Below are 56,181 nucleotides of genomic sequence, written 5' to 3'. Positions count from 1 at the left end.
ATGCCATGGGGGTCTTGGTGAAACAGGATTTCCGCCTGTGGATAGGCCTCCTCGAGCTGCACCTCGATCCGGTCGGTCACTGCGTGTGCAGCGGCCAACGACATGTCTCCGTCCAGTTCAACGTGGCATTGAACGAAAATCTGGCGGCCAGAAGAACGGGTGCGGAGATCGTGCAGACCACAAACCTCTTCGTTGGCGAGAATGATCCGACTGATCTTCGTTCGTTCATCGTCGGCCAGTTCCCGGTCCATCAGCATGTCGAGCGACGAACGCATCAGCTTCCAGGCGTTCCAAAGGATGTACACGCCGATCCCCAGCCCGAACAATGGATCGGCCAGCAGCCAGCCGAATTGCGCGACCAGAAGCAGCGCCACGATAACGCTGGCGTTGACCAGCACGTCGACTGAAAAATGAAGGGCGTCGGCCTCGATAACCAGTGAGCCGGTCTCGCGAATCACATATTTTTGAAACTGCAGCAGCGCAAGTGTCGCGGCGATGGAAAAGACCATGACGGCGATGCCGACGGTGGTTGCCTCTATGGGGCGCGGGTCCAGAAAACGCTGACTCACTTCAAGCAGCAGAAATACCGCCGAACCGCCAATGAAAGCGGACTGACCCAACGCGGCAAGGGGTTCGGCTTTACCGTGACCGAAGCGATGATCGTGGTCCGCCGGTGTCAGTGCGGCCCTGATCGCCAGAAGGTTGATCACCGAGGCGGCAACATCAAGCAGCGAATCCACCAAAGTAGACAGCAGACTAACTGAATGCGTGAGCCACCAGGCCCCCAGTTTTAGCACCACCAGACCGGCAGCGGTCACGACAGAAGCATAGGTCGCCGCCCGCAGCAGCCGCGCCGTCCGCTCGCTCGCGGTCACGGTATCAGGGTCGTCCGACGCCGGTCCTTCACGCTGCGGCTCTGCCATTCAGTTTGAACCCAATTCAAATGCGGCGGTTACGGATAGAGACGTTCCGTTGTCCAGCCTTCTCCGCTTCGCGAGTAAACCAGCCGGTCGTGAAGACGGAAAGCGCCATCCTGCCAGAACTCGATCCGGCGGGGCATGACCCTGAAGCCAGACCAGTAATCAGGCCGGGGAACGCTACCCACTGCATGCTTTGCGGCATAAAGTGCGACGCGCTTCTCCAGTTCGAAGCGCCCTTCAAGCGGCCGCGATTGCTGGCTCGCCCAGGCACCAATCTGGCTTTGACGCGGCCGGCTGGAAAAATAGGCGTCGGCCTCCTCTCCGGCGACGACTTCAACTTCACCTTCAATACGAACACAACGCCGTAACGATTTCCAATGAAACAACAAAGCAGCCTTGGGCTTCGTTAAAAGCTGTTCCCCTTTCCGGCTCTCGAAGTTTGTGTAGAAAACAAAACCGCGTGGATCGACGCCCTTTAGCAACACCATGCGCGAACTGGGCATGCCATCTGCCCCGACACTCGACAGGCTCATAGCACTCGGATCGTTTGGCTCGCTCGCTTCGGCCTCTTTCAGCCAGGCTTCAAACAGCTCGAATGGATCTGCGGGTGTTGTATCTCGGATCATATCTCGCTTTCTTTTCTGCCTGTAAAAGCCCTTAACCGGGTGGCCCGCGCATTCTTCGATTGAAGCAGCAGCCGAGCATTGCCATATCCGCGACGAAGCTTAAAGCGTCACACGACCGGAATACAGCATCTTAGCCGGTTCGCGTCCAATCGAGGTTTAAACGGTTCACCTAAGGGGTTTATCCGCATTAAGCCCGCAGAGGCTCTTCGCGGTCGCCGCGCTGCAAAGGGATGATTTTCCCGAAGACAGGCGGTAGACTCACACCGGCAACTGCTGTATCGCGGCATCTTAGACTGAAAGAGTAGACATATGCGTACCAGAACCACAGTTATGGCCCTGACTCTCGTGCTCTTGACCGCTGCCTGCGAGAACGGTGACGGCCCGGGAACAAAGCAAACGATTGGTGGCATTCTCGGTGGTGTCGGCGGAGCCGTTGTGGGCGCCCAGGTCGGCAGTGGCAGCGGACAGCTTGTCGCAACGGCAGCAGGCGCTTTACTCGGCGCGCTCGTCGGCAGCGAGATTGGCAAATCGTTGGACAACGCCGACAAAGAAAAGGCGGAACAGGCCTACACTCAGGCAACGACCGCGCCAATTGGACAGGAAATCACCTGGGACAACCCGGACAGTGGAAATTCCGGCACTGTCACGGCTACCCGCGAAGGCACGACGGAAAACGGTAACTATTGCCGCGAGTTTCAACAGGAAGTCACCATCGGTGGTAAGGAAGAAACCGCCTACGGTGTCGCCTGCAGGCAACCGGACGGATCCTGGCAAATCCAATCGTAACGCCCGCCGGCTACTGCAAACTGTGCAAGCACGGATTGCATAGCGGCATGGGTCATAACAGAGATTGCGCCCAGAGAATCCTGGGCTGCGAAACGGTGCACAACGGCGACAACAGGTAATGAAAGACCCATATAAAACACTGAACGTTGCGAAAACGGCCAGCGCTGAAGAGATCAAGGCTGCCTATCGCAAACTTGCCAAAAAGCTCCACCCCGACCTCAATCCCGGGAACGACGCCATCGAACAGCAGTTCAAGGAGGTGTCGCAGGCGTATGGCATTCTGGGCGATGCGGAAAAACGCGGTAAATTCGACGCGGGTCAGATCGACGGCTCAGGGCAGGAGACTCCCTGGAAAGGCGGCTACTACCGTCAACGTGCGGACGATGGGGGAAAATACAGCCGTTACGACTTCGGTGACGACATCGACGTTGGCGATATCTTTTCCGACCTCTTCGGTGGCAGGGGGCGCAAACAGGCCCACTCGGTCCGGCGCAAGGGAGAGGATGTTTCCTACGCGGTCGACGTTGATTTTCTGGAAGCAGCCGCGGGGGCAACCAAGCGCATTCGCCTGGGCGAGGGCAAGACGCTGGATATTCGTATTCCTCCAGGAACCGAAAACGGACAAAGCCTTCGCCTCAAGGGTCAGGGCATGGCGGGAATCGGCGGCGCCCCCAACGGGGACGCGATGATCGAGGTTTCGGTCCGCAGTCATCCGCATTTTTCCCGCGAAGGCGCCGACATAACTCTCGACCTTCCCGTTTCGCTGCAAGAAGCCGTTCTGGGCGCAGCCATCACGGTGCCGACGGTCGCCGGAAAGGTCACCATGAAGATCCCGCCGGGTTCCAATTCAGGCAGCACGTTGCGTTTGAAGGGCAAAGGGGTTCCGGGCCGTGGGGGTAAGGCGGCTGGTGATCAGTTCGTCAAACTGCGGGTCATGCTGCCGGACACGCCGGACGAGGAGCTGCAGCGCTTCGTCGAAACCTGGTCGAAAAACAATCAATATGATCCACGCGGAAAAGCTGACTTGGGGTAAGCCGTCTTATGCCGGCCTCTCAGGCATGGTTCGGAGCACAAGAGAGCTTGTTTCCGCAGCGGATAAAATGAAAGTACGGGGCGAAAGATGGTCAAAACGGTAGACGATCTGGTCAACGAGTTCGATGTTTCAGCATCGGAGATTACCATTTGGATCGAACAGAACTGGGTGCTTCCGAGCGAGCAGGACGGCGAGTATCATTTTGACGAAGACGATTTCGCACGTGTCCGCCTGATCGCCGAATTGCGGCGCGATATCGGGGTGAACGAGGAAGCCATGCCCGTTGTCCTCCGCCTGCTCGATCAGGTTTATGGCTTGCGCCGGGCGCTTGAGCAACTCAACAACGCGATCCAGGAACTTCCCGAAGACGCCAGGGAAATGCTTGAGGAAAGCCTACGCGGGTCGCCCGAAACTTAACGGCTCGACAACCGGGTCCATAGATAACAACTCGGCCAGAGGCTGTTCCGTCAACTTGTCTCCGCGCCGGCTCAGCGCCTCGATGATTTCACCCACGTTTTCCGGCCAACCCTCACCAGGATCCAGGGTCAGATCCAGAGAAACCATTAAATCCTTCAGCTTTGCGCAGCTTAAATCACGCGAAAGCACCCAATTCGCCCCCGAGGTACGTGAAACGAACCCGTTGCTGCGCAGCCCATGCAGGACATCGGCCAACTCGTCGAAACCTGCCGGAAAGCCGGTTACCAGGTTAAGCTCGCGCACCTTACGCCCGTCCTGTGCCGCCCTGTGTAATCTGGCCAGGATCGACAGTCCAAGGGCTAGCCGGGCGCCAGGGGCGCCGGAGATCTCTCCACGGCGCGAGTTTGCACGCCATTCCGGCAAGGAAGCCGCGATCTCAGCACCGAATAGGATCACTGCCCAGGAGAGATACATCCAGACCAGGAAAATGGGAACGGCCGCCAAAGCACCGTATAGCGCCTGGTAGGACGGGAAATGGGTGAGATACAGCGCGAAGCCCTTTTTAAGCACTTCGAACAGGAAGGCCGCGACCACGGCACCAAAGAGCGCATGGCGTACGCGCACCGGCCGGTAAGGCACGACGATATAAAGCAGGGTGAAAGCACCGGCAGAAAGGACTGCCGGCAAAAACCGTGTCACATCGAAGAACAATGAAGAGGTATAGCCGTCAATACCCGACCATTCGACCATGGCGAAACCAATGCTCGACAACGACAGAGACGCCCCGATCAGCAGCGGCCCCAGAGTCAATAAGGCCCAATAAACGAGCAGCTTGAGGAACAGTGAACGTTGGTCCGCCGCCCGCCAGATCGCATTGAAGGCGCTTGTAATAGTGGACAGGAGCAAAAGCGCCGTGGCCGCCAACGCGACGACACCGATTCCGGTGGTCTGGGTGGCATTTTCGATGAAGGACGTCAGCTGATCGCTGATCTCGATCCCGGCATCGGGCAGGAAGTTACTGAAGACCATGCTTTGCAGCTCGGTGCGGGCGGTCGAAAAAGTTGGGAATGCAGAGAGCACCGTGAGCGCGATCGTCAAAAGCGGTACCATCGCCAAAAGCGAGGAATAGCTCAGAGCTGCCGCGGAGCGCGGACAGCTGTCTTTGAGGAAGCGTCTGCCTGCATAAAGCGCCACGCTCGGTAGATCCCGAAGGGTTTTGACCGGCCGCAAGCTGGTCATGGAGTGCAAAGTCCTGAGCGGATTGAATCGCTCCGACATGGATCATCCAATTCACAATTTGTGTATGACTGTTTCACCTTAGCACGGTAAATCCTAATTTCCGTTCATTCAATTGACCTTAGCCCCCTCGAAAGCCTACAAGGACCGCAGAAAAGCGGCTGTTCGACGCCTTTGACCCGCCGGGGCATTGGTGTAGGATGCGGCCTCTCTCAAGAGTAGTGTTACAGTGAGGAAATGAATGTCTGATTCGCAACCGATCATGGCCGGCAAACGCGGGCTCGTCATGGGCGTGGCGAACGATCGATCGATCGCCTGGGGTATCGCGGCGCAGGCACATGCGCATGGTGCGGAGTTGGCCTTTACCTATCAGGGCGATGCCCTGGCCAAACGGGTCAAACCGCTCGCAGAATCGGTTGGATCCGACATCGTCCTGCAGTGCGACGTTACCGACGACGCCAGCGTCGACGCGGTCTTCACGGCGCTCGAAGAAAAATGGGGCAAAATTGACTTTGTCATCCATGCAATCGCTTACGCGGATAAGGAAGAGCTGAAGGGCCGTTACGTTGATACCAGCCGCGAAGGCTTCCTGCGCAGCCTGGATATCTCCTGCTATTCCTTTACGGCAATCGCACAGCGTGCCCTGCCTCTGATGAACGAGGGCGGTAGCCTGTTGACGCTGACCTACTACGGCGCAGAGCAAGTCATGCCGCACTACAATGTCATGGGCGTTGCCAAAGCGGCTTTGGAATCGAGCGTGCGTTACCTCGCCGCGGATCTCGGTGCCCAGGGTATCCGCGTTAATGCAATCTCCGCCGGGCCAATCAAGACCCTCGCAGCTTCGGGGATCGGCGATTTCCGCCACATTCTGAAGTGGAACGAGTACAACTCGCCGCTCCGTCAGAACGTGTCGATTGAACAGGTCGGCGGCGCGGGACTCTATCTGTTGTCGGATCTGTCCAGCGGCGTGACCGGTGAAATTCACCATGTGGATTCGGGCTATCATGTTGTCGGCATGATGGCGGTCGACGCTGCGCCACAGCTCGCGGACTTGCTGTCCAACTTCAACCCGCAATCCTGACCCACTCCCATGCCCGGTAACGCCTTCGGCGAAAGCTTCCGCTTCACCACTTGGGGTGAAAGCCACGGTCCTGCCATCGGCTGCGTGATCGACGGTGTGCCGCCGCTTGTGCCGCTTCAGGAGTCCGACCTGCAAGGTTGGCTGAACGCGCGCAAACCCGGACAGTCGCGCTTTACCACTCAACGCCAGGAAGCCGACGAGGTCAAAATTCTCTCAGGCGTCTTTGAAGGTGTGACGACGGGAACCCCGGTTTCTCTGGTCATCGAGAACACAGATCAGCGCTCAAAGGACTACAGCGAGATCAAGGACAAGTTCCGCCCGGGTCACGCCGACTACACTTACTGGACCAAGTACGGTGTGCGCGACTATCGGGGCGGAGGGCGCTCTTCGGCCCGCGAGACCGCCATGCGTGTGGCCGCGGGAGGTGTCGCCCGCAAAGTCTTGGATCATGTCCTGAAGGACGGCGTGAGCATCCGTGGAGCCCTTGTGCAGATGGGTCCGCACCTCATCGACCGGGATAAATGGGATTGGGTCGAAACCGGCAACAATCCTTTCTGGTGCCCCGATGCAGGAGCCGCCGCTGAGTGGGCCGATATCCTCGATACTGCCCGAAAGAGCGGGTCTTCTCTGGGGGCCGTGGTCGAGGTAGTGGCCAGCGGCGTTCCCGCGGGGCTGGGCGAGCCGGTCTACGACAAGCTGGACGCGGACCTGGCCAAAGCCATGATGAGCATCAATGCGGTCAAGGGTGTCGAGATCGGCGCCGGTTTCGCCAGTGCTGCGTTCTCCGGTGAGGAAAACGCCGACGAGATGCGCATGGACGGCAACAGGATCGCTTTCTCTTCGAACCAGGCCGGCGGCGTCTTAGGCGGCATCAGCAGTGGCCAGGATGTGGTCGTCCGCTTTGCGGTCAAGCCGACCAGCTCGATCCTCAGCCCCCGCAAGACGGTCGATATCTTTGGCAAGGACACCGAGATCTTCACCAAAGGCCGGCACGATCCCTGTGTGGGGATCCGTGCGGTTCCGGTCGGCGAGGCGATGATGGCCGTGGTGCTGGCCGATCACCTGCTGCGCAACCGCGCGCAGTGTGGATGATCGCCGGCAAGACCGGCCGCTCTCAAAAAATTAGTTTCGTTTGAAACAAGCCACCAACTCGACGTGACCCGACCAAGGGAACTGGTCGACAGGAGTGACTTCGGTCAGCTCATAACCACTATCAACCAAAATCCGAGCATCACGCCCAAAAGTATTGGGATTGCAGGAAACTGCAATGACTGTGGCTATGCTCGAATCCCCAAGCTCAAGCGCCTGATCCCGCGCACCGGCCCGCGGCGGATCAAAGACCACGCAATCGCCACCTTCCAATTCATCGGCACCGACCGGCTGGCGCATCAGGTCGCGCTGTTCGACAGTTATCCGGTTGGCGAGATCCGCACGCCGTGCCGCAGACCAAAGAGCTGCGACCGAGCGCTCGTCGCCTTCGACCGCATGGACCCGCGCCCGGGCAGCCAAGGGAAAGGTGAAGGTTCCCGCCCCGGAAAATAGGTCGGCAATGGTCTCCGCAGCCTTGGGCACGAAGCTCATGACGAGATCGGTTAAAGTCCGCTCGCCCTCGACACTGGGTTGCAGGAAACCGCCCGGCACCGGCTCCACAGCAATACCGCCAAAGGAGACCTGCGGACCTCGCCGCACGCTCAGCGGTTCACTCTCTTCATCCGGGTGCTGCCAGGACAGGCGCGCCAGATCTTGGGCTTCGGCGAAAGCCGCCCAGTTTTCACGCGCCTGAAGATCCAGGTTCGCCGCCGAGGAGATCAGAAGGTCGAGACCAGTCTGCGTTTCCGTGACCACGATATCTGCCTGTTCCCTCTCGGCCAGTGCCGCCGACAGGGCAGCGCGTAACGGTGCGATCAATGCCCTCAAGCCGGGTGTAACCAGGAGGCAGGTTTCGAGATCAACAATGAAACGGCTTTCCCGGCCGTTAAAGCCAAGCCGCAGTTTCTTGCCCTGCTTGAGAGCCCGCAGCGACATACGTCGCCGGCTGCCGGGCGCCGTTTGAATCAGGGGCGCAACAATGTCGGCAGAGAATCCGCGCCGCTCGAGTCCCTGAACCACGAGATCACGTTTCCATTCGCCATATGGCGCCGGATCGAGATGCTGCACTGTGCAGCCGCCGCAGGGTCCGAAATGCGGGCAGGGTGGGTCGACACGGCCTGAGCCGGTCTCCAGCAGCTCGACAACTTCGGCCTTCAGCCCGCCGCCCCGCTCGCCTTGGATCCGTGCAATCACCCGATCGCCCGGAAGGGTCATCGGAAGGAACACCGGGCGCCCATCGAGCTGTGTCACGCCATCTCCGCGTGCCCCCAATGTCTCGACGGTCAGTTCCATCTGCCGTCCACCGCCGCGCCGCGTTTTCCGCCGCATTGCCTAAACTTCCTTGTTGTATCGCGCGCACCGTCATCTCAGGCGCCTCGTCAAAGCTGGCGCAGATTAGCCATTCCCTCCGGGGACGCAAGAGACGCGAAGACACAACTTAACAGGTGCCACTCCCAAAGGCGGTTGTGATAGTTTGCTCTTTGAGAACATCCAGCTTCAGGAATCTTTCTTTGATATCGGCGAAAACAATCAGCCAGCACTCAGGCACAAGGCTTCCGGTCGGCGCGGGAACCGCGAGAGAAGGTAGCAGGACACGTGAAACCAGTTATCAGCGCCGCATTCATCTGGGCACTGCTCACAGGAACGGCAGTGGCAGAAAGTAATCGTATCGACCAGATACGCCCGGATGCTCCGGAGCTGGCGGCACATGGCCCGCACGCGATCGGCGTTCGGACCGTCGAGGTGGTCAATCCGGATCAGATCGACATTCTTTCGGTTCAGACCGGTCAGGCGCTACCCCGATACGATCGCGCCCTGACTCTGGAGGTCTGGTATCCGGCCGCGCTTGCTGAAAACGAAGACCAGGGAAGCAGTTATGAGGTTTTCCTCAGAGATGGCAAGACCCAGGTCGAACTCCAGGGCAAGGCCGTCCGTGACGCCCCTCCCCTGACCACAGGCGGATCCTGGCCGCTGGTGCTGATCTCACACGGCTATCCCGGCAACCGCTTCTTGATGAGCCATCTTGGTGAGAATCTGGCAACAAAGGGTTACGTCACGGTCTCCATCGATCACACCGACAGCACCTACCGCGACAAGGCGGCTTTCGGCAGCACTTTGGTCAACCGTCCTCGCGATGTTTCCTTTGTGCTAAGTGAAATCAGCCGCTTCGCCGTCGAAGAAGGGCATTTCCTCGCAGGTATCGTCGATACGTCGAAAACCGGCCTGATCGGTTACTCCATGGGCGGCTACGGCGCCATCATCACCGCGGGTGGCGGCGTTACCGGAAAAAGCATCGACTACGACTGGGGGGCGCCTGCCAGAACGCTGAGCGCCCATCAGGCCGGCAGCGAGAGCCACGAAGCTCAGGTGGACCCCAGGATCAAGGCGGTCGTCCCCATCGCTCCCTGGGGAATGACCAGGGGCTTCTGGGATGCACAGGGACTGGCCGGGATGCGGATACCCGCTTTCTTTATGGCGGGCAACCAGGACGAAGTTTCCGGATACGAGGACGGTGTCCGGGCAATCTTCGAGCAAAGCATCAATGCGGAACGCTATCTGCTGACCTTCGATCATGCCGGCCACAATGCAGCCGCACCGATCCCGGCGCCTGTCGAATCCTGGCAGCCGGTCGAGAATCTGGAATTCGCGCCCTTCAGGCATTACGCCGACCCGGTTTGGGACACGCTGCGCATGAACAATATCGCCCAGCATTTCGTGACCGCCTTTTTCGGCAAACACCTCAAGAGTGATGCCGGATTGGCCGACTATCTTAAACTCGTTATTGATCCGAAAGACGGCGTACACGCCCTTAACGACGACGGCACGCCCAAGCCCGAACACAGCTATTGGAAAGGCTTCGCGGAAGGCACGGCGCGCGGTCTCACGCTGCACCACAGGATACCCGGCCGAAATTAGAGTCCTGCCTTAGAGCTTCATAAAATCGATAAAGATCCTCAGGAGTTCAAGGCGTGCATTCTCTCTCGGGAAGTAGAGATAGAAGCCCGGCCGCTCGGTGACATAGGCGTCGAGCACGGATTCCAACCCTCCCGCTTCCAGCTCCTCCAGAACCTCTGCGCGGAAGTTCTGCCCGATCCCCAAACCGTCCCGGGCCGCATTCATGATCGCTTCGAAGCTGTTGACGATCAAACCGCCCGACACATCGACCGTATATTCGCCGTCGGGCCCGACGAAGCACCAGTCATAGAGTCTTTTGGAATTGATGTAGCGGTAACGGATGCAGTTGTGGTTCAGCAGATCCTGCGGCTGTTCCGGGCGGCCGTGTTTTTCGAAATAGGCGGGCGCTGAAAAATAGGCGCCCTTCAAAGGCGGCGTCAAGCGCACGGCAATCATGTCTTCGTTAATGCTGCCGCCGAGCCGGACACCGGCGTGGAACCGTTCGGCGATAATGTCGACGAAGGCCTCATTGAAGGAAAGGTCGAGTTGAATCTCAGGGTACGCCTGCTGAAAGGCCGCAAGTTTCGGCGCAATCGACAGACGGTACGCGCCGTAGGGCAGCGTGAGCCGCAAGTTGCCCTTTTTTGCTCCGCCGACGCCGCGCGCATCCTCCAACGCCTCATGAAGATGCATCATTGCGGGCGCGGCCTTTTTCAGCAGAGCCCGGCCGGCATCGGTTAACTGGACCGAGCGGGTCGTCCGCGCGTAGAGACCGACACCGATCTGCTCCTCAAAGGCCTTCAGGTGATGACTGACGACTGGTGGCCGCACGCCAATGGCCGTTGCAGCCGCCCGCAGCGAACCATGCTCCGCAACAGCTAAAAACACCTCCAGGCCAGCGATCGGTAGTTTTCTCATTATTCGTTTTTATCAAATTCTCTATACTATTTATACCATCTATATAAAACAATTGAAGTGATCTATCCATGCTTTCGTTGAGGTGGGAGTAGCAGCATGGATAGAGACGAAGGGCGACAGAAACAGGTCTTTTTGGGCATCGTCGCGATTGTGGCGACGGTCTTTCTGATGTCTTTCACCGACGCCCTGGTGAAATACGTCAGCGCCGACTTTCCCCTCTGGCAGCTCTACGTGATCCGTTCCTTCATGGCGATAACGATTCTCGCTGGTATTCAGCTGTTTGGCCGCCGCCAAAGAGGGGCCCGGCCCAAGTTCATCGCCTGGGTCACGCTGCGTTCCCTGCTGCTGGCGATGATGTATCTGGCAATCTACGCCGCAATCCCTGTGCTGGAGCTCTCCGTCATCGCCGCCGCCCTCTATACCGCTCCAATATTCATCGCCCTCCTCTCGGCCTGGTGGATTGGCGAACCTGTGGGATTGCGGCGTTGGCTGGCTGTGATTTTTGGCTTTGCCGGTGTGATCGTGATCCTGCGCCCCGGCGGCGAAGCCTTCTCGCTGCTGGCGCTGATCCCGGTCATCGCCGGCCTTTGCTATGCCCTTGCAGCCATCATCACCCGCAGCAAATGCGCCGACGAGTCTCCCATGACCCTCTCTCTGGCACTGAACTTCGCGCTGCTTGCCGTCGGTCTGATTGCAACAGCAGCACTCGCCATCTGGCAGCCGCTTGAAGCAGGCGGAAATTACCCGTTCCTTTTCGGGGCCTGGGTGGCGGTGACTCCGGAAGACTGGATCTTTCTAACCCTGCTAGCCACTCTGATCGTCGTCATTTCCATCGGCTTTGCCAAAGCCTACCAGCTCGGCCCGCCGGTGATCATCGCCACCTTCGACTACGCCTATCTTGGCTTTGCAGCGCTCTGGGGTTTCGTGCTCTTTGCAGAGATTCCCGATGGGGTTACGCTCGCCGGTATCGCCATGATCGCCACCGCGGGCCTGATTGTCGTGGCCGCGCCGAAATAAAAACCGTGCCGCCTGACAGCGCCGGGGTCAGCGTAACAACTCGTTTTCATGTAAACGGATCAATTCCCCTTAACCCACCACCGCCGCGTCGTCTTCGTCGCTGGGCGCGTCCTCGACCTTGCGGCGGAGGAAATCGATGTGCAGGCGCAGGGTGTAGGCGCTGGCGGCAAAACCGGCCGGTACCGAGACCTGTTCGACCGACTGCTCGATCTGATCAAGGCGCGCGGTGGCATCTTCGCGGGAGATCGCGTCGGCGCGCAGCTTGTCGTCCAGGGCCTGCAGGTCCTTATACCAGCGGTTCACCTTGGAGCGCATACGCCAGCTGTATGTCGGCGGCAGCACCTTGAACAGTGGATAGAGCAGCGTCAGCAGCGGCAACAGCAGGATCTTGAGACGGTCGATCAGATTGGCCGCCCAGAAAGAAAGATAACGCTGTAGGAACGGGGGGCCTTCGTCATAGAAGCGCTGGGCCGCCGGCTCCAGGGGATAGGTCACGAAATTGCCGGTGGGAAAGGCGCTCGGTTTCTCCAGGCGTCCGCCACCGCGATGCACATCACGCATGGTCAGCAGCAGCAGATCGGCCAGCGCCGGATGAAGGGCCGGCGAGGTGACGATTGTTGCGGTCGGAGCCAGCAAGACCTTGTCTTCCGCGGGCAGATTTACTGCCAGATCGACCGTTCCCTTCGGCAAGAGGACTTTTGACAGATAGTCATTGCGCCGGACGTAGGCGTCGGCACGCTCGAAACTCATCAGTGCGATACCGGGCGCAGCAAGCAGGGTCCGAATGCGTGGCGAAGTCGCCGAGGTCACGAAGACGGCTGCATCAACGGCGTCCGACAACAGCGCTTTTTCAGCCGACGCACCACCGATCGGAACCAGATCAGCGGTTTCATCTGTAATGCCGTTGTCGGCCAGCAGCGCGAGTGCAACCGCGCGGGTGCCGCTGCCGTCGGCACCGACAGCTACACGCAGGCCGGCGAGTTCGGTCAGACGCCGGGGTTGCCCTTCGGCCCGGACGAAAACCCAGAGTGGCTCGTAGTAAACGCTGCCCAGCGAGGTCAGTTCAGGATAATCCTCTGGCCTGCCGATCCCGCTTTGCATGAAAGCAACAGGCACCTCGGCCTTGTCGTCGGCAAGAAGCGCCAGGTTCTCGCTGGACCCTGCCGAGGTCTTCAAGACCAGCTCGATCCCTTCTTCGCGAAAGCGTTCCGCATAAAGCTTTCCGAAGGCATGATAGGCACCGCTTTCCGACCCGGTTGCCATAACAATCCGATCGGGCGGCGGCGGTCCGACGAACTGATAGGCTACGACGAAACCGGCGATCACCAATACCAGCGCAGGTGCAATGATGGCGATCTGTGCCCAGAGGCTTTGAAAAAGCCGGCGGCGCTTATCCCCGTTCTTATGGCTTCCCTGCTTATCGCCTTGCGTTCCCGCAGCCATTCGGCCTCACTTCCCCCAAATACCGGCGCGACCCGTTACGTTCGATGAGATCCGAACCTCCCCAGATTCGGCCTCCCTTTTTGTAAAAGGTCTCATCTCAGTTGAATCCGAGCAAGGTTTCGTTGGGAAATCAGGTTGGTTTGAGCGTCATCGCGCGTGCGGTACGAGTGAATTGTGGCTCGCTTCAGCTTCAGGTGTGGCCACTAGCCGCGCCGTCGGCAAAAAGGCGCTCGCCCTGTTCGTCAATGATCTGCTGACCCTTGCGGATGCTGTAGGTCTCAGCTTCTTCGCGCGAAGAAAACAGGTCGGCCCGAATGAAGACGCGTTCCAGATCGCCATCGTCGCCCGGCTTGATGATCACACCCGCCAAGCGCCACTGGTTATCGGCTTTCTCTGGTGCCGCACGGATTTTCAAGCCCTCATAGTCAACCGCTTCGCTGCGCTGAGGAGCAGTGTTGTCTTCGGGTGGCTTGCCGGTCAAACCGCCAAGTATGCGGGAAAGGAAAGATGCCATGGACCTAATCTATCACGTCACGGCGTCTCTGCAATCGTCTCGAATAGATCGTGGAATTCAGATCCAGCGCCGCACCCTGGCTTTGTACTGCAGGTAAGCCTCGCCGAACTTGCTCTCCAGATAGACTTCTTCCCGACCGATGACGTAAAGGCGGATCACGATCAGGCAGGGAACGAGAAGAACGAGTGCCGCAATACTCGAAGCCGCCAAGGCCAAGCCTGTATAGACAAGTGCCATGGCCAGATAGATCGGGTTGCGGCTGTATCCGTAAATCCCGTCGTCGATGATCGCCGTGGTCGGCTTCCAGGGTTCGATATTAGTCCCGGCCCGCCTGTGGCGAGGCGCACTGGCGATCATCAGCACGAGTCCGACAAGACTAAATATTCCGCCCGCCACCATCCAGGCTGTACTGGCCAGTCCGCCTGCGATCCAAGATGAATCGACCGCGAGCCCTGCCAGGAGCGGAATCAGAAAGATCAGCGGCGGTGGAAAGCGAACGCCAGCGTGATCTGTCGAACTGTTTTCCTCATCGCCGGACATGTCTATGCCCCTCCACCGTGATCGTGACGCGGCAAGCCGTCATTGATATCGGCCCAGGGTAGCCGTTCCGCGAAATGCACGTGAAAGTCCGGCTCGAAATCCCCCGGATTTTCGAGGCTGGCAGCGTAAAAGTGGATTTCATCGGGGTAACGGTCACTCTCATAGGCCATCGGCGTCCCGCAATTTGCGCAAAAAAGGCGCCGGACGCCGGGGGAGGACTCGTAGACAGCCGGCACTGCACCGGTAAAGCGCGAGGTCTTACAGGGCACGCCCATAAAGGTTGAAAAGGCGGACGAGGTATTGCGCCGACAGCTTTCGCAGTGGCAATGCCCACGCCAGTTCTCGGGGCCGTCGTACTCAAAGGAAACCTGTCCACAGAGGCAGTGGCCTCGCTTTTTCGACATCGCACTTACTCCCGGCAATTCGAATTCCGGTGGCCTTTCCGGAACTCGCGGCGTGATTGTAGACTGTAACGAACGGTGGCTTTTTGCTATCTGTGATTCCAGGATTCAGGATACCGCGAAAGGCGGCGCAATGACATCAGAGGATACGCAGTCAGTCACCCGGTCGTCATCGCTGGCGCTGGTCGAGATCACCGCCAAGACCGTTCGGAAGATTACGGCGTTGAAGGTCGCACCATCGCAACAGCGTTTCGTTGCAAACAATGCAACTTCGATCGCTGAGGCCTACTTCGAAAGGGGCGCCTGGTTCCGGGCCATCCATGCCGACGACACGCCCGTCGGATTCGTGATGCTGTTCGATCCGAGTCTTTCTGGCGCAAAGCCCCTGGAAAATGGCAAGGCGAGCGATATCTGGCTCTGGCGCTATATGATCGCCGAACCCTTCCAACGACACGGCTTCGGCCGCAGCTGCCTGGATCTGATCGTCGAACACGCCCGCAGCCGCCCAGGCATGACCGACCTGCTCGCCAGCTACGTTCCTGGCCCTGGATGCCCGCGGGATTTCTATCTGAGGTACGGCTTTACCGAGACCGGCCGAACCTGTGCGGAAGGCAGTGAGAACGAAATATCGCTGCCGCTTTAAGGCCGCTCTAATAGGGCCCTGGACCGCATCAAATTTTGTCTAACTTAGTTAGAATGGATTTGCTGGTGCGACAGATCGCCAAGAGCGATTCCGTCTACACCAGATCTACTCTAAGCGACCACGGCGACAACGCCCCAGGCGATGAAGGCATAACGGGCCGCCTTTGCGAAAACCACGATCGCAATAAAAGGCAGAAAGTTTGTTCGCAGAACGCCGGCAACCAAGGTAATCGGATCGCCGATCAATGGCATCCATGACAGCGTCAGCGACCAGATTCCCCAACGGCGGTACCAGGCCTCGGCCCGGGCAAACTCGTCCTCGTTGACCGGAAACCATTTCCGGTCCCGGTAGCGGGAAAAGAACCGCCCCAAGGCCCAGTTGACGACGGACCCCAGGCAGTTTCCCAATGTCGCAACCACTATCAGAAGAACCGGCCCTTCGCGCGCCCAGGCGCCGCCGTCTGCTGCCAACAGGCCGATCAACACGGCTTCGGAACTGCCGGGCAACAGGGTAGCCGAGGTAAAGGCGCTGACAAACAAGAGCCAGAGCGACGCCGCCATCACATTACTGCCGTCACTTAAGCACCACTCCTGTTTCGCGCCGTTTCCTATTGATCCGCCGGTTTTGTCAGGATGTGCGAAGAGCTGGGTCGGAGCAAGTCGACTGTCGAAATTAACGTTGCCGCCAGCCTTCACGCGACACTATATAGCTAGGCGAAGATAGTGACCGCCCATACCACCGCTAGCGTCAACTCCGCTGCGGGCATCAATGACAGGAACAGATCTGAAACCATGAAGGTTATTCTCTTTCTCTTGAAGTGCGTCGTGGGACTCTTCGCGACGCTGGGCTTCGCGCTGGTCCTGGTGATCGGCTTTTCCCTGTCCACGGTGCGCGATGACATCGCCCGCTTCGACTACGGGCCGGAGCCCCTGCCCGAGCGCATTGTTCTGCAGTTGGATCTAGCCAACGGCGTCAGCGAAGCCAGCCCCCAGTCGCCCTTTGGACGCGCTTCACAAGGACGCGGGATGGCTCTGCGCGATCTTGTCGATGCCCTTTCGCGTGCCAGCAGCGACCCACGTGTTGCAGGTGTGATCGCAAGGGTCGGGCGTGGTTCGCTTGGCATTTCCCAGGTTCAGGAATTGCGCGACGCGATCGCCGACTTCCGGGCGACCGGAAAATTCTCGGTTGCCTTCGCCGAATCCTTTGGCGAGGGCGGTAACGGAACCCTGCATTATTATCTCGCATCGTCTTTCGAAGAACTCTGGCTGCAGCCCTCAGGTGATGTGGACATCACCGGCATTCGAATTGAGAGTCCTTTTATCCGCGGGCTCCTTGACGAATATGGGGTAAAGCCGCGTATCGGTCAGCGCGAGGAGTATAAGGGCGCGGCTGGTTTTCTGACTGACAGGGCAATGTCCGCACCGGTCCGCCGCAATCTGCAGCAGCTTGTGGATTCCTGGCTGACGCAAATCGTGGAAGGTGTTGCTGATACACGTGGCCTGGATCAAGACGACACGCGCGCTCTGATCGATCGCGCCCCCCTGTCCGCCGCGGACGCGAAGGACGCAGGTCTCGTCAGCCAGTTGGGCTATTGGGATGCCGTCCTCGAATCGGTGTTGCCAGGAGAAGAATCAGGCTCGGTCAACATCCGCGATTACTACGCAGCCCTTGAAAGGGAGTCGTCGGAAGGCCCGATCATCGCCCTTGTCCACGGCGTCGGTGCAATCGCGCTGGCGGAAAGCGATGACGGCGCCTTCGGCAGTTCGGAGATCATGGGATCGGACACGATAGCCGACGCGCTGAGCACTGCAATCGACGACCCCAATGTAGCGGCGATTGTCTTTCGGGTCGACAGCCCCGGCGGATCCTACGTAGCCTCGGACACCATATGGCGCGAAGTCGTGCGAGCGCGCGAAGCCGGCAAGCCGGTGATCGTCAGCATGGGTGGCCTTGCAGCCTCAGGCGGTTACTTCGTATCGGCCGCCGCCGAGCGGATCGTTGCCAATCCGGCCACCATCACAGGCTCGATCGGCGTCGTATCAGGTAAGGTCGTGCTCGACGATCTCTGGAGCGGTTTCGATATTGCCTGGGACGGCGTCCAGGCCGGCCGTAACGCCGACATCTGGAACGGTAACCGGGATTTCACCAGCCAACAGTGGCAGTTGCTGCAAACTTCGCTCGACCGGGTTTACGCCGATTTCACCCAAAAGGTCGCCGAGGGGCGCGGTTTGCCTCTAAGTCAGATCATGACCTCGGCAAAAGGTCAGGTCTGGACCGGGCGTGATGCCAAAGACTTGGGCCTGGTTGACGAACTGGGTGGTTTCGCTACGGCCTTAAAGCTGGCACGCAACGCGGCCGGCTTGACTGAAGGCCAACCCCACCAGCTGAAGGTTCTGCCAGAAGGCTCTTCGTTTGAAGATCTGATCCGCGACATGCTGGCGGGCGATTTTAGCGGTCCGGGAATCAACGGGCTGGTACGCAGCCTCGCGCGTTTTGCGCAGGTCGTCGCGCCCTTTTTGGAAGCGGTAGAAAGTGTCACAGCGGATCCGCGTAGCCGCACGTTGGAAGCACCGCAACTGCGCGTCACTCAGTAGCTTGCTGGAACGGAATTGGTTGGGGCCGGTTATGCCGCAGTTCGGCGGGCCGCAATCAAAAACTCGACGTTACCCTCTGGCCCCTTGATCGGGCTTTCGGTGATTCCCGTCACCGACCAGTCCGGCAGGGATTCGACCCACGCCCGAATCTCGTCGCAGACCTGCTGATGGAGTTCGGGGTCACGAACAACGCCGCCCTTGCCGACCAGTGCCTTGCCGACCTCGAACTGCGGTTTGATCAGGGCGAGTAACCGTGCATTCGGCTTTGTAAGGGCGAGCGCCGCCGGCAACACGGTCCGCAGACCAATGAAGCTGGCATCGCAGACGACCAGATCGACCGGTTCGCTGATCTGTTCTTCCGTAAGGTGGCGGGCATTGCAGCGCTCAAGGACGACGACGCGTGGGTCCTGGCGCAGTTTCCAGGCGAGCTGGCCATGCCCGACATCCACTGCAAAGACCTTCTCGGCACCGCCGCTCAGCAGTACGTCTGTAAAGCCGCCGGTCGATGCCCCTACGTCCAAGGCGATCATCCCGTTTGGATCGATCTCGAAGGTCTCCAGACCCTTGACCAGCTTTAGGCCTCCACGGCTGACCCAGGGATGATCCTGGCCTTTGAGTTCCAAGGCAGCATCGTCGGCGAGGGTCTGGCCCGGTTTATCGATGCGGCGCGTCTCGCTGTAAACCAGCCCGGCCATGATCAGCGCCTGGGCGCGGCTGCGGCTCTCCACCAACCCGCGCTCCACCAGCAGCTGGTCTACCCGTTGCTTGCGAACTTTGCTCATGTGGTCTGCTGTAGTGCATTTTCGAACAGCACGACAACGGAAAACAACGACCGCAAGGTCTTCTCTCTTGTTTCAATCTTTTTTTGTTTGTGTAAATATGATTAATCGAAACCAGCGGGGCAGCGATGAATGAGTGAAGTGATCCGGGTCGCCTGTAAGACCTATCGCGGCGATCTTGCTGCAGTCCGCAAGAATTTTGCTCTCAGCCGGGCTGGACAGGATGTCTGTATCCGTCTCGAATGTGCCATCCCGGATACGCCTGTCCAAGACGCGATCGAGGTCTTTGTCAGCCGGCGGGACATCTATCTGATCGGCCTGAGAAACGAGCATGCCGGCATCAAGTTTGTGGACAGCAATCCGATCATCGATAACGTCGACTTCACCAGAACCCTGTCCTTCAGTCCGAACTATTCAATCCTGGGTGCCTGGAGCGAGGACTTTGCCTACCGGGGGATCTGGCCGTTCCACAATGCGATCGCCAAGCTGGCGGCCGTGACGAAGGATTCAACTTTCGGTCCGGCGGAAAGCAAGGCTCTGATCCTGGTAATCTTTATGGTCTCGGAGGCCCTGCGTTTCTGGACTCTCGACAAAGCCGTTGCGGAAGCGATCTGCGGCACCAGCCTGTTCCGTTTCGTCGACTGGAAAGACAGGGTGAATAATTGGGATAACCTGTCCAAGGGTGATCAAAGCGGTGCCCTGGACGGCGTCATCCTGCCGTCGCTGTAGATACGGTCAGGCCGTCGCCAGAGCGACTTTTTCACGGTAATCCAACGCGCTGCCCAGGCGTGCGAAACGCCACAGCAAAGCCACCGCAACAGCCGTCAGGCCCACCGCAAGACCAATCCAGATCCCGAGCCCGCCAAGCCCCTGGACGAAGCCCAGGTAATAGCTGGTTCCAAATCCAACGAACCAATAGCCGATCGCCGAAATAATCATGGGCATGGCTGTATCCTTGAGGCCGCGTAGAGATCCCGCACCGACAATCTGAAGCCCGTCGACAATCTGGAACAGCGCCGCGATGCCCAAAAAGGAGACCGCAAGTGCAATGGGTTCAGCGTTCTGCGGCAGAGCCGGGTCCAGAAACAGGCTGATCAGCGCACCCGGGAAAAACCAGAACAGCATCGCAGAGGCCATGCAGAAGACCGCAGATAGCCCAAAGGATGACCAGCCCGCCCGCCACACGGCTTCCGCATTACGGCGCCCGGCGGCAAGCCCGACCCGGATGGTCGCCGCGTGGGACACTCCTAGTGGAACCATGAAGGCGACGGCCGCACATTGCAGCGCAATGGCATGCCCGGCAGTGGCCGAGACACTGATCAAGCCCATCATGAAAGCGGCAACCGCGAACATACCGGTCTCGGACACAACGGAAACACCGATCGGCAGGCCGACCTTCAGGATCGAAACGAAAATCGTCCAGTCGGGCTTCCAGAAACGCACGATGATCGCAAAGCGCTTCATGCGCCGGTCCATCGATACAAAGGTGAGCATCACCGCAAACATGGCAAAGTTCACGATGGAAGTCGTAATCCCGGCCCCCAGCAGACCGAGCGCCGGGAAACCGAACTTGCCGAACATCAGTGCGTAGTTACCCAGTGCGTTAGCGAAAACGCCGAACAGGGTCACAAAGAGGATCGAACGCGGCCGTGACAGCGCCGAAACGAAGCAGCGCAGAACGATCAGCCAGAGCGCCGGCAGCAAGCCCCAAACGGCGGCCTGAAGATAGAGCTCTGCGAGTTCGGCATTGATCTCACTCTGACCAAAGGCATGAAAGAAGGGCCGGACATTGTAGATGACAACGCCGAAGGGAATGACCACCAGAATAGCGACCCAGAAACCCTGGCGGACCGTCCGGCGAACCGTGCGGTACTGGCGGGCCCCCAGAGCCTGAGCACAGATCGGCGCGACGGCTGTTAGAAGACCAAGGCCAAAAAAGAAAAAGGGCGTGTAAAAGGAACTCGCCAGGGTACCCGCCGCCAACTCCTGCGGTCCCAGCCAGCCCATCATCAAAACGTCGGTCGTATGGATTGCGATTACCGCCAGCTGGGTAAGTACCAACGGCAGCGCCAGGACAGAGGTCGCCCGGACCTCGTCCCACCAGGGGGCGAAGCTGCCTTTGGCCCCAACGCTCCGATCAGCGCGGCCGGATTTGTCCAAACTTGCAACCATGCGCAGCACTATGCCGGAAAGAACAAGCAGACTGAAGAGTTGAAAACGCAGAGCCGCTATGCGTGATTCCCGCCATCACCGCACACCGCACCGGCTTGATCGATCAACCGTGCAACTGCCCGAGTGTCAGAGAGTCGACTGGAGCCGTACCGACTGTGCTTCCTCTTCAAGCCCCAGGGCCTGCAGCGCGGCGGCAACGATCGCCGTTGCGTCAACGCCACCGACTTTACGCTGCACGTCGGGCTTGTCGTGATCGATAAACTGGTCGGGCAGATGGAGCGGACGGAACTTAAGTCCCTGATCGAAGAGGTTCGCCGAGATCATGCAATGCATCACCTGGGTCGCAAAACCACCGACGGCACCTTCCTCGACGGTGATCAGGACTTCATGCTCGCGGGCGAGCCTGAGCACCAGATCCTCATCGAGCGGTTTGGCGAAGCGTGCATCCGCGACCGTCGTCGAGAGCCCTCGGGCCGCTAGATCATCGGCGGCCTTCAGTGCGTCCTGCAGGCGCGTACCATAAGACAGCACTGCGACTTTAGTTCCCTCGCGCAGCACCCGGCCCTTGCCAATGGCCAGCGGGGTTCCGCGTGCAGGCATTTCCAGACCGGTCGCCTCCCCCCGTGGAAAGCGGAAGGCGGAAGGCGCGTCATCGATTTGTGCTGCAGTCGCCACCATATCCATGAGCTCGACTTCATCGGCGGCCGCCATCAGCACCACGCCGGGCAGGCAGCCTAGATAGGTGATATCGTAGCTGCCTTGATGTGTGACCCCATCGGCACCGACCATGCCCGCACGGTCGATGGCAAAGCGCACCGGCAGCTTCTGGATGGCAACATCGTGAACCACCTGGTCGTAGGCACGCTGCAGGAATGTCGAATAGATAGCGGCAAAAGGTTTGAAGCCTTCACAGGCCAGCCCGGCGCAGAAGGTCACGGCATGCTGCTCGGCAATCCCAACGTCGAAGGTGCGGTCCGGAAATTCCTGCCCGAAAAGATTAAGTCCGGTACCCGAAGGCATAGCCGCTGTTACCGCGACAATCTTGTCGTCCTGCTCCGCTTCGGCGATCAGTGCTTTGGCAAAGACGTTCTGGTAAGCCGGTGCCTTGGGCGTCGGCTTCGCCTGCTTGCCCGTCACCACGTCGAAGGTTGCCACGCCGTGATACTTATCGGCTGATTGCTCGGCAGGTTCGTAGCCTTTGCCCTTCTGGGTCACCGCGTGGATCAGAACGGGGCCGTCGTGATCGCTGTCGCGCACGTTCTTCAGGACCGGCAGAAGGTGGTCCAGATTGTGGCCATCGATCGGACCGATGTAAAAGAACCCCATTTCCTCGAACAGAGTCCCGCCGGTCAGCATACCGCGGGCATATTCCTCGGCCCGCCTGGCGGCATTTTCCAGCGGCTTGGGAAATTTTTTCGCCACTTCCTTGGCCAGACTGCGCACCGAATGGAAGGATCCGGAGGAAATCAGCTTCGAAAGGTAAGCACTCATGGCACCGACCGGCGGCGCGATGGACATATCGTTGTCGTTCAGGATCACGATCAAGCGGCTGTTCATGGCGCCGGCATTGTTCATGGCTTCGTAGGCCATACCGGCCGACATGGAGCCGTCACCGATCACCGCAATGACATCATTCGAACGCCCGGCGAGATCCCGGCCGACGGCATAACCTAAACCAGCCGAAATTGAAGTCGAGCTGTGGGCCGCACCGAAGGGGTCGAACGCACTTTCCTTGCGGCTGGTGAAACCGGAGAGGCCGCCGGGCTGCCGCAGACTGCGAATACGGTCACGCCGGCCCGTCAGGATCTTATGGGGATAGCACTGGTGCCCGACATCCCAGATGAGCTTGTCATCGGGCGTATTGAAAATGTAGTGCACGGCGACGGTCAGTTCGACAACACCAAGACCCGCGCCCAGATGACCGCCGGTCACAGAGACCGCGTTGATCATCTCCACGCGCAGCTCGTCCGCCAGCTGGCGCAGCTGATCTTCATCAATCTGCCGCAACTCGTCCGGTGTCGACACACTATCGAGCAGCGGTGTCTGTCTGTTGTGACCGATCTGGCTCACTTCTCTACCTCGTTACCCAGAAGCTTGTTATCCTCCAGGCGGTTATGCGCTTATGCTACACAACTGGAACAGAAAGGCTCCAGAAACTGTAACTTCGCAGGATTACCGGGTCCGTTCCAGCACGAATGTCGCCGTTTTACGCAGAATATCGGCACGATCTCCAAAGACATCGAGGCTGTCGCACGCCTGCGCAACGAGACCCGATGCCATTTCGCGCGCGCCCTCAATACCAAGCTGTCCGACGAAGGTCGCCTTTCCCGCGGCCATATCCTGGCCCGTGGGTTTGCCCAATGCTTCCGGCGTCGACTCGCTGTCCAGCAAATCGTCCACGATTTGAAAGGCCAAACCCAAGCTCGTGGCGTAATCCCGCAGCGCCTGACGCGCCTGCGGCTCGGCCTGTGCCAGGATTGCACCCGCCTGACAGGAGAAGACAATAAGCGCGCCGGTTTTAAGTTCCTGCAGCGTGGTAATACCCGCCAGATCAAGCTGGTCGCGGATCGGTGAAAGATCGATCATCTGACCACCGACCATACCAGCAGCACCTGACGCGGCGGCCAAACCGCCAACAAGCTCGCAGCGGACCGCAGGATCCGGGTGGCCGCCAGAGCCGGCAAGAACCGCAAAGGCTTCCGTCAGCAGACCGTCGCCTGCCAAAATCGCAGTCGCATCATCGAATTTCACATGCACGGTCGGATGACCGCGCCGCAGATCGCTGTCATCCATGGCCGGAAGATCGTCGTGGATCAAACTGTAGCAATGGATCATCTCGACCGCCGCTGCCGTATCCAGTGCCGCGGCCTCGCTCAGTCCGAACAGCTGGGCCGATTCCACGACCAGGAAAGGCCGGAGGCGCTTGCCGCCGCTCAGGGCCGAATAGCGCATGGCCTCCACCACCCGCCCGCGCGGTCCTTCGACCAGCGGCAGCAACGCATCCAAACGTCGGGTCACCGACTCTGCGCGTGCTGTAAGACGTGACATCAAAGGTGTCATAGGGCCGGACCCTGGAGGCGAAGCGGAGAGGTCTCAGCCGACATCAAACGCTTCGGTCTTAATCTCGCCACCTGGCGAGAGGCTGATCTTCTCGACCTTTTCCTGGGCGTCACGCAGTTTGCTCTCGCAATGTGCCTTAAGCTCGGCGCCCCGCTGATAGGACGCAATGGCGTCATCGAGCTTCCCGTCGCCCCGCTCCAGGGCGCCCACGATATGACGCAGTTCTTCCAGCGCCTCTTCAAAGGACATCTTCTGCACATCCGCAGGGATTGTTTGAGTAGCGTTTTCCGCCATCGTTTTGTCCTTAACCTCTCATCCTCGGGGGCCGTGGAACCGGCCCAACCTGTCTGGAACATCTTATCAGCAGATAAACGATTCTGATTGTCTATCGCTTTCACTAGTCCTAATCGCTGTCATCTCGGCGCGCAATGGCAAGCCTGAAGAACCAGCTCTAATGCCGCTTCGATCCTTTTCGTCTATGCCCTAAGCCGCCATCAGACTCCTGACGTGAGCAGCCGTCGAACTTGCCAGAGCCGCGAGATTATATCCGCCTTCAAGAGTGGAGACGATCCGTCCCGCACAGGCGTGACGCGCAACCGCGACCAATTCGTCCGTCGCCCAGACATAGTCCTCCTCCAGAAGTTCAAGATTAGCCAAGGGATCATCTCTATGAGCATCGAATCCGGCGGAAATCAGGATGAAATCTGGGTCAAAGCGTGTCAGAGCCGGTAGAACCCTCGTCCGCATTGCATTACGGAATTCTTCGGAACCCGCGCTCGGCGAAAGCACAGCATTACAAATGTTGGTCGCTACGCCACGTTCCTGCGGCGCGCCGGTCCCGGGATACAACGGAGACTGATGGGTGGAAGCGTAGAAGAGATCCGGGTCGTTCCAAAAACTTGCCTGGGTTCCATTGCCATGATGCACGTCGAAATCGATCACGGCGATCCTGTGGCAGCGGTGCACTTCGCGGGCATGGAGCGCTCCGACGGCGACGTTGTTGAACAGACAGAAACCCATGGCCTGATCCGGCTCCGCATGATGTCCAGGTGGCCGGACCGCACAAAATGCATTGTCGGCCTCCCCTGTCATCACCGCATCCACCGCGGCACAGAGCGCGCCCGCCGCCCGCAGAGCCGCTTCGCCTGAACCCGGCGAAAGGATGGTATCGCCGTCTATACCGCGCCATCCACTCTCCGGAACCGCAGCCAGGAGGCTGTCAACATAGGGTTGCGGATGAACCCGTGCAATCTGCTCGACCTCGGCACGGGGCGCGTCACGACGCTCTAGGGCTTCAAACTCGGGTGCAGCCAGAGCCTTCAGCACGGCCTCAAGCCGTCCCGGGCACTCCGGATGCATTTCGCCCGGGTCATGGCGAACGCAGGCCTCATGGCTGTACAGCAGCGTTGTCATCACAGGTCCTCCCAAAAAAACTCTGACCGGTAGCCCCTAGAGGCGCCGGTTTCTAATCATTTAGAACTCGGTCGTCCCATGCCGGATCACGTTGAGACACGAAGCAGCCTCTTCATTCTGCGCTTTGAAGGCGATTCATATAATTGACCAACTCCATCGAGAACGATCCTACTCTAGGTCATAACAATCCGGTGACCGCCTCGACAAGGCCAACCCAACGGACTGGGCGGAAAAGCCGCACTTCTTCAGGCTCTAGACACCTTTTGGCGATGAATGGGTGGGCCGAAGGCAACCGTGAATAGGCGGTATGGATTCACGATTTGTACCTGTGGTGACATTGACAGCAGGCGACAAATGGCCAAATGTCCAGGGTACACTATATAGTTTAGCCACTTGAGAAGACTCTTAGAGAACACTGTGCGGGCCCCGGTGGAAGGTTCGCGCATGCCGGGGTGGAGGATATCCTGCTTAGTCGTCGCGCATTTGGAGTTGGGTTGAAAAGCAGGACACGGCTGCTGACCGGTCTGATCATAACTGCCTGCGCACTATTTGCCCTGCTGTCCCCGGCCATAGCTCAGGATGCGCCCCTGGTGCGGGTCGATCTCGTCCGGGTGGAGCCTTTATCTCAAACCGCTGCCGTCATTGGACGCCTTGTTGCACGTCAGGCCGGAGACGTATCGGCGCGGATCAACGGCCCCGTAGAGCGTTTCGATGTGGAAATCGGCGACCGGGTCGAGGCCGGGCAGGTTCTCGCCGCGCTCAACAACAGCTATTTGGTAGCGCAGCGTGACCTTGCGAAAGGCGAACTAGCGGGTGCCCAGGCCAACCTGAAAACCAGAAAAGCCCGACTCACCCTGGCAAAACAGACTTTGGCCCGACTGGAAAGGCTTAAGAAATCGGCTGCTTTTAATCAGTCACGCTTCGAAGACGCGCGACAGGAAGTTGTCATTGCACAAGCGGAAGTCGCCCAGGCCGAAGCAGCGATCCTGAGCCGGTCCGCCGACAAGCGCGCAGCCGACATCAATCTGGGCTATGCAACTATAACCGCTCCCTACAGTGGCGTTATCACCCGCCGCATGACCGAGGCCGGCGCCTACGTTCAAACTGGTCAGGCGGTGGTGCAGATGGTCGCCGACCGGTCGCTTGAAATCGAGGCGGACGTTCCTTTCCGTTTCGTCAGCGGCCTGACACCCGGTACGAAAGTGCGGGTCGCGCTCGACGATTCGACGACACACGAAGCTTGGGTCCGCGCCATGGTGCCGAACGAGAACCCTTTGACCCGCACGCGCGCCGTACGGTTCAACGCCCGCTTCGATCATTCCGAAAGCCCTCTGGCGAACGAACAAAGCGTGACGGTCTATGTCCCGATCGGGGCGCGACGAGATGTCTTGACCGTCCACAAGGATGCGGTGATCAAGCGCCCCGAAGGTGCGATCGTCTACGTGGCCGACGGTGAAACCGCCAAGCTGCAGCCGGTTGATCTGGGCGTTGCCGTCGGCAATCGTCTGGTGGTCGAACGCGGATTGAAAGAGGGTCAAAAAGTGGTTGTGCGCGGAAATGAGCGCTTGCGGCCCGGGCAATCGATCAGGGTCGACGGAGCCAGCTGATGAACCTGATCAAGCTCTCCATCGAGCGGCCGATCGCAGTCATCTCGGCTGTGCTGATGGTTGTCATGTTCGGCTTGGTAGCTCTTCAGTCCATCCCAATCCAGCTGGCGCCCGATGTTAACCGGCCCGTCATCACCGTAAAGACTTTCTGGCCGGGCGCGGCACCAGCGGAAATCGAACGCAACATCGTCAACCGCCAGGAGGAGGTTCTCAAAGGTCTGGAAAGTGTCGAAACGATCTCGAGCAGTTCAAGTCAGGGCAGTGCTTCTGTCACTCTTGAATTCAAAATCGGCACCAATATGGACCGGGCTCTCCTGCTGGTCTCCAACCGCTTGGATCAAGTCACCGGCTACCCGGAAGAAGCCGACGAACCAAGCCTGAATACCGCCGGCAGTGAGGACTCGCCCATTGCCTGGTTTATCATTACCCGGGTCGATGGGAACGATCGGCCAATCCATGAATACGGTGACTTCCTGAACGATGTGGTTAAGGAGCGCATTGAGCGTGTGACCGGCATCAGCGAGGTAGATATCTACGGCGAGGCGTCACAAGAAATCGAAATTATCGTCGAACCGGAGCTACTGGCCCGCTATGGGATGACCGTTAGCGAAGTCGTGACGGCTCTGCGGCGCGCCAACGCCTCCGTCAGCGCAGGCAACGTCGATGAGGGCAAACGCCGTTACATCGTGCGCACCGAGGGTGAACTCGACACCGTTGCCAAGATCAACGACGTGGTGATCCGCTCGGACAGCGGTGGCGATGCGGGCCGCCTTGCGAGAGTCACGGTGGGTGATATCGCGGAAGTGCGCTTTGGCTACACCGACCCTTCGTCCAGCATCCGCATGTTGGGACAACAAGCCATCGCCTTGCCCGCCAAGCGGGAAACCGGAGCTAACGTTATCGAGACCATGCGCGGTGTACGCGAGGCGGTTGACGAGCTGAAGCGGACGGTGATCCCAGACTCCGGGCTCAAAATGAGGCAGGTTTACGACGAAACCGTCTACATCAATTCGTCAATCGAGCTGGTCCAGCAAAACATATGGGTCGGCGGTGCGCTGGCGGCGCTTATACTCCTGGTATTCCTGCGATCTCCCCGCGCCACACTAGTGATTTCCGTAGCCATACCGGTCTCGGTAATCGGATCCTTCGTCGCTATGGCGGCGCTCGGCCGTTCGATCAATGTGATTTCACTGGCTGGACTCGCCTTCGCCGTCGGTATGGTTGTTGATGCGGCCATCGTCGTCCTCGAAAACATCTATCGCATGCGCGAATCTGGCAAACCTACGGCGATTGCGGCTTATCAGGGCGCGCAGCAGGTCTGGGGTGCGATCCTGGTCTCCGCCCTAACAACGGTGATGGTCTTCATTCCGATTCTGGTTATGCAGTTGGAGGTCGGTCAGCTCTTCCGTGACATTGCGGTTGCAATCTCGGTTTCGGTCCTCTTGTCACTGGTCGTGTCGATCACGGTCCTCCCCGCGCTCGCGAACCGCCTGCTCGGCGGCGCGGGCCATGGCCGGGAACCGGATTTCAACCGAGTGCCCCTTCCCGGTATCGACCATTTCGCTTCGGCCTTCGTCGCCATGGTGTTGGGTTTTACCCGGGGTGTGGTCCGAAATCCGGCGATCGCATTCCTGGTAGTGGCCGTGGTCACAGGAAGTGCCTCCTTTGCGGCCTGGAAATTCCTTCCAGAGCTAGAATACCTACCAGAGGGCAATCGGAATTTGGTCTTCGGCCGGATGATCCCACCACCAGGTTACAACCTGGAGACCACAACCGATATTGCGGAAACTATCGAAGCGGCGACACGGCCACTCTGGGCCAGTGAAACCGGCGCAGAGTCCGAAGAGGGCCAACCGCCGAAAATGGAACGCTTCTTCTTTGTCGCCCGCCGCTCCTTCACCTTTCTCGGCGCAGTCTCGGTTGACCCGCAACGCGCCAGCGACCTAGTTCCTGTTTTGCGGGACCTCCTTCAGCAAGAACCTGGCACCTTCGGCTTTGTTAGCCAGCCCTCGCTTTTTGGGCGTGGGATCGGTGGCGGACGCAAAATCGAGCTGGATATCACGGGACCTGATCTGGAGACTATACTCGGCGTTGCACAGCGTGCGACCATCAAGATGTTGACTGTTCTACCGCTCGCAGACGGCAATCAATTCAGACCAAGGCCCGGCCTGGAATTGGGCGCGCCCGAGGTCAGAGTAATCCCGGATCGCGTGCGCTTGGCCGACAATGGTGTCACCGCGCGCGAGCTTGGCGAGGCGGTGGACACATTCAACGATGGTCTGCGTGTCGCCGAAATCACGGTCGGCAACAAACGCCTCGACATGATGCTGCAGGGGCCCGACAAGAACGTCACAGAAACCCAAGGCATCGGCAATCTGCCTGTGGTCACCTCAGACGGTCAGATCATTCCTGTCACGTCACTCGCTAACGTCATCCTGACCAGCGGCCCGACCCAAATCCGCCACCGGGAAAACTTCCGCGCCGTTACACTGGAGCTACGCCCCTCACCCAACGTTCCGTTAGAAACCGCGCTGGAAGTAATCCAGAAGGACGTGATCGACGCCGTTCTCGCGGAAGGCGTGCCACCGGGTATCCGATTGGGCATGTCGGGAACAGCCGACAAGCTGTCGCAGACCTGGGCCGCGATGATCCTGGATCTCGCCCTGGCTTTGGCAATCGTCTACCTGGTGATGGCAGTCCTTTTTGAGAGCTTTCTCTATCCCCTGATCATTCTGCTTTCGGTGCCGGTCGCCGCGGCAGGCGGTGTCGGTGGCCTGGTCATCCTCAATCTGTACGGTGGCAATCAGTCCCTCGACATGCTGACCCTGCTGGGCTTCGTCATTCTGGTCGGGATCGTGGTCAACAACGCGATCCTGCTGGTGCATCAAACCCTGTTCCACATACGCGACGAGAACTACCCGCCGCACGATGCCATCATCGAAGCGACCCGCAACCGGATCCGGCCGATCTTCATGTCGACCTTGACCAGTGTCGTCGGGATGTTGCCGTTGGTGGTATTCCCGGGCGCAGGGTCCGAGCTCTATCGCGGTCTTGGTTCCGTAGTGGTCGGTGGCCTCTCCCTCTCAGCCGTTCTGACCCTGCTTTTAATCCCGCCCATGCTGGCGATCCTGGTCGGCCCGATCGAGCGGCGCCGTCGCAGCCGGCTCCCTCAGGCGGAACTGGCAGCCGGCGAATAGCGGCCGACTTCCTTGCGCCACAGTCGGCGGCGTTCACAACAGCCGAACATTTTTGCTAAGCTGCCTGCTATCCACCACTAACGGCTGCTTCTCAGCCAGCACATCCAGGGATTCGCAACAATGTCCCAATCCGAGGCTCTAGAGGGCGCGGGCAAGTCCGCGCGCATTCTGATCCGTAACGCGACGATCCTTTCCATGGATACCGCCGTCGGCAATTTCCAGCGTGCGTCGATCCTGGTCGAGGGCGATCAAATCATGGCAGTCGGGCTCGGTACCGCGCCAGACATCGAATTCGGCAGCACCCAAGTTATCGATGCGGAAGGCATGATTGCCTTGCCGGGCTTCATCGATGCCCACCGGCATGTCTGGCAAAGCCCCCTGTCCATGGCGGCGGCGGACGCGGACCTCAACAGCTATTTTGCAGCAGTGCCCGGAAAGCTCGCGCCCGTCTATGAGGCGGACGACCTGCGGACCGCGAACCACATCGGCGCCTTGCAGGCGCTCAACGCAGGGGTAACGACGATCTTCGACTGGTGCCACGTTTTGCACAGTCCTGCACATGCCGACGCCGCAATCGAGGGGCTCCTGGACAGCGGCATCCGCGCCATCTTCGGCTATGGCTTCCCCAACACAGAGACTGCCTGGTCCATGGACAGCGAACGGCCTGTACCTAACGACATTCGCCGAGTCCGGCGTGAACGGCTGACATCGGACGACGCTCTCGTCACCATGGCCATGGCGGCACGTGGCCCGGAACAGTCGACGATCGAAGTCACAAAACACGATATGGGGGTGGCACGGGACTTGGATCTCCTGATCAGCCTGCACGCCGGCAATGGTGCCTTCGGCCTGCCCTACCGCTCCGTCGAACGCATGTACGAAGAAGAGCTGCTTGGAGCGGACGTACAGTATGTCCACTGCAATTCCCTGACTGACGAGAGCATTCAGCGGATCGCCGACAGCGGCGGGCGTATGGTGTCAACACCCGCAATCGAAATGCAGATGCAGTTCGGGTATCCGGCATCCACGCGTTTTCTCGCTGCCGGGATCCGTCCCGGCCTGGGCGCCGACGTTGTGACGTCGACCGGCTGCAGTCTTTTCCCGCAGATGGCGAGCGCCTTCCAGGCTGCACGGCTCCAGGAGTTGGAGCAGGGCACGCCCGAAATCTCGACATACGATGTTCTAAGCTTTGCAACAGTCGACGGCGCGGAATCAGTGGGCCTGGCTTCGAAGACCGGCAGCCTGACGCCCGGGAAGCAGGCGGATATCGTTCTGCTGCGCCCACCTGCCCTCACCGTCATGAACGATCCCATCGGCTTTACCGTCCTTGGCGCCTCAACTGACTGCGTGGACACGGTTGTCGTGGCGGGAGAGATTAAGAAACGCGACGGCGCGCTCTGCGGTATTGAAGCCGGCCAGCTTCAGATGACGCTCGAATCCTGCCGCGACCGATTGTTTGAGAGATCGGGATTCCAGCCACCATCGTCCAGCTTCAGATAGGGACTGCTGGCAAAGCCGCTCAGCCCCCTTTGCGAATCCGAAAGCTGTAGACCCCGTCTGCCTCCTGGGTTTCCAAGAGTGCATCGCCCGTGGTCTCGCAAAAGGCCTTGAAATCCTGAACCGAACTGGGATCAGTCGCCTCGACTTCCAGGATCTCGCCGGCTGCCATTGGTTTCATCGCCTTACGGGCTCGCAGAACCGGCAACGGGCATTTCAATCCCTTGGTGTCGAGCTGGATCGCACTCATCTTTTGACCGTCTCCTTCATCGTTTCAGACCGGTTCAGCGTATCTGGCCACGCCAGCGCAGACCGGCAATCATCAAAGCGAGCCAGGCAAGCAGGAACGCCATGCCGCCCAGTGGCACAACAGCACCGAGAAACCGCAGGCCTGTCAAGGCCATGATGTAGAGCGTCCCGGAGAAGAAAATACAGCCAAACAGAAAGCCGGACTGAATGAATGGAACATAGCGCAGGGCCGGCTGAGGTCCCGAGCCCTGTGAAGCTTCAAACAGGCTCACAGCGAGTAGAGCAACGGCATGGACCAGACCATAGCGTGACGCCGTTTCAATCCATTCCAAAGCCCCTGGAACCACCCGCCCTTCCAGGCCGTGTGCGGCAAAAGCGCCCATCCCAACCGCCAGGAACGCGTTCAATGCGGCGGCGAAGATCCAGAAACGGGTCATATCTTCTCCATGAAAATCAGATTGTTGGCCGGGAACGCGGCTTCCGGCGGCTCCAAGTCATATAGAAGATGAGTTGTCGGACAGCGACCTGCAAGCGTCGAATTCCAGCTACCCGACTTCAACAATAGCTGCTGTAATCCATATTGAAATGGCACTCGGCGCCTCCGACATAACAGCGACACAAAAATCTGGGTTCCAGTCTTCATCTATGTCCGTCCGACACCCCCTCTTCGCCTCTCCGCCTGCCGAGATCGCGCCTTATCTGGAACGACTGCGCAGTGTCGATGCACTCGGCATGCCGTTACTGACCGAGACAGGGCGTCTATCACTGTTGAAAGCTGCCGAAGCCCTCCCCTATCGGCAGGCCAAACCTTACATGGGCGCGCCGGGTAAAGAGGTTCAGCAGGATTTTGAGATCTGTATGGAGTTCGATGGCAATGACAGCTTTAGCCTGCTGGCCGACAACCTCGCGGACCAACTGCGCGCGGCTGCATCTCTGCTACCCGATCCACCGTTGACGGACGCATTGACCTTTAACGATATCGCGGTCCAGCGCTATCTCCCAGGAAGCGCCGGAATCACCCCACACCGCGATTTCCTTCAGTTCCGGCAGGTTGTGATTTTGATTATTCTGGCCGGTCAGGGCCGATTTTTTGCCTGCGACAACCGCGAAGGCCTGAATGCGGCAGAGGTTCCTGTGAAACCGGGCGACGCCTTGCTGATGCAGGCGCCTGACTTCGGTGGCCAAAACCGCCAACCTTTTCACTTCCTGCGCGATATCACGGAACGGCGGGTGATCGTCGGCCTGCGTTACGACGTGAAAAAGGCCCCGGCCCAATCGAACGCCGAAGCAAGCTGACTTCGGGGCTTACTTTTCTATTTTAGTCGCCTGTGGCCATAGCAATCATGTGCAGGCAAGTCAGCGCAACTGTGGCTGCAAGATGCGCCGTCATGTCTGCCGGATCGAGTGGCGGACAGACCGTGTTGATATCGGCGCCCACGATCTTCATGCCCGCAAGACTGCGCAGTAAGGCCAGGCCCTGATAGGCCGTCGGCCCGCCCCAGGTCGGTTCACACACCCCCGGTGCGCAGGAGGCATCGAAGAAATCCATGTCCCAGCAGAGGTAGACCGGCCGCGCGCCCAGTTCTTCCTTGATCTGGGCCATACGTGCCAGGCCATCCTGCGCAATCATCTCCATGTCGACGATCCGGTAACCGAGCTGCCCGGCAAAGTCGGCGAGACCGGTCTTGGAGACCGGACCGCGACAGCCAATGTGGAACGAGGCCCGGGTATCGATAAGGCCTTCCTGCGCGGCACAGGTAAAGGTAGTCGCAGTAGTGTGGCGTTCCGCTTCAATGGGATAGGCGTCGGTATGGGCATCAAAATGCAGCACGGCAAGATCCGGATACCGCGTCTCCATAGCCCTGAGCTGCGGTAACGTCACTGCTCCGTCACCGCCGATGGCCAGAGGCACGGCTCCCGCATCGAGAATGTGCGCCGTCGCCCGTTCCATAGCACCAAATGACGGCTCGATGCGACCCGAGGTGACCACGGCATCTCCACAGTCAACCAATCCAAGCTCCGTAAGAGGATCGCGTTCGGAATAGCCGAAGAGCCGGCGGTCAAGCGCCAGGGACTGTTGCCGGATCGCGGTTGGCCCATGCCGTGCCCCGATGCGCTGTGCATTGGTTCCGCAATCGAAGGGCAGGCCCAGCACGGCTGCTTTGGCTCCCGTCAGTTCATGTCTGTTGGGGACTCCCATAAAACCCTGCGTTGGGAGAAAAACGTCTGGAGCTTCCATCATATTACCGCACTTATAGCTTTGCCTTCGTCAAGGCATGGTAGTGCATTCACGGGCGCTTTCGAAGCAGATTGCGGAAACAGGCTCCGGCATGAGCAGTGTTCTGAGACCCGGCGTGATTAGCGGGGCAAGATTCCGGAGCAGCATCCTTTCTTTCGGCCACGCAGCAGTATGAGTTTCTTAGAAATCCTTTGTTAGTTGGGCCAAACGTCCTTTAGAGACGGCGGCTCATTCTGCGTTGAATGTTTGATTTCGACTGAGATGCACAAGCCCCTTCTGTACAGTGCCAACTTTGTTCATCTTTGGTTGATTTTCCCCGTGAACATGTTACCTCCATTTGGTGAAATTCAGCGGGTTTTCCTTCCCTCTGAAACCTTCGGAAAAAATAATCATACGCCCACGGTGCAAGGCGGCTTGCCAGAGGCTCAATGTGGGCTTAATTTGCGCGCCGCTTTCATTGGGACAGCGCTTGCAAGGGCTGCCTCCACCAGGCCCTCATCAGGATCTCAGAGCCACGCCTATGTCCAATCGTCTCACAGAGCTGCTTAGTCAGCGTCAATGGCTGCTCGCCGACGGCGCCACCGGAACCAACTTCTTTGCCGCAGGTCTTCAGACCGGTGATGCACCGGAAATGTGGAACGTCGAGCAGCCGGAGAAAGTCCGGGAACTGCAGCAGGCTTTCGTCGATGCCGGGTCGGACATCATCCTGACCAACACCTTTGGTGGTACGCGAAACAGACTGAAGCTTCACAAAGCACAGGACCGGGTTCGGGAAATCAACCTGGCGGCGGCGGAGATCAGCTGTTCGGTCGCGCGCTCTGCGGACCGCGAAGTGATCGTGGCAGGCTCCATGGGGCCGACCGGCGACCTCTTCATCCCGCTGGGCGAACTCTCGATGGAAGACGGCATCGCCGCCTTCACCGAACAGGCGGAAGCCCTGGCCGCAGGCGGTGTGGACGTCCTCTGGATCGAAACCATTTCTGCCATTGAAGAAATGCAGGCTGCCGTGACCGCTGCGGCGACCACCGGTCTTCCGATTGTCTGCACCTTCAGCTTCGACACCAACGGCCGCACCATGATGGGGGTCACACCGGGTCAGGTGGCGACACTGATGCAGGGTCTGCCGATCACACCGATCGGATATGGTGGAAACTGCGGCGTCGGTGCTGCCGAACTGGTTGCCGCGATCACCAACATGTCCGAAACCGCACAACCTGGAGATGTTTTGATCGCGAAAAGCAACTGCGGCATCCCTGAATATGTCGACGGCGCGATCCGCTACAACGGTACACCTGAACTGATGGCCGAATATGTCCGTACTGTCGCGGACGCCGGTGCAAGGATCATCGGCGGATGCTGCGGCACTTCGCCGGATCACCTGCGTTCCATGCGCAATGCCCTGGATAACCACGTGAAAGGCGACAAGCCGGATCTGGCCACCATCATCGCCCGTCTGGGCCAGATCTCGACCGGTGCCGAGGAGCAGAACCGTGTCGGTCCTTTAGGAGAGAATCCTTCGAAACAGGCCGCGAGCCGTGGTCGTCGACGGGGCCGCGACCCCAAACGCAAGGCGGCAGACGACGGCTCCTTTCCCGGCGGGGCGTAACACAGCCCCCAGCGATTGAGCCGGCGTGAATTGTCGGGCGTTTATGGCAGGCGCACCTCTTCAGGTACAAAGAAGAGGTGGTCCTGATCTTCTTTCGCCAGGTGGCAACCAACGCAGTACTCGACTTTTTGTGCCCCACGACCATTGGTTTCACCAAAAAGCCTGCCGTCAGCCATGATCATCACGTAGCGCCAGTCGCCGCTCACGCGATTGAAGCCTGCGGGCATTTTTTCCATAAGGAACAGGGGACCGATGTCGACGACGCCATCCTTGGTTACGGAAAAACTGTCTTTCGCGAGAACCGATCCAACCGGGAAGATTCCGGCCTCCTCGTAGCGGCCATAGTCTTTGGCAACTTCATTGGCGTAGTTGTTGACGTAGCGTGCACCGTGAGTTGCCGAACGGTAGGGCGCCGTATTGTAAAGCCCCCAGTCACGATATGGGGGAGAAAAGTCGCTCTGCCCCGCGCCATAGGCCAGGTAGATGTCGTCGATCATTTCGCCGTAAATACGGCTTGCTTCTTCTATCGAGAGACGCGCCGTATTTTTCACACGAAAATGCCGGCGGGGCTTTTCAGGATCTCCACTGATCTGTGCAACCTGCGTGATGGAACGCCAAGCATCGCTGTCCTGATCAGCAACGACGGGTCCGGGGATCAGCACAAAGAGGGAAAGAATTGCGGCCGCAAGCGCATTTCGGCTGGGAGGTTTCAGCATTCGTAAAGACTCCTCGACGACTAATCACGACGAGCCTCACCATCTTCGACGGAATTCTCTATCAAGGGGCAAACGTAATGAACCCTGACATACTCCAATCGTCCAGCAACTCACGATCTCGCAGACATGAGTCTAGCACCCGGCATGTTCACGCCTCTGTCACAACTTTGTGACACGCTAAAGTTGAGCAGGTCATCAGCGAGCATTCCGCAGCGGCGGACTCAAGCCTGTTTTGAGCCTGGGCAAGGTCTTCACCGAGTGTTTGACGGGGCATTCGCCAGGCTCATGGCAGGCATGTCATGCCGTCGGTTGTGCGGAGGTTCCGTCTGACTATCTTTGCCCCGCTGACAGACAGAGCGATCAACAGGAGGAAACAAAGCAAAAATGAAGTCGAAGCCCAGCCGCAAGAACACCGAAGACTCAAAAGCCGATACCTGGAATTACACGGAAGCCTTTGCCGAGATGATCCGGCTGAATAAGCAGGGCGACAAGGTTTACGTCCTCAAGAAAATCAATCACAGCGCATTCAAGGTTGTCCCCCGGCCGCAGTTGAGCTTGAAAAAGGCTCCTGCCGCGTAACGCGGACACAAAAAACGATCTAAGAGCCGGTCGTTTTTCACTGAACCGATTAAAAGCGAGAATCGGCCTCTAAGCTGTAACGTTTGAGGGCGTGTTTTCGCTATTCTTCAAGCGAATCGAGCAGGCTTTCCAGTTCGATGATGCTTGGAAGCACGTGGTCGGCATGCTGATCGAGTTCGTCTTTCAGGGACGTGCCGGTCAGAACCCCGACCACCAAGCCTGCGTTCCCTGCACGCCCCATCTCGAGGTCATGGAGATTGTCACCAACCACCATGACCTGTGGCGCCTGCAAACCGGTGGTGTGGCAAAAGCCGTGAACAAGACCAGGACCGGGTTTGGTGCCATGACCGGAATCATAGCCGGCAAGAAAATCAAACATGGCGTTGACGCCAAAACGCCCCAGGCTCCGCAGCGCTCCTTTCTCACTGTCGTTCGTGCCGACACCAATGAACAGTCCGCGCCGTTTCAGATTAGCCAGGAAGGGAACAAGATCTGTGACCGATACGGCTGACTCGCGGCCGTGGCGTTCAAATATTTCATCGATCACTGTGATCAGAACCTCCGCCGGCTTCTGAAAACGGTGCCCGTTCAGGGCCAGCGACCAGCACTGAGCAATCTCCCAGTTGCTGCCCGCCGCAAGGGCTGAACCCGATCGCACGCGGTCTGCCTGCGCGTCGTAACCGCCGGCCAGCAGCAATCGATGTCCCAAGGCATCATCGCCCTGAGCGACAGCCAGGGCGGCCTCCCGATTGGCCGGCATCCAGGTGGCATAGTAGTCCAACAGCGTCCCGTCCTTATCGAACAGGATTCCTTTGATCGCCATAACGGCTCCGATGTTAAAATCTGGTTGTTTTACTGAGACTCACAGTGAGACCCGTCGCAGTTTCTTGTTAAATAGCTAGAAGAGCAAGCGGCGTTCTTAAATGCATCAGCATCTGATCTGCCCTGTGCCTGACTTTGATTGTTAAAAGGCCTTTTCGATCAGTGGCCGCCAGCCGGAAGCCAGAACCTTAGGGCCCATCCGCCTCATCAGTTGATTGCGCAGAAAGACCAGAGGTTGGGATTTTAGGCGGGCAAGTCCCATGCGCTTAAGGGATTGGTGCTGCACCCACTGAGCCCTGGGCTTTCTCCGTTCCTGATAGAGAGATAAGGCCAGGTGAAGATCGGGCTCGGCGCGAAGCGATTCCGCCAGCACCAACGCATCCTCCATCGCCATGGTTGCGCCCTGCGCCATGGTGGGAAGCGTTCCGTGTGCCGCGTCTCCGACCAACACAGCCGGTCCCTGGTGCCACTGGTCAACCAGCATCTGCGCCAGCACGCCGGGAAGGATCGGTGCGTCCTGTTCCAAACGCGCGAGCAGCTTCGGTACGGCACCTCCGTACATCGAGAACGCGGACTGCAGAATGTCTGCGCCTTGCTTCACCATTGTTCCATCGGGATCGGCGATGGAGGCAAAAACATAGGCGCAATCCGCACTTACCGGCATCACGAGCAGGACGGATCCACTGCCGATCATAAAGTGCGGCTCAGCCTGACCCGGCGGCAACGGGGTCAACCAGCGCCAGCAGGAGAATCCAGCAGAAACCGGAGCGAGCTCCTTCCCCCAAAGTAAAGCCCGGAGCGAAGAATTGATGCCATCCGCACCGACCACGAGATCGTATTCGGATCTGTCGCCGTCATTGAAAGTCACGGCCGCTGGATTCTTCGCGCTCTTATCCGATGTAGAGATCTCTGAGATCTCGCGACCAAAAATAACCTTGAGATCAGGCAATGCTCTGCGGAGAATTTCGTGAAAGCCGGCTCGTTCCGTAGCCTGAAAGACTGGCCAACTGCCATCCCGCAAATCCAGGTCGAACAGCCGCGCCGCCCGATGGTCAAGGTACCGGATGCGTGGAAAGGCAAAGGAGATCGCCGCGACTTGACCGGCAATCCCCAAACGCTCCATAGATGCCACCGCATTGCCGGGTAGATGCAGGCCTGCACCTTCCGCACGCCACCCGTCCGCCTTCTCGATCAGTTCGATCTCGTGTCCATCGCCACGCAAGGCCAACGCTGTCGACAGGCCCGATATTCCGCCGCCGCAGATCAGAATGCGCATCTACGATTGCCTCTCTGGCTCAGCTTGACCGCACAATGATTGGCGAGCTGTTTGAGTCGACCACATCCCACGTGCGAAGCTTACTCTGCCACGCCGTCCACATCATGATCGGCCATCGACGCCTGGCGCAAGATACCGTGATAGATCTCTTCATCGCCGACAACGCCCAACACCTTGCCTTCGTCTGTCATGACGACGGGACAACCGGTCGCCTTGCGAATCTCAATCGCCGTCCGCATAGAGAGCGAGGGTGGAGCTGCAACCAGCATGCCATCATGATAGGCCTCCGGTGCCATCGCCTCATCGTAGTTCTTGAGTACTGCTGGTGCGCCGCCGCAGGTAACCTGGGCCAGGCCGCCCTCCGCGTCCAGGCGCGCCCGAAAATAGCTCTGCGGATCGAGAATGAAGTCCTCGCCGTCACGCCGCAAACCCTGCAACGGCGTCATCAGGGATTCACCCCGCAACACATTAATCGGGTTCATATGAGCAACGAACTCTGCGACGTATTCATTGGCGGGCTTCAGCACGATTTCCTCGGGTTCGCCATACTGGACGATCCGGCCGCCTTCCATGATCGCGATGTGCGTGCCGATCTTGAGGGCTTCATCCAGATCATGGCTGACGAAGATGATTGTCTTCTTGAGTTTGCGTTGCAGTTCCAGCAACTCGTCCTGAAGATGATCCCGGATCAGCGGGTCGAGCGCCGAAAAAGGTTCGTCCATCAAAAGGATGTCGGCATCAGTCGCGAAGGCTCGAGCAAGGCCGACCCGCTGCTGCATACCGCCCGAAAGCTCGTGACCGAACTTATCTTTCCAGCGATCCAGTCCGACCATCTCCAACTTCTCGGCAACGATTTCATCGCGCAGCCCCTTGGCCATACCCTGGAGTTCCAGACCGAAAGCAACGTTCTCCTGAACCGTCCGCCAGGGCAGCAGCGCGAATTGCTGAAACACCATGGCAACCTTGTGCATGCGCAGCTCTCGCAGGGTCGCTGAGTCGCAGGACGTAACGTCGACCCGCCGTTCACCGTCATTGACCCAGACGTGACCGCGGGTCACCTTGTTGAGACCGTTGACCGCGCGCAGCAGGGTGGACTTACCCGATCCGGACAGGCCCATCAGCACGCAGATTTCACCCTCTTCGATAGCAATCGATGCGCCGGCAACGCCGAGAATGTTGCCGGTTTTCTCCTGGATTGAATCCCGGTTTTCGCCGGAATCCAGAAGCGGCAGCGCCTGTTCCGGCTTTTTGCCGAAGATGATGTCGACATTCTTAAACTCGACAACGGAGGAAGACGGACTTGAAGTCATTGGTTACTTCCCTCCACCGTTTTTGTTGCGCTGACGGCAGAAGCGGTCCAGCAAAATCGCGATGATCACGATCGCCAGTCCTGCTTCAAACCCCTTGGAGATGTTGACCGTGTTCAGGGCCCGCACGACAGGTTTGCCAAGACCGTCGGCGCCCACCAGTGCAGCAATCACGACCATTGAAAGCGAGAGCATAATGCACTGAGTCAAGCCTGCCATGATGGTCGGCATGGCATGGGGTATCTCAACTTTCCAAAGCAACTGCTGCTTGGTCGCGCCAAAGGACTCGCCTGCCTCGACCAAGGCCTTGGGGACCGACGAGACCCCCAGATAGGTCAGACGGATCGGTGCGGGGATTGCGAAGATAACCGTCGAGATAAGTCCGGGCACGACGCCCAGTCCAAACAGCGTCAGCGTTGGGATCAAATAGACGAAGGTCGGAATCGTCTGCATAAGGTCCAGCACCGGCCGGATCGCCGTGTAGAGACCGGGACGATGGGCAGCCGCAATTCCCACCGGCACGCCGGCGACCATGGAGAAAGCCGTGGCACAGACCACCAGCGCAATCGTCTCGAGTGTATCTTCCCAGTAACCCAGGTTAACGATGAACAACAGCGAGAGTATGACGGCCACAACCAGGGGGATCGAACGCTGCAGCCAATAGGCCAAGGCAGCAATCAGGGCAATCAGGGCCAATGGATGGCACCACTGCAAAATATCGATCAGGCCTTCGATCGTGAAGCCCAAAACGTCGGAAATGAAATCAAAGAGCCAGGCGAAATGCTCATTCAGCAGATCCACCAGCCACTCAATCGTCTTGCCGAGTGGAATCTTATTCTCAGTGAGCCATTCCATGACGCCCCCTATACTTGCTTCCACGCAAGATCAGCAGCAATGCCGAGTATGTTTGGATATTCATGATGGCCGCAGAGACAACGTCCCTGCGGCCATCATGCTTTGAAAGACCCGGATTAGAGGCCGAGATGCGCCTTAACCGCGCCGAGGCCCTCACCGCCATCCATGGTCGACACATCGGCGAGCCAGGTATCAAGAATGCCTGCATTCGCCTTCAACCACGCCTTGGCCGCATCGTCGGGCTCTTCGCCGCCATCTAGAATTGCGCCCATGATCTCGTTCTCCATGGCCAGCGAGAACTTCTGATTGGTCAGCAATTTGCCGACATTGGGACAATCGGATGCATAGCCCTTGCGCACGTTGGTATAGACGGTGGCGCCGCCGAAGTTGGGGCCGAAGACATCGTCACCGCCAGACAGATAGGCCAGATCGAAGTTCGCGTTCATGGGGTGCGGCTCCCAGCCGAGGAACACGACAGCGTCTTTTTTCCGTGCGCTGCGCTTGACCTGCGCCAGCATCCCCTGCTCCGAGGACTCGACGACTTCAAACCCTTTAAGATCGAATGTGTTGTTGTCGATCATCCCCTGGATCAGACGATTGCCGTCGTTGCCCGGCTCAATCCCGTAGATCTTGCCGTCTAGTTCGTCCTTGAATTTCGCAATGTCGGCAAAATCCTTGAGGCCCTTGTCGGCAAGATACTTTGGAACTGCAAGGGTGTACTTGGCGCCTTCCAGGTTCACGCCCAGAACTTCCACCGACCCTTCATCACGGTACTTTGCGAGATCGCCTTCCATCGTCGGCATCCAGTTACCGAGGAAGATATCGACGTCGCCGTTTTTCAAACTTGCGTAGGTCACCGGCACTGACAGCAGCTGTACCTTCGGCTCGTAACCCAAACCTTCCAGCACCACGGAGGTCGCGGCGGTCGTTGCCGTGATGTCGGTCCAACCAACGTCAGAGAAGTTGACGACCTTGCAGCTTGCCGGATCGGCAGCAACCGCCGGCGACGCGAGCAACGCACCACTTAGCGCCACAGCCGAGACGGCGCTCACGGCCAGCATGTGTTTCAATTTCATCATTCCAGTCTCCCATTTTTGTTTCTTGATCCCAGAGTCAATACGGCAGCGACACTGCCTCTGCCGGAACGGTCTCTTCAGGGCCTCAGGTTCAACTTTACGACGTCCCTTCAGGCTTGTCCCGCGTGGCAGTGCACGGCAGGGACGAAGCCGGAGGCAGCGCCTGCTCAAGATCATTTTGCTTCGGGCCATCCCGGCGACGTAAATCCACCGGTCATCGGCCAGCCAATAGCAAGAAGTCTTTCCCCGTTAGCCCCATTGGCGGTCATTCCACCTTCGTTAGAGCAACTCTTGCTTATTTTAATTGAACGTTCAATAAAAATAAAATAGACCAGATTGAAACTGCGGGAGATACTTGATCTCACGCTGAGATGCGGCTCTGGACGGAGAATTGGAATGCCCAAGGTTGGAATGGAGGAAATCAGGCGGCGTCAGTTGATCGACGCCACGATTGCCTCGATCCACGAGGACGGCTTTGGCGCTACGACAATCGCCCGGATCAGCCGGCGCGCCGGTCTATCTTCCGGCATTGTCGCTCATTATTTCAAGGACAAAGCCGGGTTGTTGGAAGCGACCTGGCGATCAGTTGCAGAAGACCTGCGCATCGAGACCGTGCGACGGCTCCGTGAAGCGAAGACACCGGAAGAACGCATCCTCGCCGTTATCGACGCCAATTTCGCACCTTCTCAATTCGTGCCTGAGGTGGTCTCGGTCTGGCTGTCCTACTGGGCGCTGGTGCCGCAAACCCCCAATCTCAAGCGCGTTCATGCCATCAACGAGCGGCGCATGATCAGCAATTTTCAACACGCCCTGAAACCGCATCTGCCCGAAGACCGGGTGAAAGCGGTCGCCACCGGCCTCGCTGCCCTGATTGAAGGTCTCTGGCTGCGTTGCGCACTTTCTTCCGGCGGCGTCACGCCCGAAGAAGCCGCCGACATCGCGCGGACCTATGCGACCGACCAGTTCAAGAAACACGCCGCGCCGCATAACGGGCGGCTTCAGACAATCTCGTAACTTGACCGGCTTCAGGTTGCGGTTTTTGGATCGATTGACATGACGACTTTGCCTGAACAGCAGCTCTACATCGGCGGCACCTATCGCGATGCCGTCTCCGGTGAGAGATTTGAGAGCATCAACCCCGCCAACGGCGAAGTCATCTGCAAGGTGCAAATCGCCGGCCAGCAGGATGTCAATGCAGCGGTGACCGCTGCACAAAAAGGCTTTGGGATTTGGTCCGCAATGACCGGGGCGGAGCGCGGCCGGGTCCTCAATACTGCGGCCCGCCTGTTGAAGGAACGTAACCGGGAACTTGCTGAGCTGGAGGTCCTGGACAGCGGCAAGCCAATCCAGGAAGCCGAAGTCGTCGACGTCATCTCCGGTGCCGACTGCGTCGAGTACTACGCCGGACTGGCCGCAAGCATCAAAGGCGAGCACATCGACCTCGGCTCGGCCTTTGCCTATACCCGCCGCGAACCGCTGGGGGTCTGTGCCGGAATCGGCGCCTGGAACTACCCGATCCAGATCGCCTGCTGGAAGTCCGCACCAGCCCTCGCCTGCGGTAATGCCATGATCTTCAAGCCCGCCGAGCTGACCCCCCTCACCGCCCTGAAGCTCGCAGAGATCTACAGCGAAGCCGGCCTGCCCGATGGCGTATTCAATGTCGTGCAGGGTTTCGGATCGACCGGACAGATGCTGACCAGACATCCCGGCATTGCGAAGGTGTCGCTGACCGGCGAAGTCGGCACCGGAAAGCGCGTGATGGCGGATGCCGCCGCGACCTTAAAGCAGGTCACCCTGGAACTGGGCGGCAAGTCGCCACTCATTGTCTTTGAGGACGCAGACCTCGACAATGCGGTTTCGGCTGCTCTGATGGCGAACTTCTATACCCAGGGCGAAATCTGCTCTAACGGAACCCGGGTCTTCGTCCAGGCAGACATCCTGGAAGCTTTTCAAGAAAAGCTGACAGCGCGGGTTTCCCGCATGAAGATCGGCGATCCCATGGACCCGGACACCCATGTGGGTGCTTTGATCTCCCGCGAGCACGCCGAGAAGGTGTTGTCCTATATTGAGATCGGCCGGAACGAGGGTGCCAAGATCATCGCCGGCGGCGGCCGCCCTGCAGACCCAGCGTTGGCAACCGGCAACTTCGTCGAGCCTACGGTTTTCGCCGACTGCAAGGACGACATGCAGATCGTGCGCGAGGAGATCTTCGGCCCGGTCATGGCACTACTGTCGTTCGAGGAGGAAGCCGAGGTCGTTGCCCGCGCCAACGACACAGAATTCGGACTCTCCGCAGGCGTATTCACCCGCGACCTGGCGCGCGCCCACCGGGTCATCGCGAAGCTCGAAGCCGGAACCTGCTGGATCAACAACTACAACATAACGCCCATCGAGATGCCTTTTGGCGGCTACAAACAGTCCGGCCTGGGCCGGGAAAACGGATCCGCCGCCGTTGAGCACTACACACAGATCAAAAGCGTCTATGTCGAGCTGGGCGATGTTGAGGCGCCGTATTGACTCCAAACTTGAGACTGGACCTCATAGAGGTCTCCCGCTTCGAAGACGCCCGTGCCGTCCGAATCGAACATTGGCTGGCCGGTGAGCTGCACCAGCCACGGGCGGATCAAGACGTCGTTCTTTTCGGCGGCGCAATTTATCCGCCGGGGCTGCTGTTGCTGTCCGGCGCCGGTAAGCGGACGATCTAAGAGTTCTGGACATATCCGTGGTCGCCGACCTGTCGGGCGTCGGCGGCAACATCAACGCACTGACCATCATGATTGGCGAGAAGGCTCCTGATATTATTCTGAGCAACACACTTCTCGAACCTTCCAACGCTCCAGTCTATAAAGCGGAGAACGACGAGACGGCGCAACGTTGATCCACACGGAGTCGGCCGTCTCGAATTGACCGTCCCGGCGCAGCATCACGTGTCGGGGGCATCCAGTGAGTCTCTTTTGGAGGAAGTTGTGACGGAAGCCTTTGAATTACATCCTCGGTTAGTGGCCGACACCTTCACAATTGCCCAATGGCCGCTGTGTGAGGTGCTCCTGAGCAACGACGCCAATTACCCTTGGCTGATCCTGGTTCCCAGGAAGCCGGGTCTAAAGGATTATGACGATCTCTCTCCAGCAGATATGGCAAGGATCGGCGAGGAAATCCGAGTGGCCTCTCAAGCTCTGCGGTCCCTCTATCAACCCGATAAACTAAATGTTGCAGCGTTAGGCAATCAGGTCCCGCAACTGCACATCCATGTCATTGCACGCTTTCACAGCGATGTTGCCTGGCCGAATCCAATCTGGGGGGTGGTCCCCGCCAAGCCCTATTCAGGCATTGATGACGAGAGGGTGGTCGCGCTCAAGGAAGCTTTGCTTGGAGCGGTGGAAACTTAGGAAGGCTTAAGATCCGCCAACGATCGAAGGGTTCAGAACGAACAGCGCGCCTGCCTTCTTGAGCCGTGTTTCGAAACCCGGATCGTCAAAATGCGCAATGACGACGGTCTCGAAAGCGCTGTCGCTAACGATCTTGCCCTTCGCGCGGGCAATGGAGTCTGAAATCTGATCAGGGGTCATATCCGGGCGGAACACAACCGCAAACTGACCGCGGTCACTCTGGGGGATGAGTGTAAGACCAAACACGCCAATGCAGGTGATTGCCAGTAGAAAGGCGATGGGGATGATGGCCTTCCATGACAACATCGGGCGCTGCGGCGTAAGTTCGAGTACGGTCATACCTAACGGTCCAAGGTTAACTGTCGGTCCCTATTAACTACCCGAAATCGATTTAAAAACCATAAACAACAAGATGATATCTTCGATCTTAAGGTTACCCCGATCAGGCTTTTCCGCTCACGATCTTTAACTTTGGCGGAGAAGGGCCGATAACCTGAACTTTTTTTGGTTAAAAGGCCTTGATACCTCGGGTTGATGCTGAGATTTAAAGCGCTCTTCAATCTGATCGATTTCTAGCAATTCAGCAAAAAACAATCAGATTGAAGCTATAGAACCCACGGAAAGCTCACATGTCCGATTTACTTGATCTTCGCCCTGATGTTGCCGACGCGCTCAGAGAAAACCGGCCAGTGGTCGCCCTCGAATCGACGATCATCTCTCATGGCATGCCCTACCCGACCAATCTGGAGGTTGCGCGGCGGGTTGAAGAAATTGTTCGGGAGTCTGGCGCGGTTCCGGCCACAATCGGACTGCTTGAGGGCCGGATCAAGGTTGGCTTGACGGAGGAGGAGTTAAGTCTCTTTGCACAGGCGCAGGATGTGGCAAAGGTCAGCACCCGCGACCTGGGGCTTGTGCTTGCGGCTGGCACCAAAGGGGCGACGACGGTTGCAGCCACCATGATCGCATCGGATTTGGCTGGTATCAGGGTCTTCGTGACCGGCGGACTGGGTGGCGTTCATCGCGGCGCAGAGCAAACTTACGACATCTCAGCCGATTTGACCGAGCTTGGGCGGCGCCGGGTTGCCGTGGTTTGCGCCGGGGCCAAGGCGATTCTTGATCTGCCGAAAACGCTTGAGGTTCTGGAGACCGGCGGGGTGCCGGTGATCGGCTATGACACACAGGAATTTCCAGCCTTTTACAGCCAGACTTCGGGCTTAACCCTCTCCGCTTCGGTTGAAACGGCTCAGCAAGCGGCATTGGCGATGAAATCTCACTGGGAACTTGGGCTTCAAAGCGGTCTGGTGCTCGCTAACCCGCTTCCGGAAGCCGATGCTTTAGATGAAGACGAGGTGGAAGCTTATATCGGACAGGCCCTGGCCGAAGCGGATGCCGCAAATGTCAGTGGCAAGGATGTCACCCCGTTTCTGCTGCAACGCCTGGGAGAACTCAGCAAGGGCAGAACGCTGAAAGCCAACATAGCGCTGGTCGAGAACAACGCCCGGCTTGGCGGGAATCTTGCCGTCGCCTTCGCTAACTTGAAGGCTTAAGCACCAAACCGGGCTGGCTACCGAGGCCCAAAGACTAACCGTTTACCAATGCGGCAAGATTACATTATCGATCGCATGGATGACTCCGTTGGAGCTTTCAATGTCAGTCTCGACCGCTTCGGCTGAATCAATCAGCAATTCGTTATAGCGGCCTTCAATTTGAATCTCATCGCCCTGAAGGGACTCAATATGCGTTACACGTCCCTCCAGACTGCCGGACTGGAAGCGTCCTTTCGCAAGATGATACTCGACAAGCCGCACCAGCTGCGTCCGGTTTTCCGGCTGCAACAGGGCGTCCACCGATCCTTCGGGAAGGCGGCTGAAAGCCTCGTCGGTTGGGGCAAAGACTGTATAGGGGCCTTCCTCAGTCAGGCGCTCTTTAAGGCCGGCCGCTTCAATCGCAGACACCCAGATGTCGAATTTACCCGCCGATTCAGCGGTTTCCATTAAGTTTTCCGCTCGCGCAGCGCCGCCCATCACAGCTAGCGTCAGGGCGAGCGACACCAGCGCGACGAATCGCGTTTTCACCCGCATAACTATTTCTCCCAAAAGGGGACCTCGTCACAAAAAGGCCTAACCGCAGCGTCTTGGACGGGTCGTATCTATGGCATATCGCCACTCATAGGAATCAAGTGGTTTCATCTGACTGTGTTGCAACTGTTTGGCGCGATAAATGCGCGTTTCTCACCGTAATGTGAGCACACTCATTTCCAGTTGATTGGCAGTCCGCGAGATTACACCAGCCAAATTTAATAGAGCGTAATAGTGTTTTAGTACAACGCATTAACTATTTTTCTTAATAAACGACACGAGTAAGAAATCTTAAACAGCCCTGCGTTAAATCAGCGACTCGCCGAAAGACATCGGTTTGAATCAAAAAATATCCTAAAAGCCGTGACCCTATGTGATCGGATCCAGGCCTCGCAGCGTATAGTCAATAGAGCGCGGTCGTCGTTGACGGAAACGCTTTAATCGATCGCGCTCTAAGACAATCGCTTTGGTAACAGTTTATGCAGAATCTCTTCGCAGCAGATCGCCGGCAGGTCCGATGCTTCAGCCTACCTGATGCCCCAACCCTTTCCAATTTCATCCCGACCGGCCTGACGCGCGAACAAGTTGCCTGCTCGATTTCCACAGTCGTCTCGACGCGGGTATCGTCATGAAAATTGCGGTTGTCGGAAGCGGGATATCAGGTCTGGGCGCAGCGTGGGCTCTGGCTCAGGAACACCGGGTCGTCGTTTATGAGCAAAGCGATCGTCTCGGCGGCCACGCCCATACCGTCACGCTTGAACTTCCGGACCCGCGCACGGACGGCGTCTCTGAGCTCGACATAGACATCGGCTTCATCGTCTACAACAAATTGAATTACCCGCAGCTGGTCCACCTCTTCAATGCGTTGAAGGTACCGACAGAAGCAAGCGACATGTCCTTTGCGGTCTCGCTTGGAAATGGTGATTTTGAATACGAAGGCAGCCTGGCTGGCCTGATCGCCCAGCCTCAAAACTTACTGAAAGCAAGTTACTGGCGCATGCTGAAAGACCTGCGGCGTTTTTACCGCGAGGCGCCAGCTCTTCTGAACGGAGACGACGAAATTGGGATTTCGCTGGGAGACTACCTGAAGCAAAACGCATACGGTCCGGAATTCGTGAAAGGGCACCTCCTTCCCATGGGTGCGGCGATCTGGTCGACACCACCGGAACAGATGCTCGACTATCCGGTTAAAAGCTTCGTGGCCTTCTGTGAGAATCACCGTTTGCTCTCCTACACAGGCCGGCCGCAATGGCGAACCGTGAGCGGTGGAAGTAAAAGCTACGTAGCGCGTGTTGAGAAGAGTCTCGACGGTGAGATCAGATTAAATACCGCCGTGACGGCATTGCGGCGTCATAGCGGTGGCGTAAGCCTCCGCGATTCGTCTGGGCGGGAAGAGAACTTCGATCAGGTCGTCTTGGCCTGCCACGCGGATCAGGCGCTCTCGATTCTGAGTGGCGACGCGGATGCGCAGGAGCGCGATATCCTCTCGGCCTTCCGCTACAGCGACAATCGCGTTGTCCTTCATGGCGACAAAACCCTTATGCCCAAGCGCAAGCGGGCTTGGGCGAGTTGGAACTATTTGTCTGGCAAGCCTCTGGGTGAGCTGGAAGACTTGAGCTTGACCTACTGGATGAACCGGCTCCAGGGTATCGATCCTCAGTTTCCCGTTTTCGTCACCTTAAACCCGGGCGATCGCTCGATTTCCGGCCCGGTGCACCAGGATCTCATCTTCAAACATCCGTTGTTCGATCGTGGCGCATTGCAAGCGCAGCAGCGACTGAAGGGAATCCAGGGCCGGAGCGGCATTTGGTTCTGCGGCAGCTACTTCGGTCACGGATTCCATGAAGACGGTTTGCAATCCGGATTGACAGTAGCCGCAGCCCTTGGCTCGCCGGCCCCTTGGTTCGACCGGGTCACGCCCAGGAGCGTCGCGGCCCGACATGCCACACCGTCGCAGCCAGTCGATCTGGGAACCGTGATGGCTGCGGAGTGATGTTTCGATGGGCAAGGCGAAGATAAACTTATGACCAGCGAAACTATCGCAACCTGCCTTTACTTCGGGCGCGTCATGCACAAAAGGCTAAGGCCTTTTAGCCATCGGTTCAGCTATCGCACATTCGCAATGCTGATCGATCTCGAGGAGCTTCCGCTTCTCGATCGGAAATTGAGATTTTTCTCGCACAACAAACCAAACGTCTTTTCTTTTTTTGACAAGGATCACGGGCAGCGCGACGGAACACCGCCGCGCGAATGGCTTGACGGTCAACTGGCGGCGCGGGGTATCGACCTTGAGGGTGGACAGGTGCAGGTTCTCTGCATGCCGCGGATGCTGGGCTACGTCTTCAATCCACTCTCAATCTGGTTTTGCCGGCACCGGACCGGCAACCTCAAGGCAATTGTGTACGAAGTCAGAAACACTTTCGGCGAACACCACACCTACGTCGAAGCTGTTGATGCCAAATGGCAGGAAGGAGATGCGCTGCTTCAGAGTTGCGACAAAGCATTCTACGTATCCCCCTTCATCGACATGAAGGCCCGTTACAACTTTCGGCTCAAGACACCGTCGAAATCCTTGTCGGTCGTTATCCGCCAGCAAATTCCCGAGGGCGAGTTGCTGATCGCAACGCAGAACGGCACAAGGTCAAGATTGACGTCGCTCCGACTGCTCTCAACGCTGGTTCGCTATCCGCTCATGACCTTCAAAGTCACAGGCGCGATTCATTGGCAGGCCCTGCGGTTATGGCTCAAAGGCGCGCGCCTCCAACCGCGTCCTGGCAAAGCCGCGGAAGCAGGGTCGACGGCAAACTCCATACAAAACGATAGAGAAATCCCGCCAGACAGCGCGAGGCATACCGTCACATCGGCGCCCGCGTCCCTGGCAGGCGAGTGAAGGACGAGGGACAAGACATTGGGGCTGTACAAGAAAATAACCTACAAGCAGATACACAAACTGCTGAATCTGTTGGGCTCGACCCTTCATAAGGGTTCGATCCTGATCTATTTGCCGGACGGCAGCACGACGCGGTTTGCAGCCGATTTGACCGGCCCGAATGCCGAGATCCATATCACCTCGCAGCGTTTCTTTTCTCATCTGGTGATGGGTGGGCACCTCGGTTTTGCCGATGCCTTTGTGGCCGGGGAGTTTCACACCCCGAACCTTGTCACCCTGCTGGAGTTCGGCGAAGCAAACCAGGAGGCCTGGGATGAGGTCTTGGTTGGACGCCCACTGCCGAGATTGATGAGCCGCATTCAGCATCTCCTTAATTTCAATTCCAGAAACGGCTCACGGCGGAACATTTCCCAACACTACGATCTGGGGAACAATTTTTACCGGAATTGGTTGGACGAAAGTCTGACTTATTCCTCAGCAATCTTCGCGAAACCCGACGAGCCACTGGATACCGCACAGTCCAACAAGTACCGCCATCTGGCAGAAATGGCGCACGTCGGCAAGGGTCAGCATGTTCTGGAGATCGGCTGCGGGTGGGGTGGCTTTGCCAGCTATCTGGCCCGCGAGCACGACTGTAAGGTTACTGCGGTGACCATTTCTGATGAGCAGTACAAGTTCGCCAGGCAACGCATTCAGGCCGACGGCCTTAACGAACGGGTCGAAATTCTGCGCAGAGACTATCGCGACATTGAGGGAAGCTTCGACCGGGTGCTCTCGATCGAGATGCTCGAAGCCGTCGGCGTGAGATACTGGCCCATCTTTTTCGATAAGCTTCGCAACAGCCTCAAACCCGGAGGTGTTGCCGCGCTGCAAGTGATTACCATTGCCGACCATGCCTGGGACGACTACAGCCGAAACACCGAGTTCATTCAACGTCACATCTTTCCCGGCGGCATGCTGCCGTCACCGGAAATCATCGCACAACAATCTGCCCGCGCGGGACTCGAGTATCGAAACGAAAATGGATTCGGCTGGCACTATGCCGAAACCCTACGGCGCTGGCGGTATAGCTTTGACGCTGCTTGGCCAAGCATCGCGAGCTTGGGATTCGACGAACATTTTCGCCGCCTTTGGACCTATTATCTTGCCTACTGCGAAGCGGGATTTAACGTGGGGCGGATTGACGTCAAACAGTTTGCGCTCCAGCGTCCAACTTAAAGATTTCTGAGCTCTACAGCTCTGAAGGAGCGGATGTTGACTACCGGAAAGCGAATCTATGCGGCTCCATGGTCGTCAAAGTCAATGACCACCATGATCATGTCGATGTTTGATCCATCCGTGGCCAGCGGCAGAGCCAGACGCTGATAACTGATAAAGTTCTTTTCCGGTATCGGCATTGCAACCTGGGAAAGGTTCGGGCGCGCAGTTGTTACCAACTCTACGTAATCGTGGAGGTGTTCGCCCAGCAGTTCCGGTTCATAAACGTCGTCAAACCAGCTGCCCGTCGCATCGCGGCCATAGCGGCCGACAATGCCAGTACCGATCAAGCGGTGACGAAAACGATATTGATCTCCGTCCTTTAGAACATCGACAAGATTCAACCAGGGTAGAACGGAAGGCACTTCCAGCGGATCGATTGCATCACGCCCAGGCAGCAAACCTTCAGAAAACTTGGAGCGCCAATAGCGGTAGGCTTCTTGATGCAACGGGCTTCGGAGCCGCGACCATATGTCGTCACCTTCACACATAAAACTCTTCGCCAGCCCCCATTTGAACCCCGACATGCCCGGCCGTAGAATGTCATACTACTGTATGCAGCCTTGTACGCTAGCTTGTCAATGCCTTTGCTGCTAATGCGAGTAGAAGATCAATTGATCAAATTTAAATCCATCCTTTGTGCAACCGCATCACACTGAAGAGAGAAGGCGCACAAAACGACTTTTGGAGATATTGGTTCGGCATCATGGATTTTGGGCTTGTTGCAAATCTCACGGTTCCCGCTTCGAGCATCGCGTAACGGGAGGTCGAGTCGAAGCCAAACGACCAAGCTGCGCTCCAACTGTTTCTATTCAGCAGCCGATCCCGTCCCTCCTTCACATGCTTGTTGCACTAACTTTTTGGATCCTTATCGATCACTTAATTACATTAAAAGGCAATTGTGGCGAAGATAAATTTCCGCATGACGGGTACAGGGAGTGGGTTCGGTGATCGACTTCAGCGCGGTTGTTGTTGAATAAATCGAGTGGGAATACTGAATCGCCCCGCTATTGAAAATTCGCTCGCACCGCATCAAGAGCGAAGTCTTCCCATAATCTCGGACTTTTCAGCCGTCCGGCTGCCCGTGCCGTTGAACCGGCAATAGACGGCGCGTCAAGGCAAAGAACAAAGGATAGGGAAGCAATCGCAGAGCTTTCAGGATGTAAGCGAGGCGGCGTGGAAAAATCACTTCGAAGCGCCGCGACTCCAGCCCCGCGACCATCGCCCGTGCCGCATCGTCAACATTCATGAGGAACGGCATGGGAAAGGGATTCCTGTCGGTCAGAGGCGTCTTCACAAATCCCGGGTTTATCAATTGCAGTTTGATGCTCAGTCGGTCGCATTCCGGCTTCAACGCTTCAGCCATGTTAATCAGTCCAGCCTTGGTCGCGCCATACCCCGCAGAGGTCGGAAGCCCCATATAGCCGGCGACCGACGAGACCAGGGCAAGATGCCCCCTGCCCCTTGCGATCATTTCCGGCAGCACCGCCTCCAGACAATTTACGCAGCCCATCACGTTCAGATCGATAAGCGCACGCACATCTTCGGCCGAAAAATCCCGTGCCATGACTTCGCGATGGGTACCGGCGTTGAGCAGCGCAAGCCCGATCGGGCCGAAGTCCGACTCTATTTCTGTTCGTGTTGCTGCAACCGCATCGTGGTCCGTTACATCAATCGGATAGACTCTGATCTCGCCCGTTTCATTCGCCAACTCTTGCGCCAAGACCTCCAACGTTTCACGCCGGCGAGCCGACGCCGCCACCCGATAACCACGGGATACGAGAAGAGATGCAACGGCGCGGCCAATACCTGAGCTGGCGCCCGTAATCCAGATGCAGTCGCGTCCTTCGACCAATCGATCATTCAAGCTCAAATCCTTTCCCGACGCAGGCCAAATTTGCACCAAACTGATCCCCGCGCGGTTGCCCGTAACGAGAACCAACGCAGGTTTACTCCAAGCTGTACGCCTGAAGATCACGATTGGATCGGTGCGTCCAGTGTCGAAAACGAAGAGAGAATTATTCCCTCACATGACTGTCGTATTTCCGAAGCATACGAATTCTACAAGGGGTCTCGAACTCACCCAAGTCGAGTGACCAAAATAACATCTGCCCGTCATACGAGGAGCCGGCCACCCGCCGGCGCGATTTTAAGGACGGCGTTCTGCCTCGGGCTTTCATGGTCGTGGTGACCAAGCAGGATGGCTGCGTGATCGGCGTTTAACCACTTCGCAATAACCTACGTAAGGGGCGGTCGAAATCAATCGGCCGCCCTTTTTTTTTACGTTTGACGCAAACAGGCTCGAAAAAAACAATCATCCGGCATGATGAGGAAAGCGGGTTAACGAGCTTGAAACAATGACTGCGGCACAATAACTGCTGAAGGTAATAGCAGCTTGCGCTATAACTCTGCGAGGCGCTTCAAGCTTTTATGGTAGCTGAACGAAATATGTCCTTCCAATCGCGATTTTTCCCGAAAGCCATGCTTCCCGCGGTAGCACTCGCCGGGCTCCTCGCACTTCCCTCCAAACCGGCGGAAACACATCCTCACGTTTGGATTGATGTGGTGGTCAAACCGCAGTTCGAAGACGGCAAGATCGTCGCCTTCGCAGTCGACTGGACTTTCGACCAACTCTACTCCTTTCTGGTCGTCGACGATTTCGACAGCGACAAGAACGGCACGCTTGATGATGAGGAACTGGAGTCCCTGGCCAAGGCGAGCCGGGATACTCTTGGATCAACGGGCTACTTTATCCGGATTATGGCCGACAACGACCCGGTCCAGGATATCGAGTTTGAGAAGCTTACCGCCAGTTCGTTCCTGGAGCGGATCAGCTACCACTTCACCGCACGTCTCAAGCAACCGCTCGACATCCGTACGCAAAATGTCACTTTTGCCACTTACGACGAGACCTACTACATCGAAATCACGCTAAACCAAGATGACCCTGTGCGTTTCGAGGGCGACTGGCCCCGCGCCTGCAGCTACCGGATCGGCCGGGACGAAGTGAACAAAATCTACTTCGATCTGGTTGCCCCGACCATCGTGAGTTTTCCCTGCCCCACCTCCTAAAGCCAGCTGATCGTTTTTATGGCCCTGCACCTCCGTCTTCTGGCAATAACCCTGCTCTGCTGCTGCCTGTGGGCAGCCACAGAGATGACAATCTCCCAACCCCTAGCTGCGCAGACGCTCGAGAGCAGTGAGAAAGAATCAGCCACTAAGCCCGCCCTGCCCGGTCTCGTCCCGCAGCGAACGGCTCAGGAAGCGCCCGGAGCGCTCGAAGGTCTGATCCTGCAGGTTCGGCGAAAGCAACAGGAACTGCAGCGAGATTTGACCAAGCTGATCCGGGAGCTGAAAAGCGACGGCGGTGGACGGGCCTTCTGGCTCCTTCTGTTCGCTTCCTTCACCTACGGCGTCTTTCACGCGGCTGGTCCCGGGCACGGCAAGATGGTGATCTCTTCTTATCTGCTGGCCAGCGAAGACCGGCTCAAGCGCGGTATCAAACTAACCTTCGCCTCCTCCACCGCCCAGGCAATCTCGGCGATTCTGCTGGTCGGCCTTTTGGCGATTGTCTTCGACCTCTCGCGACTCGAGGTAACCAACCAAACCCAGACCCTGGAACTGATCAGTTATGGCCTCGTGATTGCAATCGGCCTTTGGATGCTGAACGGTGCCATCCGGGGCAAGGGTTGCGGGCATGACCATGGGGTCAACAATCACGGAGATCACGGCCACGGAGAGCACAGCCATGGAGCAGCCGGACTCGGGGTGGACGGTCTCGGGGCGGACGGTCATCACGAACACAGCGCCGCCTGCAGGCATAGCGACACCCCACGCCCAAAGACGGATAGCACAGGTCTCCGGCAGTACCTGGGCATCATCCTGGCGGTCGGCATCCGGCCCTGCAGCGGCGCGGTGATCGTGCTGCTTTTCACACTTGCCCAGGGTCTGTTGTTAAGCGGGA

At 58.2% G+C, this 56,181-nt stretch carries 56 protein-coding genes (2 of these 56 cut by a window edge); 27 read left to right on the top strand and 29 right to left on the bottom strand.

Going from position 1 to position 56,181, the window contains the following annotated elements; genetic code table 11:
- Positions 1-923, bottom strand: partial view of a cation diffusion facilitator family transporter gene (locus tag QMZ18_RS15930; protein ID WP_282607298.1) — the 5' portion only. The gene continues 73 nt to the left of window position 1, outside the view; 923 of the gene's 996 nt are visible here — the first part of the coding sequence; it begins with the start codon at positions 921-923; the stop codon falls past the left edge of the window.
- A gap of 29 nt (positions 924-952) precedes the next feature.
- Positions 953-1,606 carry a pyridoxamine 5'-phosphate oxidase gene (gene pdxH / locus QMZ18_RS15925; protein ID WP_282607396.1) on the bottom strand — a complete coding sequence of 218 codons (654 nt, stop codon included), beginning with the start codon at positions 1,604-1,606 and terminating at the stop codon, positions 953-955.
- Positions 1,607-1,855: 249 nt separating this feature from the next.
- On the opposite strand from pdxH, the gene QMZ18_RS15920 reads away from it, so the two are divergent.
- From QMZ18_RS15920 to QMZ18_RS15910, 3 genes are all read left to right on the top strand, one after another.
- Positions 1,856-2,332 (top strand): RT0821/Lpp0805 family surface protein, encoded by a 477-nt coding sequence (locus tag QMZ18_RS15920; protein ID WP_282607297.1) that lies wholly within the window; start codon positions 1,856-1,858, stop codon positions 2,330-2,332.
- Between the two features lie 118 nt (positions 2,333-2,450).
- Entirely contained in the window at positions 2,451-3,365 is a 915-nt protein-coding gene (locus QMZ18_RS15915; RefSeq protein WP_282607296.1) for a J domain-containing protein, read from the top strand.
- A gap of 87 nt (positions 3,366-3,452) precedes the next feature.
- Positions 3,453-3,782, top strand: coding sequence for a chaperone modulator CbpM (locus QMZ18_RS15910; protein ID WP_282607295.1), 330 nt, complete (start codon positions 3,453-3,455; stop codon positions 3,780-3,782).
- Here the strand turns inward: QMZ18_RS15910 and QMZ18_RS15905 are convergent.
- On the bottom strand, positions 3,759-5,021 hold the full coding sequence (locus QMZ18_RS15905; RefSeq protein WP_282607294.1) for a YihY family inner membrane protein: 1,263 nt from the start codon (positions 5,019-5,021) through the stop codon (positions 3,759-3,761). The two genes, QMZ18_RS15910 and QMZ18_RS15905, sit on opposite strands and share 24 nt — an antisense overlap.
- A gap of 238 nt (positions 5,022-5,259) precedes the next feature.
- Here QMZ18_RS15905 and fabI point away from each other — a divergent pair, with 238 nt between their 5' ends.
- Positions 5,260-6,099, top strand: coding sequence for an enoyl-ACP reductase FabI (gene fabI, locus QMZ18_RS15900; RefSeq protein WP_282607293.1), 840 nt, complete (start codon positions 5,260-5,262; stop codon positions 6,097-6,099).
- Positions 6,100-6,108: 9 nt separating this feature from the next.
- Positions 6,109-7,191 carry a chorismate synthase gene (aroC, locus tag QMZ18_RS15895; protein WP_282607292.1) on the top strand — a complete coding sequence of 361 codons (1,083 nt, stop codon included), beginning with the start codon at positions 6,109-6,111 and terminating at the stop codon, positions 7,189-7,191.
- 30 nt (positions 7,192-7,221) lie between these two features.
- Here aroC and QMZ18_RS15890 read toward each other — a convergent pair whose 3' ends face one another.
- Complete coding sequence (locus QMZ18_RS15890) at positions 7,222-8,517, bottom strand: class I SAM-dependent RNA methyltransferase (protein WP_282607291.1); 1,296 nt, start codon at positions 8,515-8,517, stop codon at positions 7,222-7,224.
- 321 nt (positions 8,518-8,838) lie between these two features.
- Between QMZ18_RS15890 and QMZ18_RS15885 the strand changes: the two genes are divergently transcribed.
- On the top strand, positions 8,839-10,104 hold the full coding sequence (locus tag QMZ18_RS15885; RefSeq protein ID WP_282607290.1) for a dienelactone hydrolase: 1,266 nt from the start codon (positions 8,839-8,841) through the stop codon (positions 10,102-10,104).
- Between the two features lie 9 nt (positions 10,105-10,113).
- Here the strand turns inward: QMZ18_RS15885 and QMZ18_RS15880 are convergent, their stop codons facing one another.
- Positions 10,114-11,001, bottom strand: coding sequence for a LysR family transcriptional regulator (locus tag QMZ18_RS15880; protein ID WP_282607289.1), 888 nt, complete (start codon positions 10,999-11,001; stop codon positions 10,114-10,116).
- 96 nt (positions 11,002-11,097) lie between these two features.
- Here QMZ18_RS15880 and QMZ18_RS15875 point away from each other — a divergent pair, with 96 nt between their 5' ends.
- The gene (locus QMZ18_RS15875) at positions 11,098-12,018 is read left to right on the top strand and encodes a DMT family transporter (protein ID WP_282607288.1); all 921 of its coding nucleotides are present in this window, start codon (positions 11,098-11,100) and stop codon (positions 12,016-12,018) included.
- Positions 12,019-12,087: 69 nt separating this feature from the next.
- Here the strand turns inward: QMZ18_RS15875 and QMZ18_RS15870 are convergent, their stop codons facing one another.
- The 4 genes from QMZ18_RS15870 to QMZ18_RS15855 all read right to left on the bottom strand — a co-directional run bounded on the left by QMZ18_RS15870 (position 12,088) and on the right by QMZ18_RS15855 (position 14,919).
- Positions 12,088-13,461, bottom strand: coding sequence for a TAXI family TRAP transporter solute-binding subunit (locus tag QMZ18_RS15870; protein WP_282607287.1), 1,374 nt, complete (start codon positions 13,459-13,461; stop codon positions 12,088-12,090).
- 190 nt (positions 13,462-13,651) lie between these two features.
- Positions 13,652-13,975 (bottom strand): HlyU family transcriptional regulator, encoded by a 324-nt coding sequence (locus QMZ18_RS15865; RefSeq protein ID WP_282607286.1) that lies wholly within the window; start codon positions 13,973-13,975, stop codon positions 13,652-13,654.
- A gap of 57 nt (positions 13,976-14,032) precedes the next feature.
- Positions 14,033-14,515, bottom strand: coding sequence for an isoprenylcysteine carboxylmethyltransferase family protein (locus QMZ18_RS15860; protein ID WP_282607285.1), 483 nt, complete (start codon positions 14,513-14,515; stop codon positions 14,033-14,035).
- 2 nt (positions 14,516-14,517) lie between these two features.
- On the bottom strand, positions 14,518-14,919 hold the full coding sequence (locus QMZ18_RS15855; RefSeq protein WP_282607284.1) for a GFA family protein: 402 nt from the start codon (positions 14,917-14,919) through the stop codon (positions 14,518-14,520).
- Between the two features lie 130 nt (positions 14,920-15,049).
- Between QMZ18_RS15855 and QMZ18_RS15850 the strand changes: the two genes are divergently transcribed.
- Positions 15,050-15,559: a GNAT family N-acetyltransferase gene (locus QMZ18_RS15850; protein WP_282607283.1), complete on the top strand. Its 510-nt coding sequence runs from the start codon at positions 15,050-15,052 to the stop codon at positions 15,557-15,559.
- A 110-nt stretch (positions 15,560-15,669) separates the two neighbouring features.
- Here QMZ18_RS15850 and QMZ18_RS15845 read toward each other — a convergent pair whose 3' ends face one another.
- Positions 15,670-16,119, bottom strand: coding sequence for a YqaA family protein (locus QMZ18_RS15845; RefSeq protein WP_282607282.1), 450 nt, complete (start codon positions 16,117-16,119; stop codon positions 15,670-15,672).
- A 162-nt stretch (positions 16,120-16,281) separates the two neighbouring features.
- On the opposite strand from QMZ18_RS15845, the gene sppA reads away from it, so the two are divergent.
- Complete coding sequence (gene sppA, locus QMZ18_RS15840) at positions 16,282-18,153, top strand: signal peptide peptidase SppA (RefSeq protein ID WP_282607281.1); 1,872 nt, start codon at positions 16,282-16,284, stop codon at positions 18,151-18,153.
- A gap of 29 nt (positions 18,154-18,182) precedes the next feature.
- On the opposite strand, the gene QMZ18_RS15835 is transcribed toward sppA, so the two are convergent.
- A complete protein-coding gene (locus QMZ18_RS15835; protein ID WP_282607280.1) occupies positions 18,183-18,935 on the bottom strand; it encodes a TlyA family RNA methyltransferase in 753 nt (250 codons plus the stop codon).
- 129 nt (positions 18,936-19,064) lie between these two features.
- Here QMZ18_RS15835 and QMZ18_RS15830 point away from each other — a divergent pair, with 129 nt between their 5' ends.
- Positions 19,065-19,661 carry a ribosome-inactivating family protein gene (locus QMZ18_RS15830; protein WP_282607279.1) on the top strand — a complete coding sequence of 199 codons (597 nt, stop codon included), beginning with the start codon at positions 19,065-19,067 and terminating at the stop codon, positions 19,659-19,661.
- Positions 19,662-19,667: 6 nt separating this feature from the next.
- On the opposite strand, the gene QMZ18_RS15825 is transcribed toward QMZ18_RS15830, so the two are convergent.
- The 5 genes from QMZ18_RS15825 to QMZ18_RS15805 all read right to left on the bottom strand — a co-directional run bounded on the left by QMZ18_RS15825 (position 19,668) and on the right by QMZ18_RS15805 (position 25,577).
- Positions 19,668-21,104, bottom strand: coding sequence for an MATE family efflux transporter (locus QMZ18_RS15825; protein WP_282607278.1), 1,437 nt, complete (start codon positions 21,102-21,104; stop codon positions 19,668-19,670).
- Positions 21,105-21,230: 126 nt separating this feature from the next.
- The gene (dxs, locus tag QMZ18_RS15820; RefSeq protein ID WP_322097224.1) at positions 21,231-23,174 is read right to left on the bottom strand and encodes a 1-deoxy-D-xylulose-5-phosphate synthase; all 1,944 of its coding nucleotides are present in this window, start codon (positions 23,172-23,174) and stop codon (positions 21,231-21,233) included.
- Between the two features lie 102 nt (positions 23,175-23,276).
- Positions 23,277-24,152 carry a polyprenyl synthetase family protein gene (locus tag QMZ18_RS15815; RefSeq protein ID WP_282607277.1) on the bottom strand — a complete coding sequence of 292 codons (876 nt, stop codon included), beginning with the start codon at positions 24,150-24,152 and terminating at the stop codon, positions 23,277-23,279.
- Positions 24,153-24,197: 45 nt separating this feature from the next.
- Positions 24,198-24,458 carry an exodeoxyribonuclease VII small subunit gene (locus QMZ18_RS15810; protein WP_282607276.1) on the bottom strand — a complete coding sequence of 87 codons (261 nt, stop codon included), beginning with the start codon at positions 24,456-24,458 and terminating at the stop codon, positions 24,198-24,200.
- A gap of 189 nt (positions 24,459-24,647) precedes the next feature.
- Entirely contained in the window at positions 24,648-25,577 is a 930-nt protein-coding gene (locus tag QMZ18_RS15805; protein ID WP_282607275.1) for a histone deacetylase family protein, read from the bottom strand.
- Positions 25,578-26,071: 494 nt separating this feature from the next.
- Here QMZ18_RS15805 and QMZ18_RS15800 point away from each other — a divergent pair, with 494 nt between their 5' ends.
- From QMZ18_RS15800 to QMZ18_RS15790, 3 genes are all read left to right on the top strand, one after another.
- Positions 26,072-27,184: an efflux RND transporter periplasmic adaptor subunit gene (locus QMZ18_RS15800; protein WP_282607274.1), complete on the top strand. Its 1,113-nt coding sequence runs from the start codon at positions 26,072-26,074 to the stop codon at positions 27,182-27,184.
- Positions 27,184-30,381: an efflux RND transporter permease subunit gene (locus QMZ18_RS15795; protein ID WP_282607273.1), complete on the top strand. Its 3,198-nt coding sequence runs from the start codon at positions 27,184-27,186 to the stop codon at positions 30,379-30,381. The genes QMZ18_RS15800 and QMZ18_RS15795 overlap by 1 nt, the downstream gene beginning before the upstream one ends.
- Positions 30,382-30,501: 120 nt before the next feature.
- On the top strand, positions 30,502-31,881 hold the full coding sequence (locus tag QMZ18_RS15790; RefSeq protein ID WP_282607272.1) for an amidohydrolase family protein: 1,380 nt from the start codon (positions 30,502-30,504) through the stop codon (positions 31,879-31,881).
- A gap of 19 nt (positions 31,882-31,900) precedes the next feature.
- On the opposite strand, the gene QMZ18_RS15785 is transcribed toward QMZ18_RS15790, so the two are convergent.
- Both QMZ18_RS15785 and QMZ18_RS15780 read right to left on the bottom strand, forming a co-directional pair.
- Positions 31,901-32,128: a sulfurtransferase TusA family protein gene (locus QMZ18_RS15785; protein WP_282607271.1), complete on the bottom strand. Its 228-nt coding sequence runs from the start codon at positions 32,126-32,128 to the stop codon at positions 31,901-31,903.
- Positions 32,129-32,162: 34 nt separating this feature from the next.
- Entirely contained in the window at positions 32,163-32,564 is a 402-nt protein-coding gene (locus tag QMZ18_RS15780; protein ID WP_282607270.1) for a DUF423 domain-containing protein, read from the bottom strand.
- A gap of 208 nt (positions 32,565-32,772) precedes the next feature.
- On the opposite strand from QMZ18_RS15780, the gene QMZ18_RS15775 reads away from it, so the two are divergent.
- Positions 32,773-33,423: a hypothetical protein gene (locus tag QMZ18_RS15775; RefSeq protein ID WP_282607269.1), complete on the top strand. Its 651-nt coding sequence runs from the start codon at positions 32,773-32,775 to the stop codon at positions 33,421-33,423.
- A gap of 22 nt (positions 33,424-33,445) precedes the next feature.
- Here QMZ18_RS15775 and QMZ18_RS15770 read toward each other — a convergent pair whose 3' ends face one another.
- A complete protein-coding gene (locus QMZ18_RS15770; RefSeq protein ID WP_282607268.1) occupies positions 33,446-34,369 on the bottom strand; it encodes an arginase family protein in 924 nt (307 codons plus the stop codon).
- Between the two features lie 517 nt (positions 34,370-34,886).
- Here QMZ18_RS15770 and bmt point away from each other — a divergent pair.
- Positions 34,887-35,972, top strand: coding sequence for a betaine--homocysteine S-methyltransferase (gene bmt, locus QMZ18_RS15765; RefSeq protein WP_282607267.1), 1,086 nt, complete (start codon positions 34,887-34,889; stop codon positions 35,970-35,972).
- Between the two features lie 41 nt (positions 35,973-36,013).
- Here bmt and QMZ18_RS15760 read toward each other — a convergent pair whose 3' ends face one another.
- Positions 36,014-36,688, bottom strand: a complete 675-nt coding sequence (locus QMZ18_RS15760) for a cytochrome P460 family protein (protein WP_282607266.1) — start codon at positions 36,686-36,688, stop codon at positions 36,014-36,016.
- 384 nt (positions 36,689-37,072) lie between these two features.
- On the opposite strand from QMZ18_RS15760, the gene QMZ18_RS15755 reads away from it, so the two are divergent.
- Positions 37,073-37,267: a hypothetical protein gene (locus QMZ18_RS15755; protein ID WP_282607265.1), complete on the top strand. Its 195-nt coding sequence runs from the start codon at positions 37,073-37,075 to the stop codon at positions 37,265-37,267.
- 100 nt (positions 37,268-37,367) lie between these two features.
- On the opposite strand, the gene QMZ18_RS15750 is transcribed toward QMZ18_RS15755, so the two are convergent.
- The 5 genes from QMZ18_RS15750 to QMZ18_RS15730 form a co-directional block, all read right to left on the bottom strand.
- On the bottom strand, positions 37,368-38,090 hold the full coding sequence (locus QMZ18_RS15750) for an HAD family hydrolase (RefSeq protein ID WP_282607264.1): 723 nt from the start codon (positions 38,088-38,090) through the stop codon (positions 37,368-37,370).
- Positions 38,091-38,231: 141 nt separating this feature from the next.
- Positions 38,232-39,365 carry an FAD-dependent oxidoreductase gene (locus tag QMZ18_RS15745; protein ID WP_282607263.1) on the bottom strand — a complete coding sequence of 378 codons (1,134 nt, stop codon included), beginning with the start codon at positions 39,363-39,365 and terminating at the stop codon, positions 38,232-38,234.
- Positions 39,366-39,445: 80 nt separating this feature from the next.
- On the bottom strand, positions 39,446-40,675 hold the full coding sequence (gene choV, locus QMZ18_RS15740) for a choline ABC transporter ATP-binding protein (protein ID WP_282607262.1): 1,230 nt from the start codon (positions 40,673-40,675) through the stop codon (positions 39,446-39,448).
- A gap of 3 nt (positions 40,676-40,678) precedes the next feature.
- Positions 40,679-41,527 carry a choline ABC transporter permease subunit gene (gene choW, locus QMZ18_RS15735; RefSeq protein WP_282607261.1) on the bottom strand — a complete coding sequence of 283 codons (849 nt, stop codon included), beginning with the start codon at positions 41,525-41,527 and terminating at the stop codon, positions 40,679-40,681.
- Between the two features lie 116 nt (positions 41,528-41,643).
- A complete protein-coding gene (locus QMZ18_RS15730) occupies positions 41,644-42,606 on the bottom strand; it encodes a choline ABC transporter substrate-binding protein (protein WP_322097223.1) in 963 nt (320 codons plus the stop codon).
- Between the two features lie 393 nt (positions 42,607-42,999).
- Between QMZ18_RS15730 and betI the strand changes: the two genes are divergently transcribed.
- From betI to QMZ18_RS15705, 5 genes are all read left to right on the top strand, one after another.
- On the top strand, positions 43,000-43,617 hold the full coding sequence (gene betI, locus QMZ18_RS15725) for a transcriptional regulator BetI (RefSeq protein WP_282607260.1): 618 nt from the start codon (positions 43,000-43,002) through the stop codon (positions 43,615-43,617).
- A 39-nt stretch (positions 43,618-43,656) separates the two neighbouring features.
- A complete protein-coding gene (gene betB / locus QMZ18_RS15720; protein WP_282607259.1) occupies positions 43,657-45,120 on the top strand; it encodes a betaine-aldehyde dehydrogenase in 1,464 nt (487 codons plus the stop codon).
- Entirely contained in the window at positions 45,117-45,308 is a 192-nt protein-coding gene (locus QMZ18_RS15715; RefSeq protein ID WP_282607258.1) for a hypothetical protein, read from the top strand. The genes betB and QMZ18_RS15715 overlap by 4 nt, the downstream gene beginning before the upstream one ends.
- Positions 45,309-45,325: 17 nt before the next feature.
- Entirely contained in the window at positions 45,326-45,481 is a 156-nt protein-coding gene (locus tag QMZ18_RS15710) for a hypothetical protein (RefSeq protein ID WP_282607257.1), read from the top strand.
- An 88-nt stretch (positions 45,482-45,569) separates the two neighbouring features.
- The gene (locus tag QMZ18_RS15705) at positions 45,570-45,992 is read left to right on the top strand and encodes an HIT domain-containing protein (RefSeq protein WP_282607256.1); all 423 of its coding nucleotides are present in this window, start codon (positions 45,570-45,572) and stop codon (positions 45,990-45,992) included.
- Between the two features lie 6 nt (positions 45,993-45,998).
- Here the strand turns inward: QMZ18_RS15705 and QMZ18_RS15700 are convergent, their stop codons facing one another.
- Positions 45,999-46,331: a hypothetical protein gene (locus QMZ18_RS15700; RefSeq protein ID WP_282607255.1), complete on the bottom strand. Its 333-nt coding sequence runs from the start codon at positions 46,329-46,331 to the stop codon at positions 45,999-46,001.
- 290 nt (positions 46,332-46,621) lie between these two features.
- On the opposite strand from QMZ18_RS15700, the gene QMZ18_RS15695 reads away from it, so the two are divergent.
- Positions 46,622-47,539, top strand: a complete 918-nt coding sequence (locus tag QMZ18_RS15695; protein WP_282607254.1) for a pseudouridine-5'-phosphate glycosidase — start codon at positions 46,622-46,624, stop codon at positions 47,537-47,539.
- A 42-nt stretch (positions 47,540-47,581) separates the two neighbouring features.
- Here the strand turns inward: QMZ18_RS15695 and QMZ18_RS15690 are convergent, their stop codons facing one another.
- Positions 47,582-48,073 carry a fasciclin domain-containing protein gene (locus QMZ18_RS15690; RefSeq protein WP_282607253.1) on the bottom strand — a complete coding sequence of 164 codons (492 nt, stop codon included), beginning with the start codon at positions 48,071-48,073 and terminating at the stop codon, positions 47,582-47,584.
- Positions 48,074-48,698: 625 nt separating this feature from the next.
- Here QMZ18_RS15690 and QMZ18_RS15685 point away from each other — a divergent pair.
- The 3 genes from QMZ18_RS15685 to QMZ18_RS15675 are packed head-to-tail and all read left to right on the top strand — an operon-like array spanning position 48,699 to position 52,178.
- Complete coding sequence (locus tag QMZ18_RS15685) at positions 48,699-50,063, top strand: NAD(P)/FAD-dependent oxidoreductase (RefSeq protein ID WP_282607252.1); 1,365 nt, start codon at positions 48,699-48,701, stop codon at positions 50,061-50,063.
- A gap of 30 nt (positions 50,064-50,093) precedes the next feature.
- A complete protein-coding gene (locus tag QMZ18_RS15680; protein WP_282607251.1) occupies positions 50,094-50,960 on the top strand; it encodes a DUF1365 domain-containing protein in 867 nt (288 codons plus the stop codon).
- 18 nt (positions 50,961-50,978) lie between these two features.
- The gene (locus QMZ18_RS15675) at positions 50,979-52,178 is read left to right on the top strand and encodes a cyclopropane-fatty-acyl-phospholipid synthase family protein (protein WP_282607250.1); all 1,200 of its coding nucleotides are present in this window, start codon (positions 50,979-50,981) and stop codon (positions 52,176-52,178) included.
- A gap of 56 nt (positions 52,179-52,234) precedes the next feature.
- On the opposite strand, the gene QMZ18_RS15670 is transcribed toward QMZ18_RS15675, so the two are convergent.
- On the bottom strand, positions 52,235-52,708 hold the full coding sequence (locus tag QMZ18_RS15670) for a PAS domain-containing protein (protein WP_282607249.1): 474 nt from the start codon (positions 52,706-52,708) through the stop codon (positions 52,235-52,237).
- Positions 52,709-53,283: 575 nt separating this feature from the next.
- Positions 53,284-54,084: an SDR family NAD(P)-dependent oxidoreductase gene (locus QMZ18_RS15665; protein WP_282607248.1), complete on the bottom strand. Its 801-nt coding sequence runs from the start codon at positions 54,082-54,084 to the stop codon at positions 53,284-53,286.
- 563 nt (positions 54,085-54,647) lie between these two features.
- Here QMZ18_RS15665 and QMZ18_RS15660 point away from each other — a divergent pair.
- Both QMZ18_RS15660 and QMZ18_RS15655 read left to right on the top strand, forming a co-directional pair.
- Positions 54,648-55,289, top strand: a complete 642-nt coding sequence (locus tag QMZ18_RS15660; protein ID WP_282607247.1) for a DUF1007 family protein — start codon at positions 54,648-54,650, stop codon at positions 55,287-55,289.
- Between the two features lie 84 nt (positions 55,290-55,373).
- Positions 55,374-56,181: the 5' portion of a nickel/cobalt transporter gene (locus QMZ18_RS15655; protein ID WP_282607246.1), read on the top strand. 221 nt of this gene lie beyond the right edge of the window; only the first 808 of its 1,029 coding nucleotides appear in the window; the start codon lies at positions 55,374-55,376; the stop codon falls past the right edge of the window.

The sequence above is a fragment of the Pelagibius sp. Alg239-R121 genome, assembly GCF_947331435.1.
Taxonomy (GTDB): Bacteria; Pseudomonadota; Alphaproteobacteria; order Kiloniellales; family Kiloniellaceae; genus Denitrobaculum.
Note: the sequence above shows the minus strand (reverse complement) of the source record. Positions and strands in the feature narration are given on the sequence as shown.

Excerpts from the sequence above, each read along its gene's own strand:
- fabI (WP_282607293.1), top strand. The coding sequence starts at position 5,260 with ATGTCTGATTCGCAACCGATCATGGCCGGCAAACGCGGGCTCGTCATG.
- QMZ18_RS15860 (WP_282607285.1), bottom strand. The coding sequence starts at position 14,515 with ATGTCCGGCGATGAGGAAAACAGTTCGACAGATCACGCTGGCGTTCGC.
- QMZ18_RS15685 (WP_282607252.1), top strand. The coding sequence starts at position 48,699 with ATGAAAATTGCGGTTGTCGGAAGCGGGATATCAGGTCTGGGCGCAGCG.
- betI (WP_282607260.1), top strand. The coding sequence starts at position 43,000 with ATGCCCAAGGTTGGAATGGAGGAAATCAGGCGGCGTCAGTTGATCGAC.
- QMZ18_RS15845 (WP_282607282.1), bottom strand. The coding sequence starts at position 16,119 with ATGGCGGCGTCGCTCTGGCTCTTGTTTGTCAGCGCCTTTACCTCGGCT.
- QMZ18_RS15910 (WP_282607295.1), top strand. The coding sequence starts at position 3,453 with ATGGTCAAAACGGTAGACGATCTGGTCAACGAGTTCGATGTTTCAGCA.
- QMZ18_RS15835 (WP_282607280.1), bottom strand. The coding sequence starts at position 18,935 with ATGAGCAAAGTTCGCAAGCAACGGGTAGACCAGCTGCTGGTGGAGCGC.
- choV (WP_282607262.1), bottom strand. The coding sequence starts at position 40,675 with ATGACTTCAAGTCCGTCTTCCTCCGTTGTCGAGTTTAAGAATGTCGAC.
- QMZ18_RS15755 (WP_282607265.1), top strand. The coding sequence starts at position 37,073 with ATGAAGTCGAAGCCCAGCCGCAAGAACACCGAAGACTCAAAAGCCGAT.
- QMZ18_RS15815 (WP_282607277.1), bottom strand. The coding sequence starts at position 24,152 with ATGTCACGTCTTACAGCACGCGCAGAGTCGGTGACCCGACGTTTGGAT.
- QMZ18_RS15695 (WP_282607254.1), top strand. The coding sequence starts at position 46,622 with ATGTCCGATTTACTTGATCTTCGCCCTGATGTTGCCGACGCGCTCAGA.
- QMZ18_RS15760 (WP_282607266.1), bottom strand. The coding sequence starts at position 36,688 with ATGCTGAAACCTCCCAGCCGAAATGCGCTTGCGGCCGCAATTCTTTCC.
- QMZ18_RS15750 (WP_282607264.1), bottom strand. The coding sequence starts at position 38,090 with ATGGCGATCAAAGGAATCCTGTTCGATAAGGACGGGACGCTGTTGGAC.
- aroC (WP_282607292.1), top strand. The coding sequence starts at position 6,109 with ATGCCCGGTAACGCCTTCGGCGAAAGCTTCCGCTTCACCACTTGGGGT.
- QMZ18_RS15865 (WP_282607286.1), bottom strand. The coding sequence starts at position 13,975 with ATGGCATCTTTCCTTTCCCGCATACTTGGCGGTTTGACCGGCAAGCCA.
- QMZ18_RS15770 (WP_282607268.1), bottom strand. The coding sequence starts at position 34,369 with ATGATGGAAGCTCCAGACGTTTTTCTCCCAACGCAGGGTTTTATGGGA.
- QMZ18_RS15730 (WP_322097223.1), bottom strand. The coding sequence starts at position 42,606 with ATGATGAAATTGAAACACATGCTGGCCGTGAGCGCCGTCTCGGCTGTG.
- QMZ18_RS15810 (WP_282607276.1), bottom strand. The coding sequence starts at position 24,458 with ATGGCGGAAAACGCTACTCAAACAATCCCTGCGGATGTGCAGAAGATG.
- bmt (WP_282607267.1), top strand. The coding sequence starts at position 34,887 with ATGTCCAATCGTCTCACAGAGCTGCTTAGTCAGCGTCAATGGCTGCTC.
- QMZ18_RS15915 (WP_282607296.1), top strand. The coding sequence starts at position 2,451 with ATGAAAGACCCATATAAAACACTGAACGTTGCGAAAACGGCCAGCGCT.
- QMZ18_RS15875 (WP_282607288.1), top strand. The coding sequence starts at position 11,098 with ATGGATAGAGACGAAGGGCGACAGAAACAGGTCTTTTTGGGCATCGTC.
- QMZ18_RS15680 (WP_282607251.1), top strand. The coding sequence starts at position 50,094 with ATGACCAGCGAAACTATCGCAACCTGCCTTTACTTCGGGCGCGTCATG.
- QMZ18_RS15805 (WP_282607275.1), bottom strand. The coding sequence starts at position 25,577 with ATGACAACGCTGCTGTACAGCCATGAGGCCTGCGTTCGCCATGACCCG.
- QMZ18_RS15700 (WP_282607255.1), bottom strand. The coding sequence starts at position 46,331 with ATGACCGTACTCGAACTTACGCCGCAGCGCCCGATGTTGTCATGGAAG.
- QMZ18_RS15795 (WP_282607273.1), top strand. The coding sequence starts at position 27,184 with ATGAACCTGATCAAGCTCTCCATCGAGCGGCCGATCGCAGTCATCTCG.
- QMZ18_RS15830 (WP_282607279.1), top strand. The coding sequence starts at position 19,065 with ATGAGTGAAGTGATCCGGGTCGCCTGTAAGACCTATCGCGGCGATCTT.
- QMZ18_RS15850 (WP_282607283.1), top strand. The coding sequence starts at position 15,050 with ATGACATCAGAGGATACGCAGTCAGTCACCCGGTCGTCATCGCTGGCG.
- choW (WP_282607261.1), bottom strand. The coding sequence starts at position 41,527 with ATGGAATGGCTCACTGAGAATAAGATTCCACTCGGCAAGACGATTGAG.
- QMZ18_RS15920 (WP_282607297.1), top strand. The coding sequence starts at position 1,856 with ATGCGTACCAGAACCACAGTTATGGCCCTGACTCTCGTGCTCTTGACC.
- betB (WP_282607259.1), top strand. The coding sequence starts at position 43,657 with ATGACGACTTTGCCTGAACAGCAGCTCTACATCGGCGGCACCTATCGC.
- QMZ18_RS15880 (WP_282607289.1), bottom strand. The coding sequence starts at position 11,001 with ATGAGAAAACTACCGATCGCTGGCCTGGAGGTGTTTTTAGCTGTTGCG.
- QMZ18_RS15690 (WP_282607253.1), bottom strand. The coding sequence starts at position 48,073 with ATGCGGGTGAAAACGCGATTCGTCGCGCTGGTGTCGCTCGCCCTGACG.
- QMZ18_RS15890 (WP_282607291.1), bottom strand. The coding sequence starts at position 8,517 with ATGCGGCGGAAAACGCGGCGCGGCGGTGGACGGCAGATGGAACTGACC.
- QMZ18_RS15660 (WP_282607247.1), top strand. The coding sequence starts at position 54,648 with ATGGTAGCTGAACGAAATATGTCCTTCCAATCGCGATTTTTCCCGAAA.
- QMZ18_RS15775 (WP_282607269.1), top strand. The coding sequence starts at position 32,773 with ATGTCCGTCCGACACCCCCTCTTCGCCTCTCCGCCTGCCGAGATCGCG.
- QMZ18_RS15870 (WP_282607287.1), bottom strand. The coding sequence starts at position 13,461 with ATGGCTGCGGGAACGCAAGGCGATAAGCAGGGAAGCCATAAGAACGGG.
- QMZ18_RS15855 (WP_282607284.1), bottom strand. The coding sequence starts at position 14,919 with ATGTCGAAAAAGCGAGGCCACTGCCTCTGTGGACAGGTTTCCTTTGAG.
- QMZ18_RS15785 (WP_282607271.1), bottom strand. The coding sequence starts at position 32,128 with ATGAGTGCGATCCAGCTCGACACCAAGGGATTGAAATGCCCGTTGCCG.
- QMZ18_RS15905 (WP_282607294.1), bottom strand. The coding sequence starts at position 5,021 with ATGACCAGCTTGCGGCCGGTCAAAACCCTTCGGGATCTACCGAGCGTG.
- QMZ18_RS15825 (WP_282607278.1), bottom strand. The coding sequence starts at position 21,104 with ATGGTTGCAAGTTTGGACAAATCCGGCCGCGCTGATCGGAGCGTTGGG.
- QMZ18_RS15670 (WP_282607249.1), bottom strand. The coding sequence starts at position 52,708 with ATGTGTGAAGGTGACGACATATGGTCGCGGCTCCGAAGCCCGTTGCAT.
- QMZ18_RS15780 (WP_282607270.1), bottom strand. The coding sequence starts at position 32,564 with ATGACCCGTTTCTGGATCTTCGCCGCCGCATTGAACGCGTTCCTGGCG.
- QMZ18_RS15790 (WP_282607272.1), top strand. The coding sequence starts at position 30,502 with ATGTCCCAATCCGAGGCTCTAGAGGGCGCGGGCAAGTCCGCGCGCATT.
- QMZ18_RS15745 (WP_282607263.1), bottom strand. The coding sequence starts at position 39,365 with ATGCGCATTCTGATCTGCGGCGGCGGAATATCGGGCCTGTCGACAGCG.